Origin of the sequence: Psychrobacter sp. AOP7-B1-25 (assembly GCF_052376195.1) — a bacterium.
In the GTDB taxonomy this organism is placed as follows: Bacteria; Pseudomonadota; Gammaproteobacteria; order Pseudomonadales; family Moraxellaceae; genus Psychrobacter.
In genome coordinates this window covers 1-57,671 of the sequence record NZ_JBQSVK010000003.1, presented here as the reverse complement: position 1 = coordinate 57,671, position 57,671 = coordinate 1, and the positions used below count along the sequence as shown (strand labels likewise).

Here is a 57,671-nt window from a genome sequence, read left to right as displayed (position 1 = left end):
TAGGGCGATATAAACAGAACAGCAGATAAAAGAATAAGAAAAACAAACTGGTCAGACTGATTATATTAAATAAGTTGAAATTTAAGCCATACAGCGTCACAACGTATGGATATAGCAGTGCCGCATGTGCAGCCATACCGATGAGCAATAAGCCCAAACTGAGGCTTTTGTGAATAGGTATGTCCTGAATCAGCGCCCAACCAATATGGATGCTGACTAAGATATAAGCCATGCTAGCAAGTAAGAATGCAAAGTGCACAGATAAAAAGCCTCATCTTATACTGAGCATAAACTGCCGCTCAATGTGTCGCTAAAGTGGTATTATCAGAATGATTAGAATAATCATCCAATTTATCATAAAATGGGTGCCAGTTGAGCACCATCTTGCTTATAACTTATAAATGATCGGCAGCGCGGTATAGTGCAAAACATAAAATATGTCATCTATAAAAAGTTAACTACAATGATAAGTGCCGTGTTCGTTGCGAAACGACTAGAAACGACTATAAGTTTTGAGCCATGTTAATGCTATAGTATTGATAATATAATTCTTTTATCATATCCCTTGTCATGCAACACCCTAATATTTTATAGCGTATCCTAATATTATTTACGAACCATTTTAATGGTTTGATTTAGAGTTATTTTAATTGCGTATTATTTAATTGAAAACCATTTTAATTGAGAGTTATTTATGTTTGATACCTTAACAGAACGCTTATCGTCGAGCCTACGTAATATCGTCGGTACCGGACAGTTGACCGAAGACAATATCAAAGACACGCTGCGTGAAGTGCGTATGGCGTTGTTAGAAGCTGACGTGGCGCTACCTGTCACTCGTGATTTTGTAAAACGTGTGAAAGAGCAAGCGCTTGGTGCTGAGGTACTAAAAGAGTTAGCGCCAGGTCAAGCCTTTGTCAAAATCGTACATGATGAGCTGACCGAAATGATGGGCAGTGCTAACCAGCAGTTAGAGATGACAGGTAAGCCGCCTGTTGTCTATTTGCTAGCAGGTTTGCAAGGTGCGGGTAAAACGACTACAGCTGGTAAGTTGGCCAAGTATCTACAAGAGCGCCAAAAGAAAAAAGTCATGCTGGTCTCTGCCGACGTCTATCGTCCAGCAGCTATCAAGCAGCTTGAGCAAGTAGCCGGTCAGGTGAATGCTAAGTTTGTGAACTCAAGCACGGATGAGAATCCAATTGATATCGCAAAGCGTGCGATTGAAGAAGCTAAAATACAGTATCAAGATATTTTGATCATTGATACCGCTGGTCGTCTACATATCGACGATACCATGATGGATGAGATTAAGGCGCTAACTGCTGCGGTTAATCCATCTGAGACGCTATTCGTCGTCGATGCCATGACGGGTCAAGATGCGGCCAATACCGCAAAAGCTTTTAATGATGCACTGCCATTGACGGGTGTTATCTTAACCAAAACTGATGGTGATGCTCGCGGTGGTGCGGCGCTTTCTGTACGTGCTATCACCGGTAAGCCAATTAAGTTCTTAGGTCGCGGTGAAAAACTAGACGAGTTAGAGCTGTTTCATCCTGAGCGTATCGCGCAGCGTATCCTTGGTATGGGCGACGTACTGAGTCTGGTCGAAGAAGTTGAGCAAAAAATTGACCGTGATAAAGCCGAAAAAATGGCGAAAAAGATGCAAAAGGGCGGTGACTTCGACCTTGAGGATCTATTGACCCAATTCCAGCAAATGAAGAGTATGGGCGGCATGGCAGGATTTTTAGATAAGATGCCTGGTATGGGCGGCTCAGACATGCAAAAGGCCGTTGAAGATGCCCAGCCAGAAGAAAAAGTACGTGAAATGGAAGCGCTGATCAATTCAATGACGCCATTTGAACGTAAAAACCCTGATAAGATTAACCCAAGTCGTAAGCGCCGTATCGCTGCAGGTTCAGGCCGTGAGATTCAAGATGTTAATCGTTTGCTCAAGCAGCACAAGCAAATGGCAAAAATGATGAAAATGATCTCAAAACCTGAAGGCATCAGTAAAATGATGAAGTCTATGCAAGGACTAATGGGTGGCGGTAGTGCTGGCGGTGGCGGCGGTCCATTGTTTGGTGGCGGTCAGCAAGGTGGCGCTAAAGATGTGAACCCAGAGCAAATGGCCAAGCAAATGGGACTGGATCCAAACAACATGCCAAGCACCGAAGAGATGCAAAAGCAAATGCAAGAAATGCAAAACCAAGCGCCAAAGAAGTTCAAAACCCGCTTTTAAATAACAATTAGTTATTTTTAAGAAGTTTGATCAAAGCCCCGAAGCTAATTAAGCTTTGGGGCTTTTTATTGTTATTAGTTATAGATAAACACTGATGGATAAAGTGTGAAAAATATAGAAATTAATAAAATTCGTGTACCCTAAATGCTATGATAGGCGCTGATTCATTCTGTCTGGGTTTTTATAGTACATGAATGATAGATCGTTATTAAAAATTATTAAAATCTGACAAATCAATTTAGAACGCCAAAAGTAAAAAGCCGAGGTTGTGATGTTTTTAGCAATGGATACCGTGTTCGATCAGTGTTCGATCGCGATTTTAGATTCGAGCGGACAGGTACTATCGAGCCATACCGAAACAGGTAAGCGTCAGCAGACTCAGCAGATTTTACCGATGATTGATGCTGCGTTGTCTGAAGCCAAGCTAGATCTTGCTGATATAAAAGCCTTGATATTCAATCGAGGACCGGGTGCGTTCAGTGGTATCCGCATCAACACGGCAGTGGTACAGGCTCTATCTGTAGCGCATGATTTGCCTTGTGTTGGCGTCTCAAGCCTGCAGGCAATCGCACAATGCGCGTATCAGAAGTACGGGCTGACACACCTATATAGCGCTCTTGATGCGCGTATGCAGCAAGTCTACTTTGGGCAGTATGAATTGGTAACTGACAACCAGTTAGGTCATAGTATTATGCGGCCAGTATCGGCTGATGGTAGCGATGGTACAGAGCAGCTATTAGATTATGATAGACAAACTGAACTTAGCCTGCCTATCGCAGGTAATGGCGCACCGCTATTGGCACGACATGAACAGCAAGACTGTCATGAAGATGTGTGGCCAGATGCTGTTGTGATTGGGCAGCTTGGTATTGCTCAGTTTGCAAACGATGATGGTACGGAAGCATCGCAGGCATTGCCAAAATATCTACGTAACCAAGCGTGGAAAACACTCAAAGAGCAAGGCAAAGCATAGCTTCATAACTATGCTTTTTGAAGAGTTGTCTGCTGTAACTGGTTACGATAAATGTCTTAATCATGACCAGTTTAACTCAATTGATAGCAGCCAGCCTTTTAGTGTTTAGTAAGCGCATACCAATATAAAATCAACGTTAATATAGGACAGCCAATTGGTCTGTTGCTAGGCCGTTTTTTTAGGCCAGTCTGTTTCTAGGAAAGTCACTGTGGATATACTTTTATTCGTTCAAGCTGTCATTATGGGTATCGTTGAAGGTATCACGGAATTCTTACCCATTTCTAGTACAGGCTATTTGATTTTATCAGCTGATGTGATGGGCTTTTGGACCAAGGAAAAAGTCGATTTATTTGTCGTGGTGGTACAGCTTGGCGCTATTCTGGCAGTGATTTACGACTATTGGGGTAGACTGTGGCAAGCGCTGATGGGCTTGCTGACTGGCAAAGCAGAGGGCATGACCAATCCTAGACAGCTGGGACTGAGTCTGATTGTCTCTACTATCCCTGTGATGATTGTTGGTTTTACCTTTGCCGATGAAATTAAAGCGTATTTGTTTAATCCTATTGTCGTTGCCATTATGCTCATCATCGGCGGTCTACTGATATTTTACGTGGAAAAGCGTCCTAAAACGGTCATTGCAGAAGAAGCGGAAGATGTCAGCATAAAAACTGCGTTAATGATTGGCCTGTTTCAATGTTTAGCTCTAATACCAGGGACATCACGCTCAGGTGCCACTATCATTGGTGCGCTGTGGTTAGGTGTCTCACGTAAGGCTTCTGCTGAGTTTTCTTTCTTTTTGGGTATTCCGGTTATTGTAGGGGCAGCACTGTTGGATTTACTCAAACATGGTGATGTACTGAAGAGCAGTGAAGACTGGCTAGTGCTAGGTATCGGAACCATCGTGTCATTTGTGGTGGCGCTACTTTGTATACGCTTACTTGTGGCATGGGTAAGTCGCCGCGACTTTACTATTTTTGCTTGGCTGCGCATCATTACAGGTGTTATCGTGCTGGTCGCCGCTTGGGGCTTTGGTTATCAAATGGCTGGCTAGATTTAGCCCGTGGTTTATGATGTTGATGATTTAACACGCCAGTAATTCATAGTGAAAACAATCAGCAAATAGGATGATGGTTATGACCGATGTGCCCCAAACGTATGACGAGACAGGTGCTTTTGTACATTGTCAGTTATTCTATGTCAATGACAGCCAGCAAGCACAGGTTGAGAGCCTACAGTCATTGATAGCTGAACATACATTACCAATTATCTTAGATATAGAGGTCGCTACAGAGAAACTAACTCAAAAGCGCCGTCAGAAATTGAGCCAAGCATCTACTCAGCCTATTCTATTATTAGATGATAAAGATAAGCTATCATGGCTAAGTGATGGACTCAGTGTAGCACCTGAGTGGGACAAGTTGCAGCGCCGTGTCGTGAGTGCTGGTCGTAAGTCTGAGCTGCTATTACAAGCGGCCAAAATTACGTCAGATAGTCACGTTGTTGATGCAACCGCTGGCTTTGGGCATGATAGTTTGATATTGGCCAGTACAGGTGCACAAGTCACTATGCTTGAGCAACAGCCTTTAATGGCATTGTTGCTACTTGTAGAGCAGCAGCGTATGAGTGCGCTACCCAATTGGCAGAAACTCATGAGCCGCCTACAGATTATCAATACTGATGCATTGAGCTATTTTGCGAATTTAAAGGTGGACTCCGTAACAGATAATTCTACGATAATCGATGTCGTCTATCTGGATCCGATGTTTCCAGAGGATAGCTATCAAGATAGTAAGACAGGCAAAGGTGCAAAAGTCGGTAAGCATATGCAAGCATTGCATCAATTAGCTCGTCCACCAACGCTAGATAAAGAGCGACAACTGCTAAATAGTGCGCAGGCCGTTGTCAAAAAAAGTACGCAAGGCCAAGGTCGCGTGGTCGTAAAGCGTCCACAATTTGCACCATTGCTTGCTGGTGAGCCAGCCAGTGAGAGCTGGCACAATGAAGCCGTGCGTTTTGATGGGTATTTTGTCTGACAGCTGCTGTTTGTGATAATAGATATACGAGTATAAATTTACGCAATCAATCAGCTTATGCGTCCAGAATTAATGGATTTAGGAGCAAGGAATGTCAGCGTTAATCATTTGGGTTATGGGTGCAATTTTATTGTTGATTAATATCATGCTGCGCACTCGAGTCCTGCGGCTTGAGGCACGGTTGAAAGAGCTGAGCAATCCACAAGAACAACTGGCATTTTTGCGTCAGCAAGCAGCACAGAAAGACAAAGTCCCAGCGTTAAAAGCTTTGCGCAAGCAATATCCTGAGCTATCACTGATCGAAGCTAATAAGTTATGGCAGCAAATACAGTAATTAACCCGTTAAAGTTTAGTAATTTGACCATGAAAAGTCAGCAACCAGCTTCTTTAAAAATCGATTTAGTTGTTCTAGGCTAAACATATAAGTGCATATAAGCACACATAAAAAGTATCCAATTAATGATAATAAAAAACCATGACATTTGAAGACAAGCTACAAGCCTATATCCAGCTAACCCGTTTTGATAAGCCAGTCGGCATTGAGCTGCTATTATGGCCAACGCTTTGGGGCGTACTACTTGCTGCAATGGGTCAAGCGCAGCAGCAAGGAATGACGGCAGCGTTGCCAAGTATCAAGGTGTTCGCGATATTTGCCCTTGGTGCAATATTTATGCGAGCGGCTGGTTGTGCGATTAACGACTTTGCTGATCGTAAAGTAGATGGTCATGTGACTCGCACTAAAGGTCGCCCATTAGCAGATGGACGCTTATCTGGCAAAGAAGCCGTTTTTGCATTTTTAATACTGGTGCTGTTAAGTGCCAGTCTACTATTTTTCTTGCCTATAGCTGTATTCTACTGGTCGCTTGGTGCTGTTATGTTGGCGTTTATTTATCCATTTATGAAACGCTATACGCACCTGCCACAAGTATTTTTAGCAGCTGCTTTTGGGTGGGCAATACCGATGTCCTATGTGGCCGTGCAAGGCGCTCCTGATATATGGGGCTGGCTGCTATTCTTAGCTTATATGTGTTGGACAGTGGCTTATGATACGCAGTACGCCATGGCTGATCGTGAAGATGACTTAAAGATTGGCGTGAAATCAACGGCGATACTGTTCGGTCGTTATGATGTGATTATCATCTCGATACTCCAAATGCTGTTTTTGCTAATGATGGGTGTGGTTATGTGGCATTACTTTGCTCCGACCACGTTAGGTGTAACGCCAGTATTCGGATTGGCGCTAGTCGCAATGATGTTCGCCAAACAAAACAGCGCTTGTGCCAGTCGTAACCCTTTAGCTTGCTTCCAAGCATTCTTGGCTAATATCTGGGTAGGGCGCTATGTCTTTGCTCTTATAGCAGTCGCTTGCATATGGACAACGTTAAATGGATAAGTTCGATAAATTGCAAAGATTCAAATCAAAGAAACTGTCTGATACGAATGCGTCTGTCGTAGACTATCAAGCAAAACTTGCAGAGCATGGTCTGACGCGCGATCAGGTCATTGCAACTGAACGTAAGCTAGCAAAATTTGCCAATACCATGGATTCACTAGTACGAGTGCCTTTTACCAAGCAAGGAATGGGTGCTGATGCCGCGCTTTCGACCATTCCACTAGCAGGAGATTTGGCAGGATTGGCATTGACCAGTTATGCATTTATATTAGGACGTCAGTTAGGTGTGCCTGCTCATAAAATGACACCAGCGGTTAGATTGGCATTTATTGATATGGTCGTTGGCATCGTACCTGGCATTGGTACGCTATTAGATATTTTTATTCGTCCTAGTCGTAAGACACTGGGTATCGTGCACGAGCATTTACACCATGAGTATGGGATTACCGAAACCATGCATATGGATCGACCGTTTTTGCATCAGTCATTAGAAGACAAACAGCAGCAAAGCCGCTTTGGGTTTTTTTGGCGCAATCCAATCGTTGCTGGGCTGTATTTGCATATCCCTGACTTTCTTGGACTGCTGGTCATTGTGTTTGTCGGTTGGGGGCTATGGACGGTGATAAGCTGGCTGGTCGGGATGTTTGGTTAATCGACTGGGTTTGGTTAAATACAATAACTTATCACTCATTACCCACTACAAAGCTCAGTAGAGACAAGAAAGTACAGAGTAAGTCACAGAAAGGAAAAAGGCGGCAACGATAATAACGTTTGCCGCCTTTTTTATGGTTTCGAGTAGAGTATTGAAACAGCAGGCGAAGCAGGTTTTATTCAGTGATTACCTCTGCTTCAGCACTGACAGCATCAAAGCTAGTGGTCTTATTGTCTTGGATAAGGTCGATAGTGCCACCACCAGCATGACTGACGAGTTGGATACTGCCATCAGCTGATTGATAGGTAGGATTATTGCCTTGGCCTTCAGGCGCGCTTAATGTCATTTTTGGCTGGTTGGGACGAGTAACGATAGCGTTGAGCATGCCAGTTGCCGACGTCTCAAAGACTACAGACAAACTCTCACCTGTTGCACTTTTATAACGGACATCAGTGATTTGTGCACCTTTGATAGCTTGTTCTGGGTTAGGTTTTTCAGTGCTATCATTTGCAGTGGGCGCAGTATCACCAAGATCTTTATCTAACTCTGTTAAGCTCATATCACGTTCTGAACCAGCATCAGTTTGCGCTACATTTTGAGCGTCATTGGCATTGCTGTATTCGGTGTCATCAACGTTAATATTAGTCGTTACTGGCGCGGTTTGCGTAGAAGTTTCAGCTGCAGTTTTATCAGTTGTTTCAGGTTCTGAATCTTTTTGACAAGCAGTAAGTAGCAATAGACTAAAGAAAATAGCAGGAGTTGTACGATAAAGCAGTTTAGATTTTCGTAAGTTTAGTATTTTTGAGAAGGGAGTATTCATAATCAGCTTTATCCGTTAATGGCGCTCTACGTAGATGTGACAATTTGCAAGGGTCAACCTGCTATTCATTGACAGTATATTATTACGTATTTACTGTAATCACCAGCTTACGCTGCCCACCATATTTTTGAAAGTCTCTGTGTTCACATAAGTAAATACCTTGCCACGTACCCAATCCTAACTCACCATCGACAAGCGGAATAGTCAAACTTACCCCAAGCATCATGCTTTTAAGATGAGCTGGTAGGTCGTCTGAGCCTTCTAAAGTATGGCGATACTCTGGCTGATCTTCTGGCGCGATTTTATTGAGCCAGTCTTCTGTATCTAGTCTGACATCTGGATCAGCGTTTTCATTGATTGCAAGACTGGCTGACGTATGTGGCAAAAACAGATGAATCAACCCCACATTGTCAGAGTGAGGTAACAGCTGAGAAACTGCTTCTCTAATCCTCGGAGTGATAATATGAATGCCACGCGCATAGGCAGGTAGTGTAAGAGTGGTTTGGTGGTAAGACATGAAAACCTCATTTTATTTTTAGACTATCGATTGCCATACCGCTATCTTTATAGACATCATTCAAATAGCGATGGCTAGCAAGTAACTTATCGACGACGCCACCTTGGCTTTGCGTATTGAGCTTTTGTGCAAAGTCTAAAATCGTGCCCAGCTGGTCTAGCACTATGCCATAACTGGTACTTTGTTTTTCCACATCAATAATGACCGTCTTTGCGTAATGTTTATCAAGGCTTAAGTAGTCAGTAATCAACTCTGGAACACGCGTGCTAATAAATTTGTTGAGGGTGAATAGCTGTGTTTCAGTAATTTCGCTGTGATGAGTCGATTCATACTGTTGCCCAATATCATCCATTATTGCTCGAAACGTTTGAGGGACTTGCTCATTGTAGAGCAGTTTGATGAATGGATGTTGAGCTGAGAAGCTAATAACACTTACAGAGTTATCTTGTTCATACATAGCATCTTTTGTTACTACGGGTACTTTCTGAGATTGAGTAGTATGAAGGCTTGCTGCTTCTAAGTACTCTTTATGTCGCCTTATAGAGTCAGTTTGTGTACGTTTCGAATTTTCTTTCATCACGAAAAAAACGGGTACAACAAGAATAAGGCTAAGTAAAACAAGCAAGCTAAAAAAAGACATGTCGGAGCTCTGTCATTGAAAATGCTATTGGTTATTAGAAATGATTTTGTACTACAATATAACATGCTTGTGTTATGTTAAAGCAAAACATAGTTTGATAAAAAAACGTATTGCGCCACAGAGTATATGCTTATTTTTAATTAGGAATAAAAATGAATAACGACACGATTGCTAAGAGTCAGTTAACTGCTTATAAACCAACAACCGCTTATGTTGGGACATCTTGGGCAGTAATGTTGGTTGGTGTTGTTGCCTATTTACTTGGGCTATGGAATGCACAAAGCATGTTGTTAAATGAAAAGGGCTATTATATAGCGGTGCTCGCTCTCGGTCTTTATTCTGCCATTAGCCTACAGAAAACGCTACGTGATCGTAGTGAAGGTATCCCAACAACAAATATGTATTACCTAATCAGTTGGGCAGCACTAGGGTTATCCATTGCGCTTATTGCAATTGGTCTCATGTATGCAGGGGGACTGAGCCTAAGCGAGAAAGGGTTTTATATGATGGCGTTTACGATGAGTTTGTTTGCAGCGGTTACTATTCAAAAAAATACTCGTGATGAAGCGCAAATACGCACATTAACCGCACCTTCGATTTCCGACGATACTAAGAACAGTGCCAAAATTGCTCATCAAGCATCACGCGAATCTGATGCTAGCAAATCGCTATTTGGTACCGTTAAGTCTAAAATGGATGATAGAGACTAACGTGCTTGATCATCGACACTCCAGACAATAAAGCAACACTTTTTAAATAAGACGCTTTTTAAACGAGCGGTATCTGCAAACGTGTACGATTGGGTGATAGACGAGCTAGCATGGCTTCTGAAAGTGGTGCAAATGATCCTAGCATCATATCTGCTAATGCTTCAGCGCAAACAGGTGCTAACGCATAACCTTTTGCGCCCATCGCGCTTATGGTCCATATCCGTTGGCTATTTACTAATTGTCCAACGATAGGATGGTAGTCAGGCGTTTGAGTGCGAATGCCAGCTCGTCCTTGCCACAGGCTTGTATCCTTCGGAATAATAGAGGCCATCTCAGGAATAGCAGTGATGAGCTTGTCTCGACTAATCTGATGCTCCTCATCACGTATGTCTGTACCTATGTCATTACGGATAAAGCTCGCGCCAAGCAATAGATATGGCTTGTCAGCGATTATTGTGTTTAACTCATTATCCCCAGTCTGTGCGTTGAACAGCGCACAATAGCCACTATATTTAAGCGGTATTTTGGGTAGCTTTGTGAGTTGCTCTGTCGAGGGACTAAACCAAGACAGCTGTCCACGAATCTTACGACAATCAAAAATACGCTCATCCAATTGATGACTTTCAAAAGCCGCGCAAATGACGATATGATCAGCTGTTATTGTGACAGACTCTTGGTTTTTATTAATACCTTCGATATGAGCTTGCTGCTCAGTTTCGTTGATTTTATTCACTTCTAATTGCTTAAAACGAATGAGTGGATGAGTCAGTATGATATCTTTTAGTGCTTGTGGACTGACCAGACCAGACTGTGGTAAATACAAGTTTTCTGCTAGGTTTTGCTCTTTTAATCCACTGGCAATCTGAGCTTGCTCATGAGATAACGTGGTCGCCATTTCATCAGGGTAGTCTGCAATTTGTTCCGTACCGATATTGGCTTTTATGAGCAAATCAAGGGCGCCAGTTGGTTCAAGCACTGGTGCTGTATTAAGCTGTATGGCTGTTTGATTGAGGTCTCGATACAGTCTGCTGCTATATAAATAACCTATGGTATGTAGATGCTCGTCAACATGGTGGATCGGAGTCATTTTGGGTGCGAGCAGTGCTCTAGGATTACCTGATGCACCTGCTAAGGGCGCTGATTTATCTAGTAAAGTGACATTTATACTACGATTGGCAAGTGACCAGGCTGTTAGCAAACCTGAAACACCTGCACCAATAACGACAACATGCTCAAATGTGCTATAAGTCGTTTCCTGCTTCGCCTCGTGATGGTTGTTGTCATTAGCGAGGTTACTGCTTTTTGCATTAGCCATAACGGCAGTTAGCATTTCTCGCTTTCGACCAAAACCTCTGACTTTTTTAATCTGAAAGTCATGCTCTCTTAGCCCACGCTTAACGATACCAGCACAGCTATAAGTAGCGGCAGTCGTATCAGGGCGTGATAAGCGCTGCATTTGTGCAAAGATACTGTCAGCCCACAAGGTACTATTGCAAGAAGGCGCAAAACCATCCAAAAACCAAGCGTCAACATATGGCGTATGCTGGTTAGAATGGTCTAATGCCAGTTTGCTGAGACTGTCTGCTGCATCACCAAGCCACATATCGACAGTTAAGTTATCATAAGAAAAACTTAAACGATGACAGCCTGCAATCAGGGGCGGATATGCAGCCAAAAGCGGCTGAATGAAATCCATCAGCTCAGGCGCTCGCTCGCCCCATAGCGCAAGTATCTGCGTTAGATCTGCCAACGGTATAGGGAATTTTTCAGTCGTAATAAAGTGCAGGCGAGCCGTTGCTAACTGAGGATTGGTTTCACGTAGTTGTCGCCACAATTGCCACGTCGCTAGTAGGTTTAGCCCAGTTCCAAAGCCAAGCTCGGCAATCGTAAAACATTGCTTTGGTGCAAGTTGTGCCAAACGCTCTGGTAACTGATTGTGCTCTATAAACACGTGACGCGTCTCTGCCAAACCATCCGCATGAGAAAAGTAAACGTCCCCAAACTCACCTGATACTGGCACCATATTACCAGTATCATCCGATTGCCAGTCAATCTTGGCAGGCGTGATAACATTTAAGTGTTTAGGGTTTTGAGGATTGGCGGTAGACATGAGGCGCTTCTTAGAAATATCAGTAACGGTAGCTTAACGATTAGCAGTGACAGATCAATGATATCGACATTTGGTCAAGAGTAGCGCAGTAACTTAATATAAATCAGCGATAGCAAAATCTACGCTACCAACGCTCACGACGAACAAATACTAACCACGAGACAAAAATGCCAACTAACAAACTGATCAAAACGGTAAACGCGCCGTATAGAAACAATTGTCCTTTACTTTCGTAAACTAGGACATTGACTTGGGTCTGTAAATCGTTCACTTGACGCTGCAGTTGTGCGTTACGGCTGAGCAGTTCTTGATTGGCAGCTGATAACGCTTTAGTAGATGGTTGCAACTGTGCCGCCAAAGTATCATTAATATCTAGCGCTGAGTTATTTGTTGGCAAAGCAGACGGCGCTGTTTGATCAGTCACTGGTATCACTGCTGTTGGGTCGGTAGCATCAACAGCAGGTGCAGCGTGAGCTGAAATGGCTGTCATTAACATCAGACCAATCAGACCAATTTTGTAGCAGCAGTTGTGTAAAAAAGAGACACTTTGAATCACGATGCAGCTACTTGATTATCAATATCAGTTGGTGCTGGCAATGCTTGAACAAATGGTTTGATATCGACATGACTATACACACCATCGCGTAAGTAAGGATCATCGTTTGCCCAAGCCTGAGCCGCTTCGATAGAGTCAAAATCCGCAATAATTAAGCTACCTGACATATCGCTCTTATCATGCTCGATAGGCGTTGGACCTGCGATAACGAGACGACCCTGTTGATGCAGTGCTTTTAGGCGTTCAATATGTTCAGTACGAGTAATTAGACGTTGTGCACTGCTATTAGCCACGTCATGACCAATGATGGTAAATAAAGACATGAGACTTCCTTAGTGAATAATAAAAAAGTAATAATGAGCTTATATGGGCTTAATATAAACGCCATAGCGATAAAGTTGTGATTCCTGCTATGACAGGGCAGTAGGAGCTATTTAGCAGCTTTGTCTGTAAGCGCAGGGTTGAGATGCTTCTTTAGTACAGCAAACTGAGCCACGACAAATACAAGCATAATCGGAATCCAGCCATAGGTTTTAAAGTTAATCCATGCTTCATCTGACATTGTGAACGCTGTGATATAATGTAGTACACCCATTAGGGCAAAAAACAGCGCCCAAGCAACAGTCAGTTTTTTCCAGCCGCTAAGGGTCAGGGTAAATACCTCTTTCATCGCAAGCTGCATCAATGGCTTGTTAATTGCGGCACTAACAAATAGTGTTAATGCAAAAATACCATTGATAATGGGTGACTTCCAGCGCAAGTAAATATCATCACGCAGCAGTAATGTGCCGCCGCAGAATAGAATCGTTAATAATAAGACAACCCATTGCTGCTTATCAAACTTACCTTTTTGACGAATAAAATGAATGGCATAAACGATAATAGTAGCGACGAGCAAAGCTCCAGCTGCTGCTAAAATACCGTTATAACGCGCCGCGATAAAAAAGGCAATTAAGGGAATAAAGTCTAGTAATGCTTTCATAGCAAAGGATATGTCCAACAAAAACGTATGGGGTAGTTTACACGTCTACTGCATCAAAAAAAAGCAATCAACACGATAATCATGCGATATACGCAACCTACATAGTAATACTTTCTTATTGTGTCTGGCGACTATGCTACCGGCCAAATACAGCAGTGATAATTACTAAATCTATAGAACTATTAAGGCAGGTCAGAATACTCATAATAGTAATAACGACTACCTGCTACCTAACGCTTATTTTATTTAACACTTTAAGGCTTATCTTATGAAAATTGACTTACATTGCCACAGTACTTGTTCAGATGGAACTTATGCACCGACCGAAGTAATACAACGTGCTCATGCAGCGGGAATCAACGTATTGGCATTGACTGACCATGATACATTGGCAGGGATTGATGAGGCGAGAGACGCTGCTAGCGCTTGTGATATGCAAATTATTAATGGCGTTGAGATTAGCTGTGAGCATACATTAAGCGGTGGTTATGGGAAGAATAAATCTACCAACAAAATCATCCATGTACTTGGACTGGACTTTACTGATCGCGAAAAAATGCATGCAACGCTGCAGCAACTGCAAGACAGTCGAGCGACTCGTGGTCAGCGTATCGTCAAAAAACTAAGTGAACTATTAGATATCAATTATGATGAGCTATGGCAGGCAGTGCTCGATAAGGCGGGTGGTAACCCACAAGCAGTCGGACGCGCCCATATTGGGCAGGTATTATTTGAGCGCGGTGAAGTCAAAACCGTTCAAAAAGCCTTTGATAAATACTTGGCGGATAATAAACCTGCTTATGTAGCAATTGAGGCGTTGACGATGCAGTATGGTATCGAATTAATCCATGCCTGTGGCGGTAAAGCAGTGCTCGCACATCCTACGCGCTATCAACTATCAGCGACACGCGTGCGTAAACTGATAGAAGAGTTTGCACAGCTTGGCGGAGATGCTTGTGAATTACCAGCCGCTAGTGAGCCGATTAGTACGCGAAGAATGGTTGATCGTAGCATTGCTGAACATAGTCTTGCGGCATCTATTGGTAGCGACTTCCATGGTAGCAATATGCCTTGGCGACGCTTGGGCGATGTCCCTATTTTGAATGATGACCAACAAGGAGTTTGGGAGTCTTTTGCAACGCTTGCTTAGTGAGCAAAATCCGTTTTTTTATAGTTATCCCTAGTAGTGATAGAGTCCTGTTCATTACAATGAACAAGGTCTAAGGTTAAGACTTAAATACAATTACATTTATAGAGAAAATATTGGGAAATAAATGCATAAAATAGATTGATAATAAGGGCAGAACTTGCAACACTTGATATAGAAACCTCAAAGCAAATAATATACTTTTGCTTTGATTTTAGTACTTATGTCTTCAACCTATTCACACCTTTTAATGTATTTATATTCTTTGCGGTAGCCCATATATGGCTGTATCGATATCCCATCTAGGTTACAAAAAAATCTCTCAAATGATTTTTGAGTGGCAGGCTGCTGACAGAACATCGCTGATGGCTCTATTTATCGTGTTAGAAGTGTCATTGCATTGGCTATGGTGCTTGTATGTCTGGTGGCAGCAAGATGCATTAAATACCTATGTAAATATGCACTATCTATATCCATTATGGCTCGGGATAAGCTTTGTCGGACTGTTCTTTTTATGTATGGTCAAAGGCTTGTTTCACTCAAGCAACGATGACGAAGTTGTTTTATGTAGATGGCAGATAGCTTTAGTTTTGGTATATACCGCTTACATTTCTACTGTTATTGTGATGATAGGGTACAGTAGTTTGTTTGCGGGCGTGTCGCTCGTCGGTGGTGCTATGCTAGGTATGATGTTGATCAAGCGCCGCTACGCTTGGCGTATGTTCTGGCTACATATTATTTTAATGTTATTGGCTATTATGTCTCCTTACTGTGGTATTAGCCTGCCTAATTTACGCCAATTGACTGTCATTCATCCCATGCTTGAGAGTCATAATTATTTAATTCACAACGAGATTATGGCTACTGAAAATGCAGTGGCTGCGTTAGCCTTTAAGAATAATATCTTAAATTGGGATAGTATCAGCCAGCTACAGCGCTCATCCGTATTTTTTTGGCGGTCGACTCATTTGTATTTAGCATTGCCAAAAGCGATTTTTATCGTTTATATGTTTCGTGCTTTGCTATTGGTGTTAGATGATAGTCGGTTTGAGACCCTGCGACATGCTAATCAGGATGAGCTTACTCAGCTTAAAAATCGCCGCTACGGTCTGAAGAAAATGAAGTATGCTTTGGCAACAGTACGAGAGCAACAAGACTTAAGCGTCATGCTCTTAGATTTGGATTGGTTCAAGCAGATTAATGACAACTATGGTCATGACGTAGGTGATCAGGTTTTGATTGAAATCTCACAGACGTTATCGCAATCATTAACGAATAAGACAATCATCAGCCGCTATGGTGGTGAAGAGTTTTTGGTTGTGTTGCCAGATACGAAGCATGATAGTGCTATGTTGATAGCCGAACGATTGCGCCTAAATATTGCTGAACATGTTATGAAGATTGAAGGTCTGGCTGATTTCAATGTGACAGCAAGCTTTGGATTATATACTTTAACTCACGAAGAGCGAGCTTGTATTGTCCAAGGGTATGAAACGATCATACAGCAAAAGACCACAGCTCGAACGTCGCCCTTCATTAAACCGATTGCTACTCAGCGCGCGGAAAGCCAAATCGCCTCAATGCAAAAGCTGCCTAGTGATATCTGCCAGCGTTTAATCAGCACTGCGGATAAAGCTTTGTATGAAGCGAAACACCGTGGTCGTAATCAAGTGGTCAGTGCTAATGAAATGTGGGCCGAAAAAGAAGGCGGTAAGCAATCGCTTTATAAAAACCGTTAGCCTTTAATAAATAGCCATACTGATAAAACTGTACAAGCGTTATCGGTATGGCTTATATTCTATTGATTAGTCCAACTTAGACGCCAGTTTAATGCCATCAATACACTAAGTGCTGTACTAAGCTTGCAAGCACACTGGTGGCAAAGCTACCCGTAGTCAAAGTAAAGTTTAATACCAGCGTCTGATCATCTGACCATTCCCATGTTAACGCTTCGATAGGTAAGCGTAGCGCACGTCGCTGTGCTTTGATATCGCGCTGCTCTAATCCCGTTGCTAGTTGCATAAGTAGTGGACTGTGTTGTACTACCTCGGTCTCTAAACCTGCAGCTCTACCAGAGACCTTGTCGTTGCCCGTGCCCCATAGCACCGCAGTTGGATGGATGTCACCACTATCAATACGAGCACGTAATGTATTATCTAGTGTTTCACTGGTGAATATCGATCCTGAGCCGTCCAAGTTGAACACTTCGCCAGCTAGCCCTGTATTCCAGCTACCGTCACGAACCCGTGACGCTAATATTTCATTAAATATCAAACTACGTGCAGCAGACAACTCCATCGTGTTTTGCTCGCGCGGCGCACGTTTACGTTTGCTCTTTTTTGGTTGCGGGCGTTTTTCTGGCACTGGACGTGCAAATAATCTCAAGGCTTCTCTAACATTATTACCATTACGTCCAAAACGCTGTGGACCAAAATAATTGGGTACGCCATTTTCACCAATGTGCTTCAAATGCTGCTTGACGCGTTGCTTAGCAGATAATGATTGCTCAGATGATGCAGTGTTTTCGTCACTAACGCTCGCAAACTGAATATCGCGTAAAGTAATAACAAATTGATTAGCACGGTGCGTACCGCGATTGAGTTTTTTATTATGCCAGTGCTGCGCAAGGATAGTGACAGACTCGTTTGCACCAATGTCCACTGTTGCAAACTCAGCAGGTGGTAATTGCTTTTTTGGTATTCGCAAACTAAACCACTGGGTCGTCAATGCATGACGGTCTTTCAACCCCGAGTAGCCAACATCACGCAAGGGAATATCTGCCCACTCTGACAATAGCTTTGCCAGATAAACAGTATTCATGCCTGACTTTTCGATATGTAGCCATAGATGCTCACCTTCGCCAGTGAAATCTAATGGCAATAGCTCATTGACGATAAAGTCAGTCGTCTTGGCTTTATAAGTCGCTTGCTTTATGGGCTGCAAGCTTGGCTGTGGTAACTTCTCGGTATCTGTAATAGCGGTGATATCAATATGAGCCAGATCAGTTTGCTCACTGGCATCTTGATTAATAGCGACCACTTGGCTATCTAAACTGACTTGAGAAGTGGTAGTTATTTCGTTTTGATTATCTTGAGAAGTCATAAGGTCGTCTTTTATTTTGTTTATTAATAATGATGAGCAGTAAAAAGAACGCGGAAAGCAAAGTTGCATAATTACGTTTTGCAACGCAGCAAACATACAAAAAAACATCGTGTGCGAGGCGCTCTTGCTACTATCAATGTATAGCATATTAAAAATAATAGGATAAGTTGAATTTGTCTGGTGGTTACGGTCATTTTCAACCTACTGTCATTAGACATCATTATAGCTGTTAAGGAAGCATTATGACCAAGGCGATGATCAATACAGTCACCATCAGCAAAGCGGATATTCAAAGTGGTGGCATGAAATCTTACAAGCAAGACGACGATAGTATCATTTTAATCACTCGTGATGACGATGAGTTCCGAGCATTTGATGGTAAGTGCCCCCATGCTGGTGCAGATTTAGGTAACGGTCTGCGCTGTGGCAATCGAGTAGTCTGTCCTTGGCATCATGCGAGTTTTGATACTAGCGACGGGTCACTACTAGAGCCGATCGCAACAGAAGGTTTGACTCAATATAAACTCACTCATGATGGTGACAGTTTGATGGTTGATACCTCAGCTGAGGTAACGGGGCAGGTCGAAAATGACAAGTTAACTGATACTCATACTATTATCGTTGGTGGCGGCGGTGCAGGATTTATGACGGCTGACCAGTTGCGTCAGGGTGGTTATGGCGGCAAGATTACGTTGATTAGTAAAGATGAAAAAGCACCTTATAATCGTCCATTGTTATCTAAGGCGTTTTTGGCAGGAAACATGGATGAAGATAAGTTGCTGTTAGGCGGTGCTGATTGGGCGAGTAGCAACAATATTGAGTTACGTCTAAACCAGACGGTCAGCGAAGTAATCCCTAATGAGGCGACCATCGTCGTAGAATATAAAAATGGAAATAGTGAACGGCAGACTGCAGATTTTCTAGTAGTGGCTACTGGTGCATCGCCTGCCATTCCGTCTATTACTGGGGCAGATGTTGATGGCGTCTATACATTACGCAGCATGGCAGATGCCAAATTGATTAAAGCGGCCAGTCATGATCAGCGTGTGGTAATCATTGGTACAGGGTTCATCGGTATGGAAGTTGCCTCTGCATTAGCGCAGGCAGGTACGACCGCTTCTATCACAGTAGTGGGTCAAGACAATCGCGTGATGGGCAATATTGTCTCAGAGACTGTAAGTAATGCATTAATTAAGCTACATGAAGAAAAGGGCATAAACTTTGTATTTGATGCAACTGTCAATGAAATTACCAAAGTTGACCGTCAAGTGGATAAAGATGAAGATGAAGATGATCAGGCTTTTTCAGATGTAGGCGGTGTCACGCTGGCGAGTGGTGAGCATATTGATGCTGATATTGTGGTCTTGGGTACTGGTGTGTCTCCACGTACCGAGATATTGAGTGAAGTTAATGCTCCAGATGGCGTACAAGTTGATGCGCATCTACAGTTGCGTGATGGCGTCTATGCGCTAGGCGATATTGCAAAAGCTAGCAACCAAATGGGCCGTATGCGTATTGAGCACTGGCGCGTAGCTTTGCAGCATGGCATGGTCACGGCAGCTGCGATATTAGGGGATGATGATGTCGAGTCGTTAGAGGCACGCATTCCTTTCTTCTGGACCATGCAGTATGGCAAGAGCCTACGCTATAGTGGTCATGCAGCGACACCTGAGTTCAATATCTTATTTGGTACGCCAGATACGCTTGACTATATCGAATACTATTTCGATGATGAAGGCGAGAATACGCGGGCTAGTGCAGCAAGTACGCTTGGACGTGACAAAGAGTTGGTCGCGTTTTCTGAGCTATTGCGCCGTGGTCACGCGCCGACACGTGCGCAGCTCAATGCAGGATTTAATATGATTGAGCAAGCACAGGCGTTATCGCGCTAGTACTATTAAGCAATACGTATTAATATTTAGGCTGGCTTAGGAATCTAAGTCAGTTTTTTTATAGTCAAATCCATATAAATCCGCTACATCGTCATCCTCGCTAAGTATACTCATGTATAACTTGCACTCGGTTTTCTTGTATCGAAATTATTTGAATTCAACTATACGTAGATAAAAAAGGAAGAATTATAATATGAGCGACGATAATATAAAAAGCAGCAATATGAACGTAGATTACTTTGACAAAGAGTCGGTATTTCTACGTGAAGCGACATTGGATGATATTGGCGCACTTGAGCAGTTGTTAAATTGCTGCTATCGGGAGATAGCAGGCTGGACCAACGAAGCCGATTTGATAGGTGGTATTCGAACTACATCAGCCGAGCTGGCTGCCGTGATTAATGATCCTAATCACTATTACTTCGTTTATCCGAAAACAACAACGGGCGACCGTGACGGAGAAGAAATAGGTGAGATATTTGGTTGTATCGCTGTTGATATCAAAACCGATGCTAACTCAAATAAAAAAGCTTATATCGGTATGTTTGCGGTGCATCCTGCGCTACAAGGAAAAGGCGTAGGCAACGTGATTTTACAAGCGGCTGAGACTTTTGCAAATCGTCATTTACAGTCCCTGAATCAGCCAAGTCGTCTGACCATGTCTATTTTAAGTCATCGTCCTGAGCTTTTGGCTTACTATCAGCGCCGTGGCTATCAATTAAATGGCAATAAAATGCCGTTTCCAAACGATGGTAATAATGGTGAACCAAAGCGTGATGATTTAGAGCTATTAGAACTAGAAAAAATAGTTAGTTAATCAGGTGATCAAATGAAAAGATATTAAAAAACAATCTATCTCACTTAACCCCAAAAGTATCCAAAGGTCATAAATAGCCCCACGTTCAATAGTAAGAATGCCACTATGATTAAGCGCTTGAACCAGTTAAATGCTGGCAAGCGCGTGGTATTGTCATCAGACATGAGGTAAGCAAATAAAAATAATAGGCTTGCTGCCAACGTCATAATTCCGATACCAATCGGTAATATAAAAAGGTACACCTGCCACACAGTCATCTCTCAACGGTCAGTATTAACCGCATCATAGCAGCAACAGGATTGCGCTGTCAGTAGGCCTTACTTTAAATTTTCCAAAGCTAATGATTTATAGAAAGCACAGTAATCACAAGTGCCATATGAAAGTCGTCAAGGTGTTTTAGATATATGAAGACATATACTTGTAACAAGACTGACAATAAAAAAGGATGCTCACATGGCATCCTTTTTTATAATAGCTAAGACTAACCAGAGAATCTAGCGCGCTTAACGCATGGTCACAAACTCTTCTGAGCCAGTTGGATGGATGGCAACGGTATTATCAAAGTCAGCCTTGGTTGCACCCATTTTGATAGCGACTGCAAAGCCTTGAATCATCTCATCGACACCAAAGCCAATACCATGTAGGCCAATAACTTTTTCATCGTCGCCCAAGCATACCAATTTCATCATGCATTTTTGACGATGCTGAGTCACGGCGCTATACATAGAGGTAAAGGTCGATTTATAGCATTTGATGTTTTCTTTGCCATAGCGTTCCACTGCATCGATTTCAGACAGGCCAATCGTGCCGATAGCAGGGTGAGTAAAGATTACCGTCGGTATCAGTGAGTAGTCTAAGTGCTCATTTGTCTTGTTATTAAACAAGCGCTCTGATAAGCGGCGACCTGCGGCAATCGCCACTGGGGTTAGGTCAACACTGTTTTCGATAATATCGCCAACGGCGTAAATATTCTCAACATTGGTGTTTTGGAACTTATCGACTTTGATTTTGCCAGTCTCAGTCGTCTCGACACCAGTTACTTGCAGATTGATACCGTCTGTTGATGGCGCACGACCAATGGCCCAAATCAAGCAATCTGTCGTATCTAGACTACCGTCTTTGGTACATAACGTCAGGCTATCATCTTCGTTTTTGTTAACTTCAGTGAGCGTGGTATTGGTATGCAACTGGATACCGTCTTGCTCCATTTCTATCAGCAATGCCTCTACCACACTATGGTCAAACGCACGCAGTGGTGAATGTTGACGCACATATAGATGCACCTCAGCGCCGAGACTATTTAATACGCCTGCGATTTCAACAGCGATATATCCTGCGCCTACAATCGCCACACGTTTTGGCAGGTGATTCAACGCAAAGAATCCGTCAGAGTCGATGCCGTATTCTGCGCCTTTGATATCTGGCTGGATCGGATGACCGCCTGTAGCAATCAAAATATGGTCAGCAGTGATCAGCTCACCATTAACTTCTACAGTGTTAGTATCGACAAATTTGGCAAAACCTTTGATAACCTCTACGCCATTTTTGGCCAAGTTATTATCATAAGAGCGGTGAATGTTTTCGATATATTGCTGACGGCTCTGTATCAGTTTTTGAAAGTCAAAACCTTTGGCATCAACATCAAAACCATAGTCTGGTGCATATTTATGGATGGCTTCAGCTACTTGCGCGCCATACCACATTACTTTTTTGGGAACACAGCCCAAATTCACACACGTGCCGCCCAATTGATTGGCTTCGATGATAGCGCATTTTTTGCCATAGCTCGCCGCACGGTTGATTGATGCGATGCCGCCGCTACCGCCACCAATGGCGATATAGTCGTAATGTTTGGTCATAATACGGTCTCTTATTAAGTTGTTATTGGTGCTGCTTCCGACTCCACTGTAATGGGTCTTATCATCCATCTTACAAGTTTTTTATAGTTCGTGTATATCTAATTGCTTGAATATAAACAGTATTTGGTTAAGAGAAGCTTAGCATTTAGATATGTAAATCTACCTAAACCCATTTAGACGATAGGGCGACGTCTATAAAACAACAGTCCCGGAATAGATAAGCCAAGCACCAATCCCGAGGTCACAAATAATGCTTCAAACAAATAGCCCATCATTTGGCCAAATAACTCGTCAGAAAAACCAAAATAGCCAATCTGCACCATACTAACCATTGCTTTATAAGCGGCAATACCAGGCATCATACAGATGACACTAGGCGAAATAAGTGCTTTTGGCGGTAAGGTATATTTCTTAGAAAAATATACACCCAAAAAGCTGGCTAGCATCGCCCCAAAAAAGCTAGCAACCACGAGATGGATATGCTGATGGACAAGAGCAGTCTTTAATCCAAAGCCAAACGCCGTCATCAGCAAACAAGGCAATATATAGCGTTTGGGAACGCTAAACATCAGCGTCCAACCAAGGGTGATAATGCAAGACAGTACGACGGTTTCAACAAACCACATCTTAAAACCCCCAGTGCTGTATTTGCAGTAAAATCAGTGCCATCACGATACCAACGCACGCGGATAAAGTAAGCATATAGGTAAAAACAGCACGCCCAACGCCAATATTGACATAGCCTTTTAAGATATCAGACAAAGAGTTAATCAAAGGAAAGCTGGGCACCAGTAGTAGCACACTGGAGGCAACGGCGATATCGGCATTGTTACCAATATCAAAGTAGTAGGTCGTTGCCCCAATCAGTGAGGCGATAAAAGCTGTCACAATGACAGTGATAAAAGGGTTAAAGTGATGCTTGGATAGATATATACGAGTAAACATCGCCACCATGCCAGCGATGAATGTCACCGCCGTAATCGACCAACTACCACCATTAAGATAAGCAAATGCTGCACAGGATGCGCCAACAAACAAACTTACTAACCACGTTGGGTAAACGGTCTTATCTAACTCATCGAACGCAAGAGTAGTGCGGTCAATCAAATCATTATGATCGACAGTGGCTTCGGTCTTGTTGACGATTTGCTGGATTTGTACCAACAGATTAACATTGATACTCTGATTGATCGTATCTCTAGTAGTGGTAATACAGCGCTCGTCACATATAGTTGTCAAGGTAATGGCATTAAAGTTCAGCGAACATTCGACACTGTTCATTCCTAAGGCGATGCCTAAACGCTTGCATAAATCCACCACCACGGCAGACTCAGCGCCATACTGCATAAGGAGTAAGCCGCAGCGCACACATAATCGAGTAATGTGCTGCTGCTTTACGTAGCTGATAGAGTTCATGGATTAGATACGCATGTTGGTTAATATTGTTACGCTATTATAAAGGGTCTGGAAGCTGACGCGTAGGCATTATCAGAAAAACCATTAAGTGATACGATACAGTATAAGCTTTTTTGGCAAGGAGCATAAAATGCATATCGCTATTTTAACACTGACGTTTTCATTGCCCGGCTGTAGTTCGTTAAAAGAAAAGCGTCACCGTATGGGCGGCTTACATGCACGCTTTGGCAATACACCAAGCGTCGCAGTTTGTGAGAGTGGCGGCCGCGATCGCCATGATGCCAGCGAGTGGACGTTTGTGATCGTTGGGCTGTCCAAACGTGAGGTCGAGTCGCAGTGCAGCCAAATTGAAGAGAAGCTAGAGCGTACGGTAGATGCGTGGGTGATGAATATTGAGAGGGAGTTTATTTAGGGTGAATTAGGATAGTGTAGTAATATTTTGAATGTTTTTCTTTCATCAGAGATAGAGTTTGTTCTACACTACCTGCACATAAGTTTATAATTAGATGAAGGTTAAGAATATGGAAGAATTAGCTCATCAAATCTCTGAAATCATCTTATGCTATCGAGAAGATGACATAGATGGATGTTTTTATAATACTGTAATGACACCTGAACATGTTATAAATTGGGTAAATCAGTTTGATGAAAATGATAGAGAGTTCTTGCTATCAGAGCTTCTACATATTTTGCCAAAAAGTTATTTTTCAAAAGATTTCATGCTAAAGTTTTTAGATGTAGTATTGACAAAGGTATCTGAGGATTTAGGATATGAAAATTTGTATAATTTCCTTCTTGACGCTCAGATAATTCAATGCCAAGGTTCGAAAAAAAGTCAAACTGAAATATTAATATTATTAGATGAGATATTTAAAGATAAATTTGGAAAGTCTATAAAAGACTTTCCTTTAGGTGATGTTAAATACTGGATCTATATTGATGATCTTTTAGCATCGGGTGGAACATTCAAAAGAAATATTATTAAGGAAATAGAACATCATGCTCTCGATGGTGGCTTTAAAAATTCAAATGTAGAAATAGTTTGTTTATTTATAGGGTTACATAGTTTAGGCTGGAAAAATACTAAGTACTCTCTAAATCAGGCTTTGAGCTGGAATGTTAGTGAAAGAATTAAAGCATATATGTATTTAGGTTTTGAAAATAATATAAAGGAAACAGGATCTAAGCTTAACATTGTTTATCCTAAGAAAAATGAAGAAGGTTTGAATTTCCTTGATTTTCTTGAGGGTTCTTTTGTGCGTGATTACCCTATGAGAAACGAGAATATTGCATTCAGACCAGTACACTTACCCATAACAGAAGAATTTTATAGTAGTCCTCAGTCTAGAGATAGGTATGAAAATATTTTACTAAGAAAGGGAATAGATCTAATACATAATACTCAAAATCTCACGGTAGAAAGTATAAGACCGCTAGGTATGACTAATCCATCAAACAAAACACTAGGAACTGGTAGCCACTTTTTTACTTGGAGAAATATATCAAATACTTGTCCCATAGTTTTTTGGTGGGAAGCTAATGGTTGGTATCCGCTATTCCCTGTAAAAAATAGAGGAGTGTGATATGAGTTTGAGTATACGCCACTATAAGAGTAGTGAGTGTGTGACGTTTAAAAGCACAAAAGGTGAGTTTGGAGCTTTATCAAATATGGCTCCGAATTTTCCCATATATATTAATCAAACCAAGCTTAAGACCTCAGAAGCACTATACCAAGCCTTACGGTTTCCTAATCATCCTGAAGTTCAACATCAGATTATTTCGCATAGAAGCCCTATATCAGCTAAAAAATATGGAAGGGAGCATATTGATTTAACTAGAGCAGACTGGAATCAAGTTAGGTTTAAGATAATGAGATTTTGTATCGAATTAAAACTTTTTCAAAACTTTGATCGGTTTTCTGAGGTGCTTTTGTCAACAGGTGACTATCCAATAGTTGAGTATTCCGATAAAGATAAAGTTTGGGGTGCTACTTTTCAAAATGGCTATTATATAGGAACAAATGCTTTGGGACGATATTTGATGGAATTAAGAGAAAAAGTTAAAAGTAAAAAATTCGAATTAACTATGCCTGATGTATTAGATATGAAAATATTAAACCAATTAATTGATATTCACTCTGTATCTTCATATCCTGAAAATTCTATATTAGAGCAGACTAAGTTATTCTAGTTATATTGAAAATGGATTTTATTTGAAGTAGCTTGATATTAAATTAACAAAAGAGACCACTCTATAAAGAGTAACCTTTTATCAATCACTAACCAATTTCTATTATCTGACGTCTTTTAGGCTAAAAGTATTCTAAAACAATCATACTAAACTAGAAATATGTTTGTTTAATTAATTATACTTAAGGATTAGTAGGTACATAAAGGACTGTCATGACCATCAACACTATCCAGCTATTTACTTTCATCATTGCTGTATTCATATTTATCATGACGCCGGGTCCTGGTGTGTTTGCCACGATTGCCAAAGCCATGACACAAGGGTCTTGGGCGGCGCTGCCCTTAGTTATTGGGCTTGCTGCAGGGGATGCTATTTATATGGTGTTCTCAGCTTATGGACTGAGCGCGTTAGCAAGTAATTTTAATACACTGTTTACTATCGTTAAGTTTGAGGGTGCAGGCTATTTATTTTACTTGGCATACAAGATGTGGACGACGGTGCCGAGTGAAATTATCACTGGAGATATAGCGTTAAAGAATAAGAATGAGGGTTTAAAAAGTGTGATGTCAGGCTTTTTGGTGTTCATTAGCAATCCAAAAGTTATTTTATTCTACATAAGCTTATTACCTAGCTTTTTTCCAGTAACCAGCCTGACAGGGATAGATATTACGATTCTATGTCTAGTGATTTTTAGCTGCGCCATTGTTGCCATGATGATGTATGCCTTCATGGCGAGCTATGCGCAAAAATGTCTAAAAAGTCCTAAAGCGCGTCAGAAATTTAATCGAGTAGGGTCTTCATTTATGGGATTGGCTGGCACATGGTTGATCGCGAAGGGTTAGATTTATAATACAAATCTGCAGGAAGCGTTGGACGCTTAACAAATACCTTTGATGGTTCATAAAAAGAAAAAGCCACCCTATAAAGAGTAGCCTTTTATCACCGAGTATCTAAGAATACCAGTTATTAGTGACGACCTTGGCCTGCAGGTTTCTCAAACCCTTTTGCACTCATGCATGAATCTATTTTCTTCATATCATTTTTACTTGGACGACTGTCCTTATTCATTTTTACGCCCGATTTTTTAGCACAGTCATTCATGGCTTGCTTCATGTTTGCTGACATCGCAGGTCTTTTATGGTTATGATCACTTGTGCCGCTTGAAGCGCAGGCCGCAACACCAACAGTAGATGCTAACAAAATAAATAGTAATTTTTTCATGGAAAGTCCCTAAAATTTTTAGTAGTCATGCAAGAGTGAGTATCGTCAATTCGTGCGTGTTATATCGTTCTTAACCAGTTATTTCGATATCGTATACATTTGAGCATAGTGTGGAGCTATTTAAATACTAATATATTCAACCTTTAAGTAACTTTAATAAGCATTGAGAAAGGTAACGCAGGGCAGTAGAGGTAGTTGAAACGGTATATAGATATATTAACTAGGGTCTATAGCTTGTAAGTTATACAAGCTTTGCCATTCTCAACACTCAATAAAAAAGCCACTCCCTAAAGAGTGGCCTTTTGATGAATGCCAATGCGTTATTTGTCATCTACCAAAACTAGGCTGATGATCAAGCACTCTATAGCTCAAAGACCAGATACTGTAAGATTCTTTGTTGAGCACTTATCTGAGTATTGGTTACCTCAGTTGGGTCTTCCAGACAAGCAGTGTAGTCTTCAGGATCCAATGTTCCATCAAGTAGTAAGCTATAGCAGTAGCTATCGCCGCCTTCTTCATTATGATAAGAGGTGTAGGTCACGCGTCCACTACCATAATCAAAGCCAACGGTTAATGGACGCATAGTGCCGTCACTGTCTTGCCCGCTCACATATACATCGACATTTTCACTACTGTTGACGCCGTTCATCCGTGCCCAGCCACTAGCAAACCCGTCAATAGTCACTGTGCCGTCAGAATTCAAGCAATCGCCTTGCGTACAAGTGACTTCTTCCAGCCATGATTTGAGTGTCGGCTCGATGTTACTACGGATAGTAATAGAGTCTTCACCTGTCGTAGCGCTGCCATCATCTTCTGGTTGATTGGTTGGTGTCTCGTCAGAACCGTAATAGTCGATGTACTCTGGGAATGTTTGCTCTACGACATCATATGCCAAATCGCTCACATAGATTCGACCACCACCATCGACATATTCTTTTAGCATCTGTCTCTTATCATCATCCATCAGCCAGCTTTCATCATCTAGACCACAGTTAAAAAACACCACTTCATAATCAAATATATTGGCTTGGCCATCATTATTACTATCTACAAATAAATTGTCCGTGGACTCCCAGATATCAAACTTGGAGTCAATAATATCACCATCCGCTGCATCAACATCTGCAAGACCTAGCTTTGCAAGTATGAGCTCAATACTGTCATATGCTCCTTCGATGACGAGCATTTTAGGAACTGCTGTAAGGACGGTATCTTCTAACTGAGTTATCTCTGTTGTAGATGACCCAGTTCCTGATAGAGTAAGTTCTTGCTTAGCACTAAAAGCCCCTTTTTTGAACTGAACTTGCAACTCATTTGTAGACGTTTCAAGATCTAGACGATAGCTACCATCCGTACTGGTACAGGTACTTGCCAAGCTATTTGCAGGTGCAATGCCGCAGTCAGCATCTGTAGTACTATCCGCTGACTTAACTGTCATCGTCTGTATACTACTGGCGCTGTAGGTGCTCGCTGCAATACGGCTACTAACATTAGCACCTTCTGCTGATGCTACGGCGTATACCAGTGCATTAGCGATTGGCGTTTGACCATCATATGAAAGCAACTTGCCATATATTGTATTTTGATTGGGCTGCGCTGGATCAACCACTCCTTCTGGGTTTTCAGGATTCGTTTGGTTTGATGCTGAGTCGTTATCGTCATTACAACCAACCAATGCCAACGAAGTCATCATAAAAACAGTCATGACTGACAATTTATTTCGCAAAAATACTTTCATACTTTTAGGTTCCATTTGCAGTATTAAGAGGTGATATTAGATATGTCATTGTATTTGTAGGATTATGAGCGTTACATTTTAGAAATGTCAAAGTATACAATGAGTAACAAAGTCACAGATAGTAGGCAAAAGTAGACTAAGTGTCAAATGCAGTATTTGTAGTATGTTAGCTCTTAATACTGTTTTAGCGAATATATCTTAATTCTATTACTGGTTAAAAATAGAATTAAGATAAACTTTTTCAGAAAGTAGGGTGGTTTAATAGCACAATGTGTCCATTCTGTTGATACATAGAACAGACATGATCATGATTAAGGTGCTGCTTAATACAATAAGAATAATAGCGTTAATTTATTTTTAAATATTATGGATATTTATATAATTAGTTACTCTGCACGAAATTTGAAATACACCAACAATAACAAATTTTGTAAAATAATAATTTGTGATAGCAAAAAAAGGCCACCCTATAAAGAGTAGCCTTTTATCAATGATTAATCAGTTTGTATTAGCTTACGTCCTTCATGCCTTGCTCAAGCATTGGCTTTAAGAACTCACCTGTGTATGAGCCTTTGACTTCTGCGACTTTTTCAGGCGTGCCTTCAGCGATGATCAGTCCGCCACCTTTACCGCCTTCAGGGCCAAGATCGATCACCCAATCTGCTGTTTTAATGACATCGAGGTTATGCTCGATGACCACGATGGTATTACCTTTATCGCGTAGGGTATGCAGGATGTGTAGCAGCTTGTAGATATCGTGGAAGTGCAAACCAGTGGTTGGCTCATCCAAGATATAGAGCGTTTGACCAGTATCGCGCTTAGCAAGCTCACGCGCCAGTTTGACCCGCTGCGCTTCACCGCCAGATAGCGTGGGTGCTGACTGACCCAAACGAATATAGCCAAGACCGACATCCATCAACGCCTGCAGGCGGCGATAGATCGCAGGTATCGCTGAGAAGAATTCAGTCGCATCTTCCACAGTCATCTCTAACACTTCGGCGATGCTCTTACCTTTATAGTGAATCTCTAACGTCTCACGGTTATAGCGCTTGCCTTCACAAGTATCACAAGGCACGTACATATCCGGTAAGAAATGCATCTCAACTTTGATGAGGCCATCACCTTGGCACATCTCACAGCGTCCGCCTTTTACATTAAAGCTAAAGCGGCCAGGCTTATAACCACGGGCACGTGCTTCTTGCGTTTGAGCAAACATTTCACGTACTGGAGTAAACACGCCAGTATAAGTCGCTGGATTTGAGCGGGGCGTACGTCCAATCGGGCTTTGATCAATATCGACCATTTTATCCAAATGCTCAAGACCACTAATACTTTCAAACTTATCGGCGAGCAAGGTAGAGGCATTATTTAATTGCGTCGCTGCCAATGGCATGAGTGTACGGTTAATCAAGGTAGACTTGCCCGAACCTGATACACCAGTTACACAGGTCATGACGCCTACAGGAATGGTCAGATCTACATCATGCAAGTTGTTGCCTGATGCACCCTTTAGTTCAATCATCATCGGCGCTTTTTTAGCTTTGGCTTTACCTTTGACTTCCACGTCCATGGTTTTTGCAGTATGACGTACCGCTGGAATTTCGATTTTCTTTTCACCAGACATATACTGTCCAGTCAACGACTCTTTGTTTGCCATGATGTCATCGACCGTACCTTGAGCGATCACATGACCACCGTGAACGCCTGCGCCGATACCGATATCAATGACATGATCCGCTTGGCGAATGGCATCTTCATCATGCTCAACGACTAGTACTGTATTGCCCAAGTCACGCAAGCGGGTGAGGGTTTTTAGCAGACGGTCATTGTCACGCTGGTGCAGACCGATAGATGGCTCATCGAGTACATACATCACGCCCATTAAACCTGCACCGATTTGGCTAGCAAGACGAATACGCTGTGCTTCACCGCCCGATAGCGTTTCGGCAGAGCGCGCAAGAGTGAGATAGTCAAGCCCGACACTCACAAGGAAGTTTAAACGCTCATTAATTTCTTTAAAGATCTTTTCGGCGACTTCACCTTTGTGACCGCTAATTTTTAGCGTTTTATAATAGTCCGCCGCATCGCCGATAGACAGTTTGACGATTTCAGCAATAGTCTGATCGTCAACACGGACATTGCGCGAGATTTCATTTAGGCGCGCGCCATCACAGACGTTACAAGTCGTATCTGCCAAGTATTTGGCCAGCTCATCACGAACGAGGTTACTTTGCGTCTTGGCATAACGACGCTCTAAGTAAGGCAGCACGCCTTCGAATGGTACGGTCTTGTTCGTCTTGCGACCGCGTTCATCGGTGAAATTAAAGGTAAGTTTCTCTTTGCCAGAGCCATGCATGATGATGTCTTGATGCTTTTTACTCAAGTCTTGCCACGGCATATCCATATCGATTTCGAAGTGCTTACAGACAGTGCTAAGTAGGCCAAAATAGTAAGCATGACGTTTGTCCCAACCATTAATTGCGCCTTGGTTAAGTGACTTCTCGTGATGAGTGATGAGTTTTTCAGCAGCAAAGTACTGACGTTTGCCAAGACCGTCACAGCTTGGGCACGCGCCATATGGGTTGTTAAAACTGAACATACGTGGTTCAAGCTCAGGCACGGCACGATCACAGACAGGGCAAGAGTGCTTAGCTGACATGACTTGATTGTCACTGCCGCCTTCTTTTGGATTGCCATCCATAAAGTGTAGAGTCACCAGTCCTTGACCCAAGCGGAGAGCCGTTTCCAAACTTTCAGCAACACGGTTACCCAAGTCATCACGAACTTTAAAGCGATCGACTACCACCTCGATGGTATGTTTTTTCTTCTTATCCAGTGTCGGTAGCTCATCGGTATCATAGACATCACCATCAACGCGCACACGGACAAAACCTTGCCCAATCAGCTGCTCAAGTAAAACGGTATGCTCGCCTTTACGCTCACGAATTACCGGTGCCAATATCATCAGCTTAGTATCTTCTGGCAATGCCATGACCTGATCGACCATCTCAGTAACCGACTGTGCGACCATCGGCTCACCGTGCTCAGGGCAATATGGTGTACCAATACGTGCATATAGCAAACGAAGATAATCATAAATCTCGGTAATTGTACCAACAGTCGAGCGTGGGTTATGGTTGGTTGATTTCTGTTCGATAGCAATTGCAGGAGACAAGCCTTCAATACTATCGACTTCAGGCTTCTCCATTTGAGAGAGGAACTGACGAGCGTATGCCGATAAACTCTCGACATAACGACGTTGTCCTTCGGCATATAACGTATCAAATGCCAGTGAAGATTTACCAGAGCCAGATAGGCCAGTGATAACCACGAATTTATCTCGTGGAATGTCTAAATCAATATCTTTTAAATTATGAGTACGTGCGCCGCGTATTGCGATATGGTCATGTGCCATCGGTTACAGGTTTCCTATTTGCTAAAAGGGGATTGGGAAATATCTCAATTCAAAAAGTAAATGCAGGTTAGTAAAGTAGTTGGTTAAAACGTGAGTTATTCTAAATTTATAGTGTCGTTACAAAAGGGGCGGTTATAAATCGTGTTGTTATAGAGGATTTGATTATTTATAAGGTAAAAGCCGTGCGAGTCTAGCTGTTCGTTTTCTATTATTGTTTGTCTTTGTCTTTGTCTTTGTCTTTGTCTTTGTCTTGCTTTTTCTATGACTTTTTTATGGGACTAAGCAAATCTAAATCAAATTAGTGTTAAGTAACAGGCATCGTTTGTTATGGTTTTGACCAAAAATGTCATTTCATAGAAGCCGTTCGTCGCTATATAGATGTGTCGAGCTGGATATTAATTATGCTGACGACGTTTTACTTTATTGTCATAGTGACAGCATTATTCAAGGCATGACTATGCATCTGATGCACTTGGTAACAAAATAATCTCATAATATGAATAGCTTGAGTTAAGAGCATATACATTGCTGCACCAGTAAGACAAAAGTCTCGGCAACCAAACGACGAATGTCTTATACTAGTGGGCTTGATTTATAGGCTAATACCTTGATAAACCAGTAGTGATACATCATGGTATAGCGCAAGTGTTAGTCATGAAAGATGGCAATGAGCAACCAGCAATGATCAACCAGTGAGGCAAGTATGAATAGCGTAGAGAAACGAGCAATCCTCGGAGTCGGTGGCATTTTCGCCTTACGTATGATTGGCTTGTTTATGATTGTGCCGGTATTTTCTGTTTATGGTGAAAATTATGCACACGCAACGCCATTTTTAATTGGTTTGGCCGTTGGTATTTATGGATTAGGGCAGGCGATCTTTCAGATACCGATGAGCCTTGCTGCTGATAAGTTCCCGCGTAAGCCTATTATATTTTTGGGATTGATACTGTTTGCTGTAGGCGGCATGATTGCGGCAAACGCGACGGATATATATGAGGTTATCATCGGTCGGGCGCTGGCAGGTAGTGGCGCGGTCTCTGCTGTACTTATGGCACTATTGGCAGATGTGACTCGTGAAGAGATGCGTACCAAAGCGATGGCCACGATGGGTCTAACCATTGCGACTTCCATCATGCTCGCTTTTGCTTTTGGGCCATTATTAGTCGGTTCGCTCGGTATTTCTGGACTGTTTTGGCTGACGTCAGGATTTGCTGTTTTGGCGATGCTGCTATTAGTGGTTATACCGACGCCTATGCGCGTGCTCAAACACAATCTGGATAATAAAACCATTGGTCAGCAATTAGCGACAGTTCTCAAAATTGGCGATCTAAACCGCTTACATATTGGTATCTTTGCGCTACATCTAACGATGACTGCCATATTTGTGATATTGCCGCACCAGCTTAGCGAAGTACTTGGCTTATCAGTACGTCAGCAAGGACTGGTTTATTTGCCGCTATTGTTCATTGGCTTTGCCATTGCGATACCATTTATCATCATCGCTGAAAAGAAACGCAAAATGCGTCAGGTGTTTTTGGGCGCGATTGCTTTGATGACTGCTGCTTTAGCGTTATTGGCGCTTGGTAGTCAGCTCGGTGTTGGTATAATATTGGGCTTGCTGCTGTACTTTATGGGCTTTAACTTGCTTGAGGCGACGATTCCTTCGTGGATATCTAAGCGTGCACCAGTCGCCAATAAAGCAACGGCGATGGGTCTTAATTCCTCTAGTCAGTTCTTTGGTGCGTTTGTCGGCGGGGCGATGGGTGGTCTGCTATTAAGTCAGTCTAATTTATTGGCGTGGGGTATATTGGCTATTATTATGGGTGCAGCATTACTCCTAATTATTCCAATTGCACAGCCACCTTATCTATCGAGCACGACGGTCACTATACCCAAAGACATCAATATTCAAGACTGGTCACGAAAAATGCTAGCAGTAGATGGCGTTGATGAGTTGGTGGTAATGGCAAAAGAGCAAGTCGCTTATCTAAAGCTAGACAAAACACAGTTGACGGATGATTCACGTCAGCAGCTATCGAGTTTGGCACAAAGCCCGCTAGATATCTAATACGCTATATAATAATTTCAGGCTTATAGTTTGATATAGAAATAAAGCCAAATAGCAAAAACTGCACAGACATCAATCGTATAAACCACCAATATCAATAAGTGAAAACTAACTGTTTATCTCTATTTAAAAGGAATTAATATGAGTAAGTTTAAGATATTGTCTGGTAGTTTTATTGAGGTTAGAAAGAAAGCGCATTGCTCAATAGCGAAGTTAACAGCAGGTCTGGGCTTATCAGCCATGCTATTAACTTCTGGATGTGCCACGCAGAATATTCAGGCGTATCAGAGCACTACACCGACGCTCGATATGCATGAGTTTTTTTCGGGTCAGATCGATGGCTGGGGAATGTTCCAAGGTCGAAATGGCGAAGTCAAAAAGCGCTTTTATGTCGATATTGATGCGATCCATGAGGGCGATGATGTCATTGTCCTAAATGAGAAATTCTCGTGGGTAGATGGCACCAAATCGCAGCGTATATGGCGTCTGACTGAGCAGGCAGATGGCAGTTGGAAAGGTGTGGCAGGTGATGTCATTGGTGAGGCAACAGGACAAGTGGTTGGCAATACGCTGCACTGGAATTATTTATTAGAGTTACCTGTTGAGGACAAGACATACAAAGTGACGTTTGATGATTGGATGTATCTTATCGATGAGGATGTCATGCTTAATCGCTCAGTGATGAAAAAGTTTGGTGTAGAGCTAGGTAGCGTGACGTTGAGTATGCATCGCAAACCTGCTGATACTAAATAAAAAATTCTGAATCGCTTGGTAACAAATAAGGTGCGATGCAATATTGATAAAGATAAATGGTTCTATTGAGTATCTTAAAATGGCAAAATAGCAGCACTTTGATCTATTAAACCCTATAGGATTGACTGATATACCAAGATAAAATGTCTAAGCGACATATACTGACGTGCGCCATAGGTAGCCTGTAGCTATTTTGATAAAAATTGGTTAAAGTAAAATTATAAAAGTGATAGTGCCAATTGATGCTATCAGATAACGATTAAAACAGTTTGTTAAACTATTCACAAATGAAAGGACAGTATCATGCGCGGAGTTAATAAAGTTATCATCATCGGTAACCTCGGAGCAGATCCTGAGGCACGCCAATTCAGCAATGGCGGTAGCGTAACCAACATTTCGGTTGCAACATCAGAGCAATGGACAGACAAGCAAAGCGGTGAAAAAAGAGAAGCGACAGAGTGGCATCGTATCGCACTCTTCAATCGTCTAGGTGAAATCGCAGCGCAATACCTGCGCAAAGGCAGTAAAGTTTATATCGAAGGTAGTTTACGTACACGTAAATACCAAGACCAAAGTGGGCAAGACCGTTATATTACTGAGATTCGTGCCGAACAAATGCAGATGCTTGATGGCATGAGCGGTGGTCAAAGTGATAATAGCTTTGGTGGTCAAAACCAAGGTTATAACAATCAAGGTAGCCAGAACAATCAAAATAACTTTGGTCAGCAACCAAATAATCAGCTGGCACAGCAAGGCGGCTATAACCAACCAGCTGCTCAGGGCGGCCAGAATAATTTCAATAATCAAGCACCTGCACAGCAAAACCAGTTCAACCAACAAATACAAAAACCTGCACAATCTAAGCCTACGGCAATGCCAGATGGCCCTGTAGATGATGATATTCCTTTCTGAATCATATAAGAAAGAAATGTTGAAAAAGCTCTGCAATTGCAGGGCTTTTTTAATGCTTGCTATCTGAAAATATAGTTTAGTTGTTATACTTTTAACATAGTTGAACTAAGGTTTTGTTAAAGACATTTTTAACGTATTTAGTTTGCTCTTAGTATTCGATCATTATTAAACTTAAGTTTATTTAATAATGATCGAATACTATTGATTTGTGGATTAGTTAGTATGATTGATACCTTCTATATCCTATATGGACCGTTTATACCAAAAAATAATGATGATTGGTGATATTTAGTTTTAAAAATTGCTATACTATTTTTATATGACGTATAGTTAATATATATTGATTATCTATAAATAAATAAAATAACTCTCGATAACAATGATTAAAGTTTTACTTCAACTTATGATTAGTTAATAAATCGAAAGCTGTTTAGATAAAATACATTTATATGAAGTAGTAGACTTCTTTAAAAAGCACTCTAATATTGGCATAGTAAGTGACAGAGGTACTGTAGTACTACCTTGAAGGTTAATAGTTGTCCAGAGGGTAGTACAGAAAGTTACTACTATAGTATTTGAGCTTTATACTTAATCTTTATTAGGTATAATTTCGATAAAATTGCTATTACTTTAATAGTAGATTTTTGTCGAAAAATTTTTATAAGATTCTTATGATAGTAAAGATACTAAAACTTTGTTTTCTTGCTAAAAACACTCTTGGGCTTATTATATAAATAATGATGACTTATGTGTTTAGATTTACCTTAAACTAAGTTATCTAAAGTAGATACAATAAGCATCTGTTTTTATTTATAGATGATTATAAAAGGTGTGTTTAGAGAGTAAATACTATTTAGTTATATTTTATACAAAGGTTTAACTGCCAATGAACGATTTGTTCGTGGTATATTTTAACGAAAAATAATACCTCAATAGAGGTCACACTCTTACTTTATAGTTGGATTTATTATGAGCAAAAATAACGCAATTGATTTAGAAAATTTGAACGTAGATGAGTTACGTGCTATCACTGAAAACGCTCAACAACTTATTGCTAAAAAACAACATCAACGTTTATATGATGCTTACATGCAGTTCGAGCAGATTGCTGAAGATAGCAGTGCAACGATCGAAGAAATATTGAAAGCTGGTGAAAAGTTAGAGAAAAAACGCAGTATTAAATACCGTAATACTAGTGACCATAGTGAAACTTGGACTGGCCGTGGCCGTAAGCCAACATGGTTGGTTGAAGCGCTAGCAGCAGGGCGCGATATCGAAGATTTTGCTATTTAATTAGTTATTTTCTTATAGAAGTATCTCCTGTGAGCCAGTTCGAAGTCGCGATTAATCATGGTGTATTTACAGCTATTTAGCGATAGATAGAGCTGTTGTTCTGAAAATAAAAGCCAGTATCTTTACTGCCAGTATTTTGGCAAAAAGATACTGGCTTTTTTTCTGTCATCTGTATGCCATTGTTTGTTATGATAATGACGTTTTTGTCTTATATAAGAGTTGTACAACTGTGGCCCAAGTATCTGAGTTTTCTCATAAACGTCCCCGAAAGCTCTGGTGGCTGGTTGGGTTTGTGCTGTTTGCGTTATTTGCTGTTTTGCAAATGCCAGCAGTATGGTTACTTGAGAAATATGCACCAGATACGCCTTATGTGCAGCATGTATCTGGCAATGTATGGCAAGGTGCAGCTATTTGGCAATTGCCTATGTCATCGTCGTCGCTCATAGGTATGGCAGAATGGTCATGGAAGCCTTGGCTGCTATTTACAGGTAAGCTAGGTGCGGATGTCAATATTCACTCATCACAGACACGCCTGAATGGTCAAGTTAAGCTTGGGTTAAACTCATGGCAAGTGGACAACATGAGTGGAAAAATTGCACCTGAGACGCTAGCGAGCATGGTCAACTGGCAGCTGCCAAACACACCTATTCAAGTAAATAATGTATCACTAACCCGTCATTCTGATACAAGTGACTCATCCAATAGTGAGCCTGCTAAAGATTCTGGCGGATTCAGTGCCGCAGATGGTCAATTGACTTGGATCGGTGGCGAGGTAGGCTATCCTAGCGGTGATAAAGTTTTTTATATTAAGATGCCCACCCTAAGAGCTGAACTTAGTACAGAGCAAAAAAACAATCAAGATTTGCTGCATATTAACTTACTGAACAATCAAGATAAGCGTTTAGGGGATCTGTATATCGATAGCGATAATATGCTTGATGTCAGTTTGACGCAGCGCTTGCTCGAGAATATGCCTGAGTATAAAGGGCAAGCTCCTCAGGATACACCAGTGGTTAGTGTGCGCCAGCCATTGTTATCTGGTTTGGGAGCGAATTAAATGATTAATATTGCCGCAAGCCTAAAACCTCTTGTTAATACTCTAAATCGTTTTTCAGGTTGGCTATTATTGTTAGCCATTGCTTGGCTATGTTGGACAGCCGCCCGTCTTTTATGGCTATTACTCGCTGCACCTTTAGCACCTACATTGCCTTTGGCACCTCTACAGAATAATGCCAAATCTACCAATGACTATAGCGGCTTATTCGCAATCTTTGCTGATCCTGATCCGATCACCGCAGCCGTGCAACCACCTGCCAATATTGAACTAAAAGGCGTATTGCTAGCCATACCTAGGAGCATGTCTTCGGCGTTATTGAATGTCAATGGCGAAGTCAAAAATTACCGAGTTGGTGATGAGCTAAGAGAAAGTGATTATACGCTTGTGGCTGTTGACTGGAATTCAGCTATCATCGCTGATGCCAACGATAAAGAGACCGTTATTAAAATGCCAGAAGCGATGCCATTAGACCAAAGTGATATGTTGGCGGGCGGCATCAGTAATCAACGTTTGCCAAATAATAGTATGCTGCCTACAGCGCCCCAGCCAGTACCAAACGCTGTTCCGGAGGCAGAAGGGACAAATGGCTCAAATACTCCAAGTAACCCACAGTCAGTTATCGAAGAAGCGGTTATGGCCTTGCAGGAAAACCCTGCCAGTTATCTCAGTAGGATGGGGGTAATGGCATCAGGTGAGAGCTACCAAGTAACAGCGGCGATGCCTGCTGGACTACGTAATCGTTTAGGGTTAGAGCCAGGTGATAAGGTATTAACCGTTAATGGACAGAGCGTAGGTAACAACCCTGCGCAAGATGCTGGTGTACTTCAGCAAGTACAACAATCAGGTGAAGCACAGATAGAGGTTCAACGTGGTGAGCAAGTTATTACGATTCGCCAGCAGTTTTAGCAAGATGGATTTTTAGTAAAATTACTCCTTAAAAACTCAGCACATAGTAAGCAATATCACTGTAGGTAATCATCAATATGGTAAGTTTTTATAATTTTTCAGTTAAGCCTTTACACCGTAGCCTGCAGCGTCTGATGCGCTTGTGTCGCCCACTTTGTCTAGCAGTACCATTATGGGCTGCTGGTGTTGGTCTTGCCAATGCTGAGAGCTGGAAAGTCAACCTACAAGACGCTGATATAAAAGCCTTTATCAATGAAGTTGCAACCATTACGGAACAAAACTTTGTTCTTGACCCACGTATCAATGGCAATGTCACCGTCATCTCCAACAAAGCATTATCCCGCGATGAGATTTATCAGTTATTTTTGAGCGTGATGCAGGTGAATGGTATTGCTGCGATTGAATCGGGAACGACGACAAAACTGGTGCCAGATAATATTGCTAAACAATCGGGTGTGGCTGTTGATTTACGCGGTGATAGTGTTGGTGAGTCACTCGCCACTCGGGTTACTTATTTGACCAATACCCAAGCTGCAGAAGTGTTGGGGGTTATTCGTCCATTGATGCCGCAGTCGGCTCATGCAGCCGCTGTACCTGGTGTTAATGCGCTGGTTTTGTCCGATCGAGCAGATAGCCTTAATCAGTTGACAGCACTTATCCGTGATTTAGACAGTAATATAAATGACAGTTTGCAAGTGATACCGCTACGCCATGTTGATGCGGAACGTATGATGGAGTTAATTAGCGCCTTAGTAGCAAGTGCGGGCAATGGACAAGCACAAGGTGGTAACAATCAACTAAAAGTGATTGCCGATACGTCGAGTGATAGGCTGCTGGTCAAAGGCAGTCCTGAAATGATTGCTAAAGTCCAAGAAATGGTCAATCAATTGGATACCACACCTACCAGACGTCTAAGTGGTCTACGTGTTTTTCGCTTAAAGTATGCTAGTGCCGGCCATATCGCTGATATGTTACGCGGTTTACTTGCGAATCAATCTATCAATAGTGCAGGCGCAACCTCAACACTAGAGTCAGCTTCGCTAAATGACGCAAGTAGCACAGGCACTGCAATTAATAACACAGCCAGCAATAGCATTGGTAGTGGCAGTGCGGCCTCCGTATCGACTAGCAGCACAAATGGAACAAGTACAGGGAAAGACGGTCGTCCGTTCAGTATTATCGCTGACGAGACTCAAAACGCCGTTATCGTTAATGCATCGCCTGAGCTAATGTTTGAGATTGAAGATGCAGTCAACCAATTGGACAGTCGCCGCGCACAAGTATTGATTCAAGCCGCTATTGTTGAAGTGTCAGGCGATGATGCAACTCAGCTAGGCGTTCAATGGGCGCTAGGTAATGCTAATAGTGGCTATGGCGTTGTTAACTTTAACAATGTAGGGGCGAGTGCGACGACACTTGCAGCTGCTGCGCTAGCAGGGTCTAGTACGGCAGGAATTAGCGCTGCCGCTAATTCTATTGCAGGTGCATTGATAGGTATTGGAGACAGTCGCAAAGACAGTCAGGGTAATACAGAGTTTTATGGTGCTATCTTACAGGCGCTTGACACATCTACCAGTGCTAATCTACTGTCCATGCCATCAATTTTGACATTGGATAATGAAAAAGCCAGTATTTTAGTTGGTCAAAACGTACCCTTTGTTACAGGTTCTTTTACCACCAGTGGTAACAACTCAAACAACCCATTTCAGACCATTGATCGTCAAGATATTGGTATTAATCTGAATGTTATTCCTCATATTGGTGACAATGGCACAGTACGTTTAGAGGTATCGCAAGAAGTCTCGTCAGTCGTACCAGGCAGTACGGGTAACTCTAGTGGATTGATTACCAATAAAAGCCTTATTAATACGACCATCCTAGCTGATGATCAGCAGACAATAGCTTTAGGTGGATTGATGCGTGATAACACGACCACAGGCCAACAAAAAGTCCCTGGGCTCGGGAACGTTCCAGTTATCGGCAGACTTTTTCGTTCTGATAACGACAGCACCCAAAAGAGCAATTTGATTATCTTTTTACAGCCGACTATCTTACGTGATGGTGGTGCAGTAGCGAGCGTGACTGAACGCAAATTCAATCAGATGCGAGTATTGCAGCTGGTCATCGACAAAAATGGTACGATCAAGCAATTACCTTTGAGCGGAACTGAGGGTTGGAATGGAGATGTCAGTGCAGATTACGAGCTAATGCCGCTTAACCCCCTAGTTCCTAAACGCGATCAAGCGCCAAAATCTACTACGCAAGGTTTTACGAGAGTAGATAGCCCTAATAGCGGTATCACAACTTACCCTCTCAATCGTTAAAACTCTAGCCATATATATAACGGTTAATATGACTCAATGCGATTAATTAATGTACGATGTGATAAAAGATAATTACATCGTACATTAGCTTGCGTACTCATAACACAGATAAACATAGTCACTCTTATATCTAAGTATATTAGTTACTAATATACTAAGTTACGCATTATGTTTTCCACTACCTTATATCAGACGCTAAAATGACAGATAATAAAAACACAAAAAAATGGCTTGTATTGAGTGTAGCTGCTACTGCGCTACTACTTATTCCTAGACGTAGTAGTCGAAAGGCTAATACAGAAATAGCTGATAACTATGATGCTGTGTCCAAGAGCCATAGCGTTGAAGCTGATTGTAGGGATGAGCTTAGTAAGTAAAAGCTAGTAATCAAAAAATAAAAGTTTAATAATAGGGTAATGACAATATTTTTATATAACCATGCTTGTATGGGAACAGTTATTTAGCATTTATTACTTAGTTCTATGTTTTAAAGAGACGTTTTTGGAGTCTATCAATGTGTGGCATCGAGTCAGCAACGATTGCTGAAAAAAAAGTCGTTAGAGAAATTTTAAAAAATGCTTATCCTCTAATTGATACGCATACGCACTTTGATGCTCCAGTATTTGATAAGGACCGAAGACAGCAGGTAGAGCAAGCCTATAGTCAAGGTATCCGCCACTTAGTGCTAGTAGGTTATTTACATCAGTATTTTGATCGAATGTATGGTACTCAAGATTTTATTAATAAGATGTCGCAATCGTCTGCGATAGAGGCAAATAATCAAGATCAACAATGTATTAAAACGCATATCGCATTAGGCTTACATCCTTTTTATATTGAACAGCATACTGAAGAACATTTAAAACAACTTGAGCAGAGGGTAGTTGAGCGTCGTCCGCTAGCCATCGGTGAAATTGGATTAGATACTTTTACTGATACAATGAAACAGCCTGATGTATTTGCCAAACAGGAGAGGTTCTTTAAGGCACAATTGGATATGGCAGTGGATAGTGATCTGCCAGTGATGCTACACATTCGTAAAGCGCATGCTGAAGCGCTCGCGATCTTGAAAGCGCATGAATATGACGCACATGAACTGGGTGGCATTGCTCACAGCTTCAGCGGTGGTGAACAAGAAGCCAAGGCTTTCGTAAAGTTAGGGTTTAAGCTTGGTGTTACTGGTCAAATTACCAATCCGAATGCTAAAAAGCTACGCCGTGCTATTCAAGTAGCGGTTAATAGTTATGGCATAGAATGCTTGGTCATTGAAACGGACTGTCCAGATATGACACCTATTATGTGTCAGACATCGGATGATACCCATGCACATAATAGAAATGTACCAGCCAACCTGCCTTGGGTATTAGCAAGCTTGAGTAAGCTATTAGAGATACCACATGATAAACTTGCTAAGCAATTATGGCAAAATAGCTGTAATGCTCTGAAAGTAAATTGGGCTTATCCAGTATAATCATATTATGTAGTAAAAGCACAACTGCAATTAGAAGCAAGAAAGTACGAGCCGAAGAAATAGCAACCAAGATATTCAAAAAGAGAATTTGATCTGTTATGAGTGATACCCAACAATGTGAACCGTTAGAATCCGTTGAAGACAGCATTGCACGAGACGGATCGCACCAACAAGATGAGCAATACGATCGTCGTTTCCAAGGAACACGGACACTATATGGCACATCAGCGGTTGATACTTTTTCGGCAGCTCACGTCTACATTATAGGTGTGGGAGGGGTTGGCTCTTGGGCAGCCGAGGCGCTGGCTCGGACAGCAGTGGGAACGATTACGCTGATTGATTTGGATGTGTTAGTTGCTTCTAATGTCAATCGCCAACTGCCCGCATTGGACAGCACATTTGGTCAAAGCAAAATTGAAGCGATGGCAACCCGTATCAAAGAGATCAATCCTGCAGTGAAATTGAACTTAGTTGATGACTTTTTAACGGCAGAGAATGTTTCAACATTACTGCCAAGTCGTGATGTAGCCAAATCTGCAATTGCTGATGGTAAACCGATTGTGATTTTAGACTGTGTAGATGACATGAGTGCTAAACTAGCAATTGCCTTACATTGTCGATTTAATAAACTAAAGTTGGTCTGCGCAGGTGGCGCAGGTGGTAAGATAGACCCAAGTCAGATTAGAGTGAGTGATTTGCGTGATTGTTACCAAGATCCGCTACTTGCTAAGTTACGCAATAAACTACGCCATGAGAAGGGCATTAATAGTGCTTTGAAAGAAAAGTTTGGTATCAAATGCGTCTATTCGACAGAACCGCCAATTGTAGACAAGAGCTGTCAGGCAGGTGGTTTGCAGTGCGGTGGTTATGGCTCAGCAGTGGTCGTTACATCAGTGGTAGCGATGATTATGGTGAGTGAAGCATTACAATTATTAATAAAGCAGACGAATCGTAATTAATACGCCTGCTGTTATTTAATGGAGTTTACCTTGTCTATATCTAACTTACCAAAGCAAAGCTACCCTGTAGCGGTAGATGAATTAGAGCGCATCAACAAGCTAAAAAAATATCAAGTACTGAATGAAGATGATGAACCCGCATTTGATCGGCTAGTTGAACTTGCAAAATTGTTCTTTGATGTACCCGTAGTTACGATCACTTTTATGGATGAGGAAACGCAATACTTAAAGCCAGCCTGTAAATTTGATAGTGAACCTGAGAGTGTCAGTAAGACACCGCGTGATATTGCATTTTGTAATTATACAATCTTGTCAGATGATATTTTTGTAGTGCCAGATACATGGAACGACGATCGTTTTAGCCAAAACCCTATGGTCACAGACTTTCCGTATTTACGATTCTATGTTGGTGCGCCTATCATTTTGTATGAGGATAACAAAAGTTATCGACTAGGTACTTTATGTCTGATGGATACAAAGCCTAACCATAGTTTTAATGAGCAACAATCAGCGATTTTGGCGGAATTTGCAAAAATGGCGGCTGATGCCTTGCAGCTACAAGATAAGCAACGTGACGCTAAGCATGCTAACGAAATGAAATCGAGCTTTTTAGCCAATATGAGCCATGAGATCCGCACACCGATGAATGGTATTATCGGTATGGTAGAAATGCTAGGCGAAACCGAACTTAGTGAAGAACAACGAGAGTACGTTGATAATATCAAGGTTTCTAACGAGCATTTGATGGTCATTATTAATGGTATTCTGGACTTATCGAAAGTCGAGTCTGGAAAAATGACGATTGATTCTATTCCATTGAATTTATCTAGTTTGTGCAATGAGGTTATCAGTTTATTTGCAATTAAGGCACGCCAAAGAGGCGTAGCCCTAGATTATAATTATACTGAAAAACTGTCTCCCTATGTTAAAGGCGATCCTGTACGTTTAAAACAAATCATTGCAAATCTGGTCAATAATGCGATTAAATTTACTCGTGAAGGTGGTCGAGTCAGTATCGATGTCAAACATATGAATAACTGCCATTGTCCAAATAGTAGCGACGAGAATGTTGCTATATCGCGGCAAGAGAACAATGTAAATGAAGCGATAAACGATGAGACTGGTCAAAATATGACGCTTTGTATAGAAGTTAAAGATACAGGTGTTGGTATCAAATCAGAATCGTTAGAGGCGATATTTGATGCTTATGACCAAGCAAATAAATTTACCCATCGTATTTATGGTGGTACTGGACTTGGACTGTCGGTTTGTAAGTCTTTGGTCGATTTGATGGGTGGTTACATTCATGTAAATAGTGAAGTAGGCGTTGGCACCACATTCAGTGTCTTATTGCCGTTAACCACTATAGATGAAGATAAGTATGAGACATGGCAAGATGCTAACGATACGACCATGATTGAGCCTACCCATGAACGATCTGGACATATATTGTTGGTTGAGGACGATACCGTCAATGCAATTATTGCCAAAAAAGCACTAACCAATAGTGGCCATATGGTCACTCATGTCACTGATGGTCAGCAAGCAATTGAGGCCTTTGCTTTATTTCCTGAACGCTATGACGTGATATTAATGGATCACCATATGCCGATTTTAGATGGTGTACAGGCAACCATTAAACTGCATGAATTATATGACCCTCAACTATTGCCGCCCATCATTGCTCTGACTGCTAATGCAATGGATGGTGAGCGTGAGAAATATCTAAAAGTAGGTATGCAGGACTATTGCACCAAACCTTTTAAGCAAGAACAATTAAATGCCTTGGTACAATATTGGCTAATACAGAAGCAATCACTGGAAGAAGAGTGACTTACTTACTAATATTAGTATTAGCAACAGTAACTAGCATCTTGATGTAACCGATATCATCATGATGGATAAATATAAAAAAAGCTTAACCGCTGATATAGTGGTTAAGCTTTTTTATTAATGATAGAGACATTCGTAAATATCAACTATCAGTCATGTTTGGAGTGATATTAGTTTACGCGAGTTTGGTAATCACCAGTACGTGTATCGACACGCACCACTTCACCTTGTTGTACAAATAGTGGTACACGTACGACCGCACCTGTCTCCAATTTAGCAGGTTTGCCACCACCGCCTGAAGTATCGCCGCGTACGCCAGGATCTGTTTCTGTAATTTGCAACTCAACAAAATTAGGCGGCGTTACTGACAATGGGCTACCATTGAATAGAGTGATGGTACATAGAGCATTGCTGTTTTCTTTTAGCCACTGTACGGAATCACCCAATGCTGTCTTGTCAGCTTGAATCTGCTCAAAACTTTCAGGATGCATAAAATGCCAAAACTCGCCATCGTTGTATAGATAGTTCATTTCAGTATCTAGCACGTCAGCGGCTTCTAGGCTGTCACCTGACTTGAAAGTTTGCTCCAATACTTTACCACTACGAAGATTGCGCAGTTTGACGCGGTTAAAGGCTTGGCCTTTACCAGGTTTGACAAACTCGTTTTCAAGAATGGCACAAGGGTTGCCATCAAGCATCACTTTTAGGCCAGCTTTAAATTCATTAGTAGAAAAATTTGCCACAAAAAACTCCTAGGGGTTGTAAATATAATAGTAAGACATAGGGCTGACTGTACCAAAATTTTCTGTTATGCCAAGTATTTACGGATTAACGAGGATACTTTGATAGGCTAGACACTAAGGGCGTATAATATCGGATTTTGGGCACAGGTAGTAGGCTGTCATGATAAACCATTTAATCACACAAAAAAACTGGCAAACGCAATTATCGGAAGCTATTACGTCTGTTGATGAGCTATTAAGCATCTTACAGCTTGAATCAATGCGTACAGAAGTTTACGTGCCTAAACACTTTGAACTGCGTGTACCGCGTGGCTTTTTAGGAAAAATGGTTATTGGCGACCGAAATGATCCTCTGCTTAAACAAGTGTTACCAGATCAGCAAGAGCAAATCAACGTTACAGGCTATGTGGCAGATCCACTAAGCGAAAATACACAAAACCCCGTGAAAGGCTTGCTTCATAAATATCAATCGAGAGTGTTGTTAACCATTACGGGTGCATGCGCTATTCACTGCCGTTATTGTTTTCGCCAGCATTTTGATTATAGTGCCAATATGCCTACTGCCGATGCAAAAGAAAATATTATTAATTATATTGGTGCACATCCTGAGGTCAATGAGGTGATATTAAGCGGTGGTGATCCATTAAATGTGACCAACCGGCGTTTATTTACGTGGCTAGATACTTTGGAGTCTCTTCCGCAGATTACTACTATTCGGCTGCATACGCGTCTGCCATTGGTGATACCCGCACGTTTAGACGCTGCATTGCTAGAAAGGCTGGCTCAAAGTCGCTGTCATATCGTTATGGTTATTCATTGTAATCATGCTAATGAGATCGATGCACTGACCGCTGAACATTTGCAACGTACTCGAGCGGCTGGGATTACTCTATTAAACCAAGCTGTCTTGCTAAGAGGTGTCAACGATACTCTGGATACGCAAATGGCGCTTAGTCAGCGGTTGTTTACTTCTGGCGTGCTACCATACTATTTACATGTACTAGACAAAGTGGCTGGCGCGGCGCATTTCGATAGTAGTGAGCAAGCAGCGCTTGAGCTGTATTGGGCTTTACTAGCATCATTGCCAGGCTATCTCGTCCCTAAGCTGGTCAGGGAGTTGCCGAATAAACCCTTTAAAGTACCGATTGATATTTACAGTAATAGCTAATGTAGGGCACTATGTCATTTTAAGGAAACTAGTAAACAAAGAGTGAGTTTTAAAAAAGAGTAAGTAATATTTTAAAAAACTAAAATCTAGAATTTATGCTTTTTTATGAGTACAAATAGATATATGATTGTAACAGAATATAACCGTTGGCACGCAAATCAATGAAAGAGTATGCGGCGTTAGAGATGGAATTCTAATAATAGTATTTAGATATCGTTGGATAGTACTGTATTGCTAGATTCAGACTCGCAATCAATAGATATCATTACTCTTCTATAGTCGGGCTTAACAAACATTTTTTATGCCATACATGTATTTGTACGACTGCATATTACTGAGTGCCTCAAAACGACCAATAGTGAGTAAAGATACTGATGATCACTTTATCAATGTTCCGAGAAATTTTAAATTCTACAGAACCATTATCTCCGTTATCTAATCGTTCAGTAAATGGTCAAGAGCGCTACTTGCTAAAAACGTTGCCAACGCTACCGACGCAAACCCAAGAGCAACAAATAGAACATTTAGAAAGCGTGCTGAGAGTATTACATGAAGCAAATATAGATAATCAGCAACGCCTAGAATTAATGACAGCAGTCGTTGATGCCTCAGATCGATTGATAGCGACTTTGAGGCAACATTATATATATGAGACAGGCGCCCTTGATCAGACTCAAATGTTATGTGTTGCACAAATACAATCACTACATTATTTGATTATCATGGTCTACGACAAGGTCATACGTTTTGAGACTCAGTTGTCAGAAGACCCTTCAAATCACTCTTCTGGGAAAAGATGGCAACGTTTTTTTGGCGCTGAGACTAAACTTGATAGCACGCTTGCTATTGCGATTTATCAATCATTATTAAGATACCAAAAACTATTAGCAGAAGAGACACTGTGCTATCGAAAGCCATCCGATTACCTGTGGTCTAGAGTCAATCAATTATATTATCTGGCCTATGAGAGAAAGGTGGCTGATATTGAATTGAGCTTACATACCGTCACCCATCAAACGAATAGTATTCATCAGCTATATTGCCAAATCTGTTTGCATGATTTGTTAAATTTGCGTGCTATGAGACGCCCGAACATCTTACTCGTACAGCGTTTATTGCCTGAATGGGCTAGACATGTGGTTGCGACAATGGAGCCCACCACCGATACAAAGGTCTTTGTTGATCTTCATAGTAGTCATCCACCAAGCTATTTAACTGTCAACTCTTATATCAATCCATATGAAGATCGTCATGATTGTCTATTTATAGAATTAACGCCGATGGTTCGGCAATTTGACTCACGGAAAAAAGTTTTGTTTAAGGAAGGCAACACAATAGAGTATAGTTTGCTCAATACTATTTCAATGACAATAAGCTACCGCTACTTGCAGCAGCCACTTACACTGCCAACCCAATATAGTAGCGAAAAGCCGGAAAAGTTAATCACTAACTTTAACAATATACATTACTACGTAAGTCATTCGAAAACCTTTGCTAATTTAATCGACGTTAAATACCTACGAGAAGAAGACAGGCCTTTATACGAAACATTTGATAATGATCGTGGTCGCAGTAGCGCAATAAATATTAAGGTATTTGATGACAAAGATAGCTTTCTAGCATATCGCACATTGTACTTGTTACCAAAAGATAGCGGGCTCAAGAAGAATGTCACCGACAAAAATATTCTAAATAAAGAAGAGGACAGCGTAGAGGAAATTAACCCTGACGTTTCTACAACAGCACCGCAGCCCTTACATATAATGGGTCTGATTTTGGTCTCTCGATCTGACCGGACACAACAACCTAATTGGTCGATAGGAGTGGTGCGCTGGCTTAATGTTGATAATAAAAATCCAGAGGTAGAATGGCAGGTGCTCGGGCATAAAATCGTAGCGTGTGGATTACGTTTAGAAGGCAGTCAGAAGCGAAGTCGCCATTTTGTACCAGCATTTATCCTTGGAAAAGACGAAAAACTGAAAACAACGGGTACGCTAATCGTTCCACCTTCTTACTTTCAAGTAGACGATAGAGTCGTTATGCGTATCGGCAACAAACAAACTTCCTTGCGGTTAGGACGTAGGCTGATAATGACTGATGAGTTTAGCCAATATGAGGTAGCACAACTATAGGTCTCATCTTTGTTTCCAAAACGTAGATGGACAGGTTGGTAGCAGCGAAGCTATGCAGGTCCTTAACGAAAATATGATGAAGAATAACGAGCATAAGTTAATCTGCAGCGGACTGAATTATTGTCTATAATGACGAATATTGTTACTCTGACTTCTATGCTAGCCCTAGCAATAAAAAATAACCTAAGCCAAAACTCAGTCAATACGATAAGACTTTCTGAGATTCATTCTAGTGCTTTTTTCATGTTAGGCTAGTTTGAATGAAAGGTGTAAGGTACCAAGATAAAAATACGACTAAAAGGCTCCCTATGCGCTCTCAATCTCTTTTGAATTTATTGGTGATTAATGATGATCAGCTTTACGCTGAACGTCTTGTGCAATTATTGAGTCCTTATTATGACAATGTGAATTTGGGTTTTTTAGACGATAAAGAAGAGCTGTTGAAACTTTTGCGTCAATCGTGGGACGTTTTAGTATTCGGTAAGGCTTATGATATGAGCTTTACAGATGTGGTAAGCATTGTTCAAGAGCAAAATATCGATTTACCGATGATCTGTTTGATGAGCGACGAGGTAGCATCGACTGGTTATAATGAGGAAAAACTACCTACTATTATTAGTGGCACCATGGTCAAAGCGATTAAAGTGGACCAAGAAGTGCCAGTCGTGATGGCCATTTGTTTACAGCATAGTAGTTTGCGCAGTCGCCGTGAGCTAAAAACTTTACGCCAAGTGCTTTCTGAAGCAGAGCAACGTGCTAACGTGTTGATTAAGAATTCTAAGAGCGCGGTCGCTTATATCGATGAGGGGGTTCATATCTTTGCCAATGATCCTTACCTTCAGCTATTCGGCTTTAAATCGATGAACGAAGTGATAGGCATCCCTATTATTGACCTGATTTCAGGTGTGGATAGTGTCAAAGGATTTAAACACTTCTTACGTCAATTTGATAAAGGCAGTCGTCAAGACGTTGAGTTCAACTTTGAAAGTATGCGGACAGACGGCAGCACGTTTGAAGCGAAGTTACAATTGGCATCGGCAACACTAGAAGGTGAGCCCGTCACTCAAATTATTATTCAACAAAATAATAGTAATAGTGTAGAGGTTGCTAAGCGCTTAGCTGCAGCTGAGCGCAAAGACAATTTGACAGGTCTCGATAATCGTCGCGGCTTTGAAGAGCAGATGATAATAATACATCAGCAGGCAGTACAAGGATTGGCGACGGCGGCGCTGCTATATGTGCAGCTTGATAATGTAGGTAAAATAAGAAGTAGCTTAGGTCTACAAGGAATAGACGCTACAGTTAAACAAGTTGCCTATATGTTAGATGAGCTAGTATCTGATGGTCATGTTAGCCGTTTTAGTGATACCGCATTTACAATATTAGTGAAAAATAAGACAACAAGCGAGCTTGAAGAGATTACTGCGCGTATCGGCTCAACTATCAAGAATATGTTTATTGAAGTTGATAAACGCACCACAAATACAACGGTTAGTACTGCCGTTGTCAGAATTGAAAAGAACACCGCAGAGCCCACTATCATATTAGAACGTGCTATGGACGCTATGAGTCAAATCATGGTAGAGACTTCTAATAGCGGTGGCTCTTACCACATATATGATCCAAGCGAACATGCCAATAGTGATGATCATGCCCTTGCTGAATCGTTGGTTGACGCCATTACTAATAATCGCTTTGAGCTATCATTTCAATCAATATACGATATCAACAACGATCGTAGCGACTTTTTTGAAGTATATCTACGACTACCATTGTCCGATGCTGACAATACGGTACTAACCCCTGATCAGTTCATGGCAGTGGCTAAGAAGCATCAGTTACTAGAAAAGATAGATCGATGGGTACTTATCAATGCCTGTAAAAAAGTCAATGATGTCCGTAAATCATATCCTGAAGCCAAATTATTAGTACAGTTAACCAGTGCTTCATTGGTCGATAAAAAATTGCCGCTAGTGGCAAGTCAGCTGATAAAAGCAGTAGGCGGCGCAGCTGGTGTATTAACGCTACAGTTCAATGAAATAGATATCTCTGATCACTTGACCATCGCGAAATCTCAATTTTCTGCACTCAATGATGTCAGCTGTCAAATTGGTATTAATAATTTTGGATCTTCCGTCAAATCTATTGAAATTGCTAATTTTGTCCAACCTAATATGGTACGCTTAGCGCGTAGCTATGTTCAAGATATTGGTTCAGCAGAAAATCTAGAAACGGTTAAGTCTCTTATCATACGTACTAACGAGATCAAAGTTGACGTGCTCATGCCTTATATTGAAGATGCAGCAACGATGTCAGTCGCTTGGAGTGTGGGTGCACGCTATTTACAAGGGTACTACTTAGAAGAGCCCAGTAGTACAATAAAGGTAGCGAGTTAAAAGAACAGTGCGTCATATCGTTTATACTATGACGATGATATTCTTCAACCAAAGATTGCTAACAATGTCACTTATCAGTAAATATCAAATGAGCAGCCTTTTGGCTGCTGTTCTATTGCTCGCAGCTTGTGAGAAAACACCACCTGACCACCGTAATCCCGTGACCCTGCCTCTATATACTGAAGGGGATGCTGACAATGGATCGATAATCTATAAAGATGCTTGCGGTCAATGTCATCAACGCAATGCGGGTTTGAATAAAAAAGGCCCACAACTAATGAATATATATGGTGCGCCGGCTGCTGAATTAAAAGATTATACCTATAGTAAAGGGTTGGAAGCATCAGGTTGGGTCTGGGATGCAGAGACACTCGATCCATATATTGCAGATGCGCAAAAAGCCATGCCAGACTCCAAAATGTTGTCTGACCCGATACCGGATGCTAAAGAGCGTGCTGATATCATTGCTTATTTATCCACACTACGGGCTGCTGCACCTGCCGTTATAGATGATGTGAATTGATATCTAAATTATCAGCATTGCGACCTAAAAAATGAGTTAATAACCTACTATGACCTATGCAGCTCACGATATACCGTCACATACATCAACAGCCAAAATACTTAGCCAAACTAAGCTTGATGTAGCTGATATTAAATACAATCAGCAGAAAATTGCACAGCTAATAGCGCAACTAAATCAAATTGTATTGGATAAACCGCAAGCCGTTAGGTTGGCACTCAGTTGTATCTTAGCAGGCGGCCATTTGTTATTGCAGGACTTACCTGGTATGGGTAAGACGACTCTGGCGCAGGGTTTAGCACAGTTATTAGGTTTGAGTTTCAGTCGAGTACAGTTTACCAGTGATATGTTACCAGCTGATATTTTAGGTATGAGCATCTACGACCAAAATAAACAGCAATTCGAGTTTCGTCCGGGCCCCATATTTACTCAATTATTACTAGCTGATGAAATCAACCGCTCCAGTCCCAAAACACAAAGCGCGCTACTTGAAGCGATGGAGGAGCGACAAGTCACGCAAGATGGTCAGACATATCCTTTGCCGCAGCCTTTCTTTGTCATTGCCACTCAAAACCCATTGCAGCAAGCAGGTGTCTATCCGCTGCCAGAGTCGCAGCTAGATAGATTCTTATTATGCTTATCATTGGGTTACCCGTCACCTACCGCAGAGCGTGAGCTGTTAAAAGGTAAAGATCGTCGCGAGCTACTTAAAGGTTTGGATACAGTGCTCGATACTGAGGCTGTACTATTGGCTCAGCAAGCCGTCAAGCAGGTTTATGTGGCAGATACAGTATTAGATTATTTGCAAAGGTTGGTTGCAAAAACTCGTGCAAGCCAAGAGTATCATGGCTTATCACCTCGCGGCGTGTTATCGCTGCAACGCGCCGCCCAAGCGCATGCCTATGTATCGGGATATATGGAAGTGACACCTGAAGATATCCAAGCGGTATTTGCTGCGGTCACCGATCATCGTCTCGGCCAGCGCTTTGTACCTGCGCATGTGACTGGTGGACAAGCGACCAAAACTATTGCCCAACGTATCCTAGCAGAAGTGTCAGTCGTCGCTTAGTAGTTGATATATTGTTTACCTGTATTGATCAAATACATCAATTGATCATGGTCTCTTACATAGTCAAAGCTATATAATTTAAAAAATATTAACGCCACTTAGTGCACTATCCACGGTATTTTTACCCGCTTTTCTTATATTTAAATTGTCCTGAATCAACTATATCGTTCTATTCCTGAGTCTGTCAGTCAGATATAAATACAAACACCGACAACATTGTCAATCAGATGGTAATAATAGGGTAGTCATGAGCTTGTTGCCAAAGGCATTAACCGCACCAATAAAATTAGCACTGAGCCGTTGGTTTGCCTCGCGCGCCCCTAAAAGTGATAGTGCTACGCTTAATTTACGTAACGTTTATATTTTCTTTAGTCGTGAAGGAATGTTATTCGCCGTATTGTTAGTGATTACCTTTGTTGCAGGTATCAATTATGGCAATAATTTGGTGCTGGGTTTATGCTTTTATCTAGTCAGTGTTTGGCTAATTAGTTTTCATGTCACTTTTGCCCATATATCGGGCTTAAAGGTACGTTTGCTAGAAGTCACTATGACAGAAGAAGGTTTGCCTGTTTGGGTAACACTACAACTAAATAGTGATAGCCGCCAACCAAGACGCCAGTTGCTGTTTGAATTTGAGCAGTTAGCCAATCAGAAAACCAAAAATGGTATAAACGCACAAAATTCAGTGCTTATCACGCGGTTGCAAGGTGAGCAAATCATTCGGTTGCCTGTTCAGGCCAATACTCGTGGTGAGCTTGAGCTGCCACGGCTAAAAATAAAAACAGTTTATCCCTTAGGTATCATGCGTGCATGGTCTTATGTCTACTTTGCGCGTACGGCTTGGGTATATCCAAAGCCTGAGGCCTTTGACTGGCAAGAGAAACATGCAGTCGCAAGCTTAGAGGATTTACCCACAGGCGGGCAGTATAGACAGGGGCAAGACGACTTTGAGCGGTTAGATAACTATGTCGAGGGTGAGTCATTGGCTAGAGTCTCTTGGGGGCACGTGGCACGGGGACAAGGTATGCTGACTAAGCACTTCGCTGATCCGGTCGGTCACGAGCAAATGCTTGATTATGCAGATATGCCAGCCGCACATCACGAACAAAAACTTGCACAATTGGCTTATGGGGCATTGACGTTAGGTCAGCTAGGCGTGCCGTTTAAAATGCGTTTACCTAGTGATAATCCTGCTATTGCGGAGATGGGTAACGGAGAATCCTTTGCGCAAGCATGCTTGCTAAGGCTTGCGAAAGCACCATGACCAATTCTAAACGCTTATCTTCTACTGATGCTGACACACTGTCCACAGAGTATTCTGAAGCCGATGCTACACAAGCGGCCAGCTTTGAGCAGTTGGCCTTAGGTCAAAAAATCTCGCTTCAACCTGAGCTAAATGACGTTAAATGGTATCGTAAACTATTGGCACTACCAGCTTATTACTGGGTATTAATTGCTCAAGTAGTTGTCGTATTGCCGCATTCCGCACATTTACCATTATGGCTGATAGGATTTGCCGCTGTCAGTATCGCTGCTCAATTGCCTTATATCAAAGCTAAATTCAAAAAACTGTCGCACCTAAAACGTATCTATCAAAGTATGCAAATGCTGGGATTTTTGTTGGGGTTATTAGGTCTGTGGCTGACCTACAATACGGCATTTGGGCTTGATATGGGTGTGGCGTTTTTAGTGTTATGCCTAGTTAGTAAATTGTGGGAGCTGTATAAGCGCCGCGATGCCTATGTAGTGCTGAATCTATCATTGTTCGTGCTTGCGGCCCTATTTTTGATGGATCAAGGTTTACTGACTACTTTAGAAGTGATCGTTGGGGCAGTGATTATATTGCTCGCATTTATTACGCTTAATGATGATAGTAATGCTAGCGGTGATGGGCGTCTGCGAACACTGGGCGTATTGGGGGTTGGTGCATTGCCATTATTGGTGGTGCTATTTTTGTTTTTTCCGAGACTACCACCGCTGTGGTCGGTACAACTCTCAGGACAGCAAGCCACTACAGGTGTGTCTGATAGTATGTCTCCCGGTGATTTTGCCAATTTAGGACAGTCGACTGAGCTGGCCTTTCGTGTAGAGTTTGCTGATGATCGCCCGCCGCAACAGCAATTGTATTGGCGCGGCTTGGTATTCAGTGATTTCGATGGTGTCACATGGCGTCCAGCCCCTCAAAGGGATCAATGGTCGTCGAGATTACAAGCCCCTGCATGGATTCAGAATGCCTTTGCGACTGTACCTGATGACGAAAGAGCAGCACCTGTTAATTACAAAATTATCTTAGAACCCACACAGCAGAACTGGCTATTCGGTCTTGATTATCCGTTTTCTCAGCAGCCAGATATCAATACTACCTCTGAATTTACCTTATTAAAGGAGCAACCTGTTACACAGCAGCTTCGCTATGATGTGTTGCAGTTTGCACAGATGCGTATTGATCCGGTTCTAACCGAGGCATCAAGACGTGAAAATCTTGCTTTGCCTAATGAGGGTAATCCTCAAGCACGCGCGCTTGCTAAGCAGTTATTTAAGCAGTCAGGCTCAGATCCTGTTCGCTACATAGCTGCTATCGAGCAATGGATTAATCGAACAGAGTTTCGCTATACGTTGTCGCCACCACGGCTTAATACCAATCGTATTGACGAGTTTTTATTTGAAACCAAAGCAGGGTTTTGTGAGCATTACTCGTCAAGCTTTACCTTTATGCTACGCGCCGCTGGTATTCCTGCACGAGTAGTAGCGGGCTATCAAGGCGGTGAGCCGAGTCGTAATGGTAATGTATGGGAAGTGCGTCAGATGGATGCGCATGCGTGGACTGAAGTTTGGCTTGAAGGTCAAGGCTGGGTACGTGTAGATCCGACAGCCTTTGTCGCGCCTGAGCGAGTAGAGCAAGGCATGAATACGATGACCGAGCAGCAAGGGGCTGCCATGTTCGGCAGTGGTGCTAGTGCACAAATCAACTATCAGCAGTACCAAATGATACAAAGGCTACGACGACTATCAGACCAAGCGAGCTACTACTGGCAAAAAGACGTGGTCGGCTATGACCAAGACAAACAGGCCGACTCACTACTAAAATGGTTCAATATCAGCTCAATCATGCAGCAAATCATTTGGTTAGCCACCAGTGCAGTTTCCGTTATGGCTATCTTAGTATTTGTTATTTGGTATCGCCGCCGCAAACGCTGGCATCCAGCAGACCTACCTCTTGCTCAGCTCTCAAAACGTGTTGCCAAACATGACAAGTTATTAGCCCGTAAGGATAATGAAGGGCAACTGGCTTGGTTGGAACGTTTGGCATTGGCCATTGATAGCCGTCAGGATAACAATGTTAACTCTGCTACGAGTCAGCTAACAGATAGTAGTGACCCAGTCATTATTCAGACAAAGCTTATTGAAATTAGACAAAACTACCGTCAGTTACGCTATGGACGACTGAGTACATTTGATACCAGTCACAATGAATATCAAGAACGACTCAAACAACTTAAAAAAGATGTGCGCGCATTGTTATAGAGGTTTTTAATGATAGTGCTGTTAAGTTGCAAAGGTGTTTTGAACTGACGACAAGTTAGATAAGCGAACCAGTGAATAAGTAAGAGAGGCGGTTGTATGGCGATATATGTAGATTTT

Annotated in this window: 50 protein-coding genes (1 of these 50 running past the window's edge); 33 read left to right on the top strand and 17 right to left on the bottom strand. The window is 41.8% G+C overall.

Features of this window, described 5'->3' with window-relative positions; all coding sequences use genetic code 11:
• Nucleotides 1-232 carry the start of a cytochrome C assembly family protein gene (locus ACT3QR_RS04290; RefSeq protein WP_444520353.1) on the bottom strand. Its footprint begins 533 nt before the window's first position, so only the first 232 of its 765 coding nucleotides appear in the window; the start codon lies at nucleotides 230-232; its stop codon lies off the left edge, out of view.
• A gap of 462 nt (nucleotides 233-694) precedes the next feature.
• Here ACT3QR_RS04290 and ffh point away from each other — a divergent pair, with 462 nt between their 5' ends.
• The 7 genes from ffh (at nucleotide 695) to ACT3QR_RS04255 (ending at nucleotide 7,290) form a co-directional block, all read left to right on the top strand.
• Nucleotides 695-2,239: a signal recognition particle protein gene (gene ffh, locus ACT3QR_RS04285; protein ID WP_444520156.1), complete on the top strand. Its 1,545-nt coding sequence runs from the start codon at nucleotides 695-697 to the stop codon at nucleotides 2,237-2,239.
• Between the two features lie 271 nt (nucleotides 2,240-2,510).
• Nucleotides 2,511-3,212 carry a tRNA (adenosine(37)-N6)-threonylcarbamoyltransferase complex dimerization subunit type 1 TsaB gene (tsaB, locus tag ACT3QR_RS04280; RefSeq protein WP_444520352.1) on the top strand — a complete coding sequence of 234 codons (702 nt, stop codon included), beginning with the start codon at nucleotides 2,511-2,513 and terminating at the stop codon, nucleotides 3,210-3,212.
• A gap of 208 nt (nucleotides 3,213-3,420) precedes the next feature.
• Entirely contained in the window at nucleotides 3,421-4,263 is an 843-nt protein-coding gene (locus ACT3QR_RS04275) for an undecaprenyl-diphosphate phosphatase (protein ID WP_444520155.1), read from the top strand.
• 82 nt (nucleotides 4,264-4,345) lie between these two features.
• The gene (locus ACT3QR_RS04270) at nucleotides 4,346-5,245 is read left to right on the top strand and encodes a class I SAM-dependent methyltransferase (RefSeq protein WP_444520154.1); all 900 of its coding nucleotides are present in this window, start codon (nucleotides 4,346-4,348) and stop codon (nucleotides 5,243-5,245) included.
• Nucleotides 5,246-5,336: 91 nt separating this feature from the next.
• Entirely contained in the window at nucleotides 5,337-5,579 is a 243-nt protein-coding gene (locus ACT3QR_RS04265) for a hypothetical protein (protein WP_444520153.1), read from the top strand.
• 141 nt (nucleotides 5,580-5,720) lie between these two features.
• Nucleotides 5,721-6,638, top strand: coding sequence for a 4-hydroxybenzoate octaprenyltransferase (gene ubiA / locus ACT3QR_RS04260; protein WP_444520152.1), 918 nt, complete (start codon nucleotides 5,721-5,723; stop codon nucleotides 6,636-6,638).
• On the top strand, nucleotides 6,631-7,290 hold the full coding sequence (locus ACT3QR_RS04255; RefSeq protein WP_444520151.1) for a DUF4112 domain-containing protein: 660 nt from the start codon (nucleotides 6,631-6,633) through the stop codon (nucleotides 7,288-7,290). The genes ubiA and ACT3QR_RS04255 overlap by 8 nt, the downstream gene beginning before the upstream one ends.
• A 175-nt stretch (nucleotides 7,291-7,465) precedes the next feature.
• Here ACT3QR_RS04255 and ACT3QR_RS04250 read toward each other — a convergent pair whose 3' ends face one another.
• From ACT3QR_RS04250 to ACT3QR_RS04240, 3 genes are all read right to left on the bottom strand, one after another.
• Entirely contained in the window at nucleotides 7,466-8,110 is a 645-nt protein-coding gene (locus ACT3QR_RS04250; protein WP_444520150.1) for a hypothetical protein, read from the bottom strand.
• A gap of 82 nt (nucleotides 8,111-8,192) precedes the next feature.
• Nucleotides 8,193-8,627 carry a secondary thiamine-phosphate synthase enzyme YjbQ gene (locus tag ACT3QR_RS04245; protein ID WP_444520149.1) on the bottom strand — a complete coding sequence of 145 codons (435 nt, stop codon included), beginning with the start codon at nucleotides 8,625-8,627 and terminating at the stop codon, nucleotides 8,193-8,195.
• Between the two features lie 7 nt (nucleotides 8,628-8,634).
• Entirely contained in the window at nucleotides 8,635-9,267 is a 633-nt protein-coding gene (locus tag ACT3QR_RS04240; protein WP_444520148.1) for a hypothetical protein, read from the bottom strand.
• A 152-nt stretch (nucleotides 9,268-9,419) separates the two neighbouring features.
• Here ACT3QR_RS04240 and yiaA point away from each other — a divergent pair, with 152 nt between their 5' ends.
• Nucleotides 9,420-9,977 (top strand): inner membrane protein YiaA, encoded by a 558-nt coding sequence (gene yiaA / locus ACT3QR_RS04235; protein ID WP_444520147.1) that lies wholly within the window; start codon nucleotides 9,420-9,422, stop codon nucleotides 9,975-9,977.
• Nucleotides 9,978-10,035: 58 nt separating this feature from the next.
• On the opposite strand, the gene mnmD is transcribed toward yiaA, so the two are convergent.
• The 4 genes from mnmD to ispZ all read right to left on the bottom strand — a co-directional run bounded on the left by mnmD (nucleotide 10,036) and on the right by ispZ (nucleotide 13,625).
• Nucleotides 10,036-12,087 carry a tRNA (5-methylaminomethyl-2-thiouridine)(34)-methyltransferase MnmD gene (mnmD, locus tag ACT3QR_RS04230; protein ID WP_444520146.1) on the bottom strand — a complete coding sequence of 684 codons (2,052 nt, stop codon included), beginning with the start codon at nucleotides 12,085-12,087 and terminating at the stop codon, nucleotides 10,036-10,038.
• Nucleotides 12,088-12,211: 124 nt separating this feature from the next.
• Complete coding sequence (locus ACT3QR_RS04225; RefSeq protein WP_444520145.1) at nucleotides 12,212-12,577, bottom strand: hypothetical protein; 366 nt, start codon at nucleotides 12,575-12,577, stop codon at nucleotides 12,212-12,214.
• A gap of 62 nt (nucleotides 12,578-12,639) precedes the next feature.
• Nucleotides 12,640-12,966: a YciI family protein gene (locus tag ACT3QR_RS04220; RefSeq protein ID WP_444520144.1), complete on the bottom strand. Its 327-nt coding sequence runs from the start codon at nucleotides 12,964-12,966 to the stop codon at nucleotides 12,640-12,642.
• Nucleotides 12,967-13,073: 107 nt separating this feature from the next.
• Nucleotides 13,074-13,625, bottom strand: coding sequence for a septation protein IspZ (ispZ, locus tag ACT3QR_RS04215; protein WP_444520143.1), 552 nt, complete (start codon nucleotides 13,623-13,625; stop codon nucleotides 13,074-13,076).
• 268 nt (nucleotides 13,626-13,893) lie between these two features.
• Between ispZ and ACT3QR_RS04210 the strand changes: the two genes are divergently transcribed.
• Entirely contained in the window at nucleotides 13,894-14,775 is an 882-nt protein-coding gene (locus tag ACT3QR_RS04210; protein ID WP_444520142.1) for a PHP domain-containing protein, read from the top strand.
• 278 nt (nucleotides 14,776-15,053) lie between these two features.
• Complete coding sequence (locus ACT3QR_RS04205) at nucleotides 15,054-16,511, top strand: diguanylate cyclase (protein WP_444520141.1); 1,458 nt, start codon at nucleotides 15,054-15,056, stop codon at nucleotides 16,509-16,511.
• Nucleotides 16,512-16,608: 97 nt separating this feature from the next.
• Here the strand turns inward: ACT3QR_RS04205 and truD are convergent, their stop codons facing one another.
• Entirely contained in the window at nucleotides 16,609-17,874 is a 1,266-nt protein-coding gene (gene truD, locus ACT3QR_RS04200; protein ID WP_444520140.1) for a tRNA pseudouridine(13) synthase TruD, read from the bottom strand.
• Between the two features lie 242 nt (nucleotides 17,875-18,116).
• Between truD and ACT3QR_RS04195 the strand changes: the two genes are divergently transcribed.
• Nucleotides 18,117-19,766, top strand: coding sequence for an FAD-dependent oxidoreductase (locus tag ACT3QR_RS04195; protein ID WP_444520139.1), 1,650 nt, complete (start codon nucleotides 18,117-18,119; stop codon nucleotides 19,764-19,766).
• A 193-nt stretch (nucleotides 19,767-19,959) separates the two neighbouring features.
• Nucleotides 19,960-20,583 (top strand): GNAT family N-acetyltransferase, encoded by a 624-nt coding sequence (locus ACT3QR_RS04190; RefSeq protein ID WP_444520138.1) that lies wholly within the window; start codon nucleotides 19,960-19,962, stop codon nucleotides 20,581-20,583.
• Nucleotides 20,584-20,627: 44 nt separating this feature from the next.
• Here ACT3QR_RS04190 and ACT3QR_RS04185 read toward each other — a convergent pair whose 3' ends face one another.
• The 4 genes from ACT3QR_RS04185 to ACT3QR_RS04170 all read right to left on the bottom strand — a co-directional run bounded on the left by ACT3QR_RS04185 (nucleotide 20,628) and on the right by ACT3QR_RS04170 (nucleotide 23,858).
• The gene (locus ACT3QR_RS04185; protein ID WP_444520137.1) at nucleotides 20,628-20,789 is read right to left on the bottom strand and encodes a hypothetical protein; all 162 of its coding nucleotides are present in this window, start codon (nucleotides 20,787-20,789) and stop codon (nucleotides 20,628-20,630) included.
• 297 nt (nucleotides 20,790-21,086) lie between these two features.
• Entirely contained in the window at nucleotides 21,087-22,442 is a 1,356-nt protein-coding gene (gene gorA, locus ACT3QR_RS04180; RefSeq protein ID WP_444520136.1) for a glutathione-disulfide reductase, read from the bottom strand.
• 173 nt (nucleotides 22,443-22,615) lie between these two features.
• A complete protein-coding gene (locus ACT3QR_RS04175; protein ID WP_444520135.1) occupies nucleotides 22,616-23,068 on the bottom strand; it encodes a threonine/serine exporter family protein in 453 nt (150 codons plus the stop codon).
• A gap of 1 nt (nucleotide 23,069) precedes the next feature.
• A complete protein-coding gene (locus tag ACT3QR_RS04170; protein WP_444520134.1) occupies nucleotides 23,070-23,858 on the bottom strand; it encodes a threonine/serine ThrE exporter family protein in 789 nt (262 codons plus the stop codon).
• Nucleotides 23,859-23,988: 130 nt separating this feature from the next.
• Between ACT3QR_RS04170 and ACT3QR_RS04165 the strand changes: the two genes are divergently transcribed.
• From ACT3QR_RS04165 to ACT3QR_RS04150, 4 genes are all read left to right on the top strand, one after another.
• Nucleotides 23,989-24,270 (top strand): DUF503 domain-containing protein, encoded by a 282-nt coding sequence (locus ACT3QR_RS04165; protein WP_444520133.1) that lies wholly within the window; start codon nucleotides 23,989-23,991, stop codon nucleotides 24,268-24,270.
• A 109-nt stretch (nucleotides 24,271-24,379) separates the two neighbouring features.
• Nucleotides 24,380-25,441, top strand: a complete 1,062-nt coding sequence (locus ACT3QR_RS04160) for a phosphoribosyltransferase-like protein (RefSeq protein WP_444520132.1) — start codon at nucleotides 24,380-24,382, stop codon at nucleotides 25,439-25,441.
• Between the two features lies 1 nt (nucleotide 25,442).
• A complete protein-coding gene (locus tag ACT3QR_RS04155; protein ID WP_444520131.1) occupies nucleotides 25,443-26,048 on the top strand; it encodes an NADAR family protein in 606 nt (201 codons plus the stop codon).
• A gap of 212 nt (nucleotides 26,049-26,260) precedes the next feature.
• Nucleotides 26,261-26,890 carry a LysE family translocator gene (locus ACT3QR_RS04150; RefSeq protein WP_444520130.1) on the top strand — a complete coding sequence of 210 codons (630 nt, stop codon included), beginning with the start codon at nucleotides 26,261-26,263 and terminating at the stop codon, nucleotides 26,888-26,890.
• Nucleotides 26,891-27,014: 124 nt separating this feature from the next.
• Here ACT3QR_RS04150 and ACT3QR_RS04145 read toward each other — a convergent pair whose 3' ends face one another.
• The 3 genes from ACT3QR_RS04145 to uvrA form a co-directional block, all read right to left on the bottom strand.
• Nucleotides 27,015-27,269 (bottom strand): hypothetical protein, encoded by a 255-nt coding sequence (locus ACT3QR_RS04145; protein WP_444520129.1) that lies wholly within the window; start codon nucleotides 27,267-27,269, stop codon nucleotides 27,015-27,017.
• Nucleotides 27,270-27,630: 361 nt separating this feature from the next.
• Nucleotides 27,631-28,962 carry a hypothetical protein gene (locus tag ACT3QR_RS04140; RefSeq protein ID WP_444520128.1) on the bottom strand — a complete coding sequence of 444 codons (1,332 nt, stop codon included), beginning with the start codon at nucleotides 28,960-28,962 and terminating at the stop codon, nucleotides 27,631-27,633.
• Between the two features lie 553 nt (nucleotides 28,963-29,515).
• Nucleotides 29,516-32,422, bottom strand: coding sequence for an excinuclease ABC subunit UvrA (gene uvrA / locus ACT3QR_RS04135; RefSeq protein ID WP_444520127.1), 2,907 nt, complete (start codon nucleotides 32,420-32,422; stop codon nucleotides 29,516-29,518).
• Nucleotides 32,423-33,125: 703 nt separating this feature from the next.
• On the opposite strand from uvrA, the gene ACT3QR_RS04130 reads away from it, so the two are divergent.
• The 10 genes from ACT3QR_RS04130 (at nucleotide 33,126) to ACT3QR_RS04085 (ending at nucleotide 45,998) form a co-directional block, all read left to right on the top strand.
• Nucleotides 33,126-34,490 carry an MFS transporter gene (locus ACT3QR_RS04130; RefSeq protein ID WP_444520126.1) on the top strand — a complete coding sequence of 455 codons (1,365 nt, stop codon included), beginning with the start codon at nucleotides 33,126-33,128 and terminating at the stop codon, nucleotides 34,488-34,490.
• Between the two features lie 141 nt (nucleotides 34,491-34,631).
• Nucleotides 34,632-35,243 carry a DUF3833 domain-containing protein gene (locus ACT3QR_RS04125; RefSeq protein ID WP_444520125.1) on the top strand — a complete coding sequence of 204 codons (612 nt, stop codon included), beginning with the start codon at nucleotides 34,632-34,634 and terminating at the stop codon, nucleotides 35,241-35,243.
• Between the two features lie 303 nt (nucleotides 35,244-35,546).
• Nucleotides 35,547-36,155 carry a single-stranded DNA-binding protein gene (gene ssb, locus ACT3QR_RS04120; protein ID WP_444520124.1) on the top strand — a complete coding sequence of 203 codons (609 nt, stop codon included), beginning with the start codon at nucleotides 35,547-35,549 and terminating at the stop codon, nucleotides 36,153-36,155.
• Between the two features lie 969 nt (nucleotides 36,156-37,124).
• On the top strand, nucleotides 37,125-37,448 hold the full coding sequence (locus ACT3QR_RS04115; protein WP_444520123.1) for an H-NS histone family protein: 324 nt from the start codon (nucleotides 37,125-37,127) through the stop codon (nucleotides 37,446-37,448).
• 229 nt (nucleotides 37,449-37,677) lie between these two features.
• Nucleotides 37,678-38,505 carry a type II secretion system protein N gene (gene gspN / locus ACT3QR_RS04110; RefSeq protein WP_444520122.1) on the top strand — a complete coding sequence of 276 codons (828 nt, stop codon included), beginning with the start codon at nucleotides 37,678-37,680 and terminating at the stop codon, nucleotides 38,503-38,505.
• Nucleotides 38,506-39,411: a type II secretion system protein N gene (locus ACT3QR_RS04105; RefSeq protein WP_444520121.1), complete on the top strand. Its 906-nt coding sequence runs from the start codon at nucleotides 38,506-38,508 to the stop codon at nucleotides 39,409-39,411.
• Between the two features lie 77 nt (nucleotides 39,412-39,488).
• On the top strand, nucleotides 39,489-41,735 hold the full coding sequence (gene gspD / locus ACT3QR_RS04100; protein ID WP_444520120.1) for a type II secretion system secretin GspD: 2,247 nt from the start codon (nucleotides 39,489-39,491) through the stop codon (nucleotides 41,733-41,735).
• A gap of 514 nt (nucleotides 41,736-42,249) precedes the next feature.
• Nucleotides 42,250-43,206, top strand: coding sequence for a TatD family hydrolase (locus ACT3QR_RS04095; RefSeq protein WP_444520119.1), 957 nt, complete (start codon nucleotides 42,250-42,252; stop codon nucleotides 43,204-43,206).
• A 98-nt stretch (nucleotides 43,207-43,304) separates the two neighbouring features.
• The gene (locus ACT3QR_RS04090) at nucleotides 43,305-44,165 is read left to right on the top strand and encodes a tRNA threonylcarbamoyladenosine dehydratase (protein ID WP_444520118.1); all 861 of its coding nucleotides are present in this window, start codon (nucleotides 43,305-43,307) and stop codon (nucleotides 44,163-44,165) included.
• Nucleotides 44,166-44,195: 30 nt separating this feature from the next.
• On the top strand, nucleotides 44,196-45,998 hold the full coding sequence (locus ACT3QR_RS04085) for an ATP-binding protein (protein WP_444520117.1): 1,803 nt from the start codon (nucleotides 44,196-44,198) through the stop codon (nucleotides 45,996-45,998).
• A 170-nt stretch (nucleotides 45,999-46,168) separates the two neighbouring features.
• On the opposite strand, the gene efp is transcribed toward ACT3QR_RS04085, so the two are convergent.
• Nucleotides 46,169-46,741, bottom strand: a complete 573-nt coding sequence (efp, locus tag ACT3QR_RS04080; protein WP_444520116.1) for an elongation factor P — start codon at nucleotides 46,739-46,741, stop codon at nucleotides 46,169-46,171.
• Nucleotides 46,742-46,901: 160 nt separating this feature from the next.
• Here efp and epmB point away from each other — a divergent pair, with 160 nt between their 5' ends.
• The 7 genes from epmB (at nucleotide 46,902) to ACT3QR_RS04045 (ending at nucleotide 57,554) form a co-directional block, all read left to right on the top strand.
• A complete protein-coding gene (gene epmB, locus ACT3QR_RS04075; RefSeq protein WP_444520115.1) occupies nucleotides 46,902-47,909 on the top strand; it encodes an EF-P beta-lysylation protein EpmB in 1,008 nt (335 codons plus the stop codon).
• A gap of 374 nt (nucleotides 47,910-48,283) precedes the next feature.
• Complete coding sequence (locus ACT3QR_RS04070) at nucleotides 48,284-50,041, top strand: hypothetical protein (protein WP_444520114.1); 1,758 nt, start codon at nucleotides 48,284-48,286, stop codon at nucleotides 50,039-50,041.
• Between the two features lie 308 nt (nucleotides 50,042-50,349).
• Entirely contained in the window at nucleotides 50,350-52,437 is a 2,088-nt protein-coding gene (locus ACT3QR_RS04065) for an EAL domain-containing protein (RefSeq protein WP_444520113.1), read from the top strand.
• Between the two features lie 64 nt (nucleotides 52,438-52,501).
• A complete protein-coding gene (locus tag ACT3QR_RS04060; protein ID WP_444520112.1) occupies nucleotides 52,502-52,960 on the top strand; it encodes a c-type cytochrome in 459 nt (152 codons plus the stop codon).
• Nucleotides 52,961-53,009: 49 nt separating this feature from the next.
• On the top strand, nucleotides 53,010-54,029 hold the full coding sequence (locus tag ACT3QR_RS04055; protein ID WP_444520111.1) for an AAA family ATPase: 1,020 nt from the start codon (nucleotides 53,010-53,012) through the stop codon (nucleotides 54,027-54,029).
• A gap of 247 nt (nucleotides 54,030-54,276) precedes the next feature.
• Nucleotides 54,277-55,293 carry a hypothetical protein gene (locus ACT3QR_RS04050; protein WP_444520110.1) on the top strand — a complete coding sequence of 339 codons (1,017 nt, stop codon included), beginning with the start codon at nucleotides 54,277-54,279 and terminating at the stop codon, nucleotides 55,291-55,293.
• Complete coding sequence (locus ACT3QR_RS04045) at nucleotides 55,290-57,554, top strand: transglutaminase family protein (protein WP_444520109.1); 2,265 nt, start codon at nucleotides 55,290-55,292, stop codon at nucleotides 57,552-57,554. Before ACT3QR_RS04050 ends, ACT3QR_RS04045 begins: the two co-directional genes overlap by 4 nt.
• The last annotated feature ends 117 nt before the right edge of the window (nucleotides 57,555-57,671 follow it).

Excerpts from the sequence above, each read along its gene's own strand:
- ffh (WP_444520156.1), top strand. The coding sequence starts at position 695 with ATGTTTGATACCTTAACAGAACGCTTATCGTCGAGCCTACGTAATATC.
- tsaB (WP_444520352.1), top strand. The coding sequence starts at position 2,511 with ATGTTTTTAGCAATGGATACCGTGTTCGATCAGTGTTCGATCGCGATT.
- ACT3QR_RS04270 (WP_444520154.1), top strand. The coding sequence starts at position 4,346 with ATGACCGATGTGCCCCAAACGTATGACGAGACAGGTGCTTTTGTACAT.
- ACT3QR_RS04265 (WP_444520153.1), top strand. The coding sequence starts at position 5,337 with ATGTCAGCGTTAATCATTTGGGTTATGGGTGCAATTTTATTGTTGATT.
- ubiA (WP_444520152.1), top strand. The coding sequence starts at position 5,721 with ATGACATTTGAAGACAAGCTACAAGCCTATATCCAGCTAACCCGTTTT.
- ACT3QR_RS04255 (WP_444520151.1), top strand. The coding sequence starts at position 6,631 with ATGGATAAGTTCGATAAATTGCAAAGATTCAAATCAAAGAAACTGTCT.
- ACT3QR_RS04250 (WP_444520150.1), bottom strand. The coding sequence starts at position 8,110 with ATGAATACTCCCTTCTCAAAAATACTAAACTTACGAAAATCTAAACTG.
- ACT3QR_RS04245 (WP_444520149.1), bottom strand. The coding sequence starts at position 8,627 with ATGTCTTACCACCAAACCACTCTTACACTACCTGCCTATGCGCGTGGC.
- ACT3QR_RS04240 (WP_444520148.1), bottom strand. The coding sequence starts at position 9,267 with ATGTCTTTTTTTAGCTTGCTTGTTTTACTTAGCCTTATTCTTGTTGTA.
- yiaA (WP_444520147.1), top strand. The coding sequence starts at position 9,420 with ATGAATAACGACACGATTGCTAAGAGTCAGTTAACTGCTTATAAACCA.
- mnmD (WP_444520146.1), bottom strand. The coding sequence starts at position 12,087 with ATGTCTACCGCCAATCCTCAAAACCCTAAACACTTAAATGTTATCACG.
- ACT3QR_RS04225 (WP_444520145.1), bottom strand. The coding sequence starts at position 12,577 with ATGACAGCCATTTCAGCTCACGCTGCACCTGCTGTTGATGCTACCGAC.
- ACT3QR_RS04220 (WP_444520144.1), bottom strand. The coding sequence starts at position 12,966 with ATGTCTTTATTTACCATCATTGGTCATGACGTGGCTAATAGCAGTGCA.
- ispZ (WP_444520143.1), bottom strand. The coding sequence starts at position 13,625 with ATGAAAGCATTACTAGACTTTATTCCCTTAATTGCCTTTTTTATCGCG.
- ACT3QR_RS04210 (WP_444520142.1), top strand. The coding sequence starts at position 13,894 with ATGAAAATTGACTTACATTGCCACAGTACTTGTTCAGATGGAACTTAT.
- ACT3QR_RS04205 (WP_444520141.1), top strand. The coding sequence starts at position 15,054 with ATGGCTGTATCGATATCCCATCTAGGTTACAAAAAAATCTCTCAAATG.
- truD (WP_444520140.1), bottom strand. The coding sequence starts at position 17,874 with ATGACTTCTCAAGATAATCAAAACGAAATAACTACCACTTCTCAAGTC.
- ACT3QR_RS04195 (WP_444520139.1), top strand. The coding sequence starts at position 18,117 with ATGACCAAGGCGATGATCAATACAGTCACCATCAGCAAAGCGGATATT.
- ACT3QR_RS04190 (WP_444520138.1), top strand. The coding sequence starts at position 19,960 with ATGAGCGACGATAATATAAAAAGCAGCAATATGAACGTAGATTACTTT.
- ACT3QR_RS04185 (WP_444520137.1), bottom strand. The coding sequence starts at position 20,789 with ATGACGTTGGCAGCAAGCCTATTATTTTTATTTGCTTACCTCATGTCT.
- gorA (WP_444520136.1), bottom strand. The coding sequence starts at position 22,442 with ATGACCAAACATTACGACTATATCGCCATTGGTGGCGGTAGCGGCGGC.
- ACT3QR_RS04175 (WP_444520135.1), bottom strand. The coding sequence starts at position 23,068 with ATGTGGTTTGTTGAAACCGTCGTACTGTCTTGCATTATCACCCTTGGT.
- ACT3QR_RS04170 (WP_444520134.1), bottom strand. The coding sequence starts at position 23,858 with ATGAACTCTATCAGCTACGTAAAGCAGCAGCACATTACTCGATTATGT.
- ACT3QR_RS04165 (WP_444520133.1), top strand. The coding sequence starts at position 23,989 with ATGCATATCGCTATTTTAACACTGACGTTTTCATTGCCCGGCTGTAGT.
- ACT3QR_RS04160 (WP_444520132.1), top strand. The coding sequence starts at position 24,380 with ATGGAAGAATTAGCTCATCAAATCTCTGAAATCATCTTATGCTATCGA.
- ACT3QR_RS04155 (WP_444520131.1), top strand. The coding sequence starts at position 25,443 with ATGAGTTTGAGTATACGCCACTATAAGAGTAGTGAGTGTGTGACGTTT.
- ACT3QR_RS04150 (WP_444520130.1), top strand. The coding sequence starts at position 26,261 with ATGACCATCAACACTATCCAGCTATTTACTTTCATCATTGCTGTATTC.
- ACT3QR_RS04145 (WP_444520129.1), bottom strand. The coding sequence starts at position 27,269 with ATGAAAAAATTACTATTTATTTTGTTAGCATCTACTGTTGGTGTTGCG.
- ACT3QR_RS04140 (WP_444520128.1), bottom strand. The coding sequence starts at position 28,962 with ATGATGACTTCGTTGGCATTGGTTGGTTGTAATGACGATAACGACTCA.
- uvrA (WP_444520127.1), bottom strand. The coding sequence starts at position 32,422 with ATGGCACATGACCATATCGCAATACGCGGCGCACGTACTCATAATTTA.
- ACT3QR_RS04130 (WP_444520126.1), top strand. The coding sequence starts at position 33,126 with ATGAATAGCGTAGAGAAACGAGCAATCCTCGGAGTCGGTGGCATTTTC.
- ACT3QR_RS04125 (WP_444520125.1), top strand. The coding sequence starts at position 34,632 with ATGAGTAAGTTTAAGATATTGTCTGGTAGTTTTATTGAGGTTAGAAAG.
- ssb (WP_444520124.1), top strand. The coding sequence starts at position 35,547 with ATGCGCGGAGTTAATAAAGTTATCATCATCGGTAACCTCGGAGCAGAT.
- ACT3QR_RS04115 (WP_444520123.1), top strand. The coding sequence starts at position 37,125 with ATGAGCAAAAATAACGCAATTGATTTAGAAAATTTGAACGTAGATGAG.
- ACT3QR_RS04105 (WP_444520121.1), top strand. The coding sequence starts at position 38,506 with ATGATTAATATTGCCGCAAGCCTAAAACCTCTTGTTAATACTCTAAAT.
- gspD (WP_444520120.1), top strand. The coding sequence starts at position 39,489 with ATGGTAAGTTTTTATAATTTTTCAGTTAAGCCTTTACACCGTAGCCTG.
- ACT3QR_RS04095 (WP_444520119.1), top strand. The coding sequence starts at position 42,250 with ATGTGTGGCATCGAGTCAGCAACGATTGCTGAAAAAAAAGTCGTTAGA.
- ACT3QR_RS04090 (WP_444520118.1), top strand. The coding sequence starts at position 43,305 with ATGAGTGATACCCAACAATGTGAACCGTTAGAATCCGTTGAAGACAGC.
- epmB (WP_444520115.1), top strand. The coding sequence starts at position 46,902 with ATGATAAACCATTTAATCACACAAAAAAACTGGCAAACGCAATTATCG.
- ACT3QR_RS04070 (WP_444520114.1), top strand. The coding sequence starts at position 48,284 with ATGATCACTTTATCAATGTTCCGAGAAATTTTAAATTCTACAGAACCA.
- ACT3QR_RS04065 (WP_444520113.1), top strand. The coding sequence starts at position 50,350 with ATGCGCTCTCAATCTCTTTTGAATTTATTGGTGATTAATGATGATCAG.
- ACT3QR_RS04060 (WP_444520112.1), top strand. The coding sequence starts at position 52,502 with ATGTCACTTATCAGTAAATATCAAATGAGCAGCCTTTTGGCTGCTGTT.
- ACT3QR_RS04055 (WP_444520111.1), top strand. The coding sequence starts at position 53,010 with ATGACCTATGCAGCTCACGATATACCGTCACATACATCAACAGCCAAA.
- ACT3QR_RS04050 (WP_444520110.1), top strand. The coding sequence starts at position 54,277 with ATGAGCTTGTTGCCAAAGGCATTAACCGCACCAATAAAATTAGCACTG.
- ACT3QR_RS04045 (WP_444520109.1), top strand. The coding sequence starts at position 55,290 with ATGACCAATTCTAAACGCTTATCTTCTACTGATGCTGACACACTGTCC.